A 57,671-nucleotide genomic window follows, 5' to 3' on the forward strand; every position below is an offset into this window, starting at 1 on the left:
GCATAAAGGCAAAAAAAAGGAAAATATTCAGAAAAATCAACAAATAAGCAAGCCAAAGCGTGAGGATTTAGGATTTGAACTCGCTCTTGCCAGCCAGTGAAGCCCCTCGGTGCCTCGCCACTGGGTGTCTAAATCAATTTTTTCACAAGCTCTCATGCGGTTGACTTTTTGAAATCGATTGATCTGGAAACCCGCAAGCAGTTGCGTGAGTATACAATTATTGTCAGCTGCATGCTGCCTTGGTTCACGCGAGATTTTCGCTGGGTGACTGGTCCATTCGTTGATTCCACCGACGATGTCAATGCCGATGTGTTAATGAAACAACTAGGAGGCTGGCGGACTTGATTTGTAACTTATTGATTCATAACGATATTCCGATTTTTTTGCAAAATGACAATATCGTTTAAAATCAGAAGGTTATGTGTTTACAGACATTCCGGACAAAAATTTTATTTGCTATGTAACCTTATGATTTATATGGAATTCGTCGATTATTGGACAATCGCTAATCGTTTTTGCACAAACCGAGAACATAACATGTTGTTTTATAAAGAAGTAATTTATAAGACTCCATTCTTTTGACTGAAATTTGTCCAAAATTTTCACCCGTTTTAGGGGTAAATCCGGGAGGTCTGTTTAAGTCCGACAGCCTCCTAGGGGAGAACTTCTATGACTTCCGATGATTCGCGTCAACATTTCGGTGTAACAGATGGGGTCGACTGTGCCGACTACTGGTTGCAGCTTGCTTTGAACGACCAAAGAGTTCGAGCTGCACTAGTATTTGCATACGAAAGGAAGCTGAATCTGGTGGCTTCTGTGAGATTGCTGCACAGCTTGCTTTCACATGGGCAACCGTTCAATTGGGGGATGTTGGGGCACCCATCGGCCGGTAAGGTGATAGAAATGGGGCGCGCGATGGCGTCTCTTGCAGATCGATTGGAGTCTGGCACCCCGGTCGAGATGGCCGAAAGCGCTTCGCAGGCTACAGCCTCCAACCTCTTGTCGGTAGCCCTGTTCTACGGAGCCTTTCCATATTCACTGGAAGATGGCATCCGACTTCTTGGCAAAGATGAGGTGGTTGCTCGTCTGCGTGTGTTCGCACAGTCAGCATATAACTCTTCCTTGGTCGGCTGAGTCCTGTCGGTTTAGAATCTAAACGATTTTGCCAAATTTAGAATTGCTGATTTGAACCATGCCAGAAATAGGATATAGTTCACGCAGGTTCCGTCAATAAAAAGGCGGGAACAGTAGAGATCATTTTTTTACAGGAGTAACTATGAATACGGAAGTGCAGAATGTGACATCTGAAAAGAGCGAAGAGGCCAGCAAGATTATCCGCAATTATGCTTTAGGTTCGATCGTTCCGAGTCTTATTCCAGTGCCGCTGGTAGACCTTGCGATTGTGACTGGTGTGCAACTGAAAATGTTGCATAGTCTGGCCAATCTGTACGGTGTCCCATTCAAGGAAGAACTGGGGCGTTCCGCGATTACCGCTTTGATTGGTGGTACAGCGGCGTTATCAATGTCCCGTGTCGTGTCGAGTGCGATCAAGACCGTTCCTGGAATCGGTTCTTTGGTTGGCGCTTTCAGTATGCCCGTAATCAACGGCGGTTCAACCTATGCCATCGGTAAGGTATTCATGATGCATTTCGAATCGGGCGGTACGATGTTGTCGTTCGAACCTGAGAAAGTTCGTGAGTATTTCAAGAAAGAGTTTGAAGCAGGTAAGGCCGTGGTTGCATCTGCGCAGGCTTCGGGTGAAGTCGGTAAGGACGGGACTGTCAAGTCAAAGTAGTTCACATGTCCGAGACGGCGTGACGCGATGTCAGGCCCGCCTCGGGTTCGCGCGGTTTTCTCTCATAATGATCTGAGGTTTGTTGTGCTGGTCGTTGGTATTGGCGGTTACTAACAGAAGCGACTGGTTCAGGTTGTGAAGGTGCGATCTGATTTTTCTGGCGTCGGTGTCATTTTTTTTCGGTATGACGTATTTGCTGCTGCTTGCTTCTCTGTTTGTTGCAGGTGGCAAGGTGATTGGGTTTTTATGAACAAAGCGTCGTTTCCGGCGAAACGCCTCCTTGAATTCATCAACGAGGAAGCAAGCTATCCCCGTGCACGTTTGATGGCGTTTGCAGTCCTTTCTGGAATTGCCAATGGTGTGTTGCTGGCTATCATCAACCACGGAGTAGGGCTGGTCGGTGAGTTTTCCGCCAGCGGTGATATACAGGTTTTCTACTTGTCGCTGTTTGTGGTGGGTTTGGGTCTGTTTGTTTACACCAAAAAGTACGCGCTCGATCATGCTGCTATGCTGGTCGAAGAAGTTTTGCGTAGGGTGCGTATGCGCATCGCGGACAAGATCCGTCATGCCGAGCTGACTTTCATCGAGAGTGCCGGTTATGCCGATATTTTCAACTGTCTATCGCAGGATACGATACAGATTTCGCAGAGTTCTTCGGTGATTTTTGCCGCCATCCAGTCAGGCATCATGGTTGTCTTTGCGATGATCTACATTGCTTGGCTCACGCCGCAAGGATTTGTTTTGACGGTTTGTGCATTATTACTGGGTGGATGGGTGTTTCTGTCGAAACGTGACGGCATCATCCGTGACCTCAATCTGGCAACCAAGCACGAACTTCTGTTTTTCAATTCGTTTAATCATACGCTTTCGGGGTTCAAGGAAGTAAAGATCAACCGTGCGCGTAGTCAGGCACTGTTTCGCCGGCAGGATGAAATTGCGGTCGAGGTGCAAATGCTGAAAAGCCGCGCCGGCATGAATGCGGTTTTTGTGATGATGTTTTCGGAGGTGTTTTTTTACATCCTGATTGCCGTTGTCCTTTTTGTCTGGCCCTATGTTGAGCCGACCGATGCCGCTGTCGTGGTCAAGTTGACGGCTTCAATCCTGTTTATCATTGGTCCGCTTAACCTGCTGTTCGGAAACTTGCCCTTGTTCATCAAGGCTGATGTGGCAGTGAGCAATCTGCGTGCACTGGAATCCAAGCTGGACACCGCAAGCCGCAGTCAGCAAGTGGGAGAGTCTCCGGTACGCGCAGGTTTGCAATTTGAGGTTTTACGCCTGCGCGATGTCTATTTCGAGCATATCGACCACGAAGGGGTGGCCCAATTTTCGGTGGGGCCAATCAGCTTGGAAATCCATCGAGGCGAGATTGTATTTATCGTTGGCGGCAATGGTAGCGGCAAATCGACTTTGCTCAAGTTGGTGAGCGGTCTGTACTATCCGCTGAAAGGTAGCATTGAGATCAATGGTGAAGATGTTGATTCAGATATGTATCCCGACTACCGTGAGCTGTATTCTATTATCTTTACCGATTTTCACCTGTTTGATCGTTTGTATGGCATTCCAGATGTTGATGAGTCTATGGTGCGTGCTTGGTTGAGAAAAATGGGAATGATTACCAAGACCAAGTTTCGTGATGGACGGTTCACCAATATCAACTTATCAACGGGCCAGCGCAAACGTCTGGCCTACATCAGCGCAATGCTGGATGATAAGCAGGTATATATCTTTGATGAACTTGCCGCCGATCAGGACCCAGAATTTCGCAAGCATTTTTATCAAGCTCTTCTACCCGAATTGCGGGACATGGGCAAAACCATCATTGCAGTTACGCATGATGACCGCTACTTCGGTTGCGCAGATCGCGTACTGAAGATGGACGAAGGCCGACTGGTTGTCGGGGGGATTGAGTGACAATGGCAACAGTATTGTCACTTAGATTTCAGGAATGGCGCGCGCGTGGCCACCATCACTGGTTTCTGTTCTTCCTCACGGTGGCAGCTGTATTGATTGGCATTGGTCTGGCGGTGGTGTATTTGGGCGATGAGCGTGCAAGAGGGCCTAGCACCAAGCTTGTGGTTACTGGGAAAGAACCCAAAGTTGAAGACAATCGTCCGAGTTTGCGGGCCACCTACCGCAATGGACCACCCGATATGGTGAAATACTCCGACGGCTATCATTCAGGGCCATTGCGTTACGTCACCGAAGAAGCGGCGCGGCGGATTGGCTACCGCATTGAATGGGAGGCGCGATCCTTTTCCGCCAGTGTACCTGGCTTACTTGACGGTACGGTCGACATTATTCCTTATGTTTTTTACAAAACACCGGAACGCGAAAAGGATTCGCGTTTCAGTGTCAGCCTGGGACTACGGCCGCGACCAATTTATTTTGCCATAAACCGACGATTTGGTGATCACGCGACGATCAAGACCATGAAAGACTTGACAGGGCGCCGGGTGGGTCATCGTAAGATGACATATTACTTTCATGAATTTCAAGTTTCAACGGATATCGTCAAGGTGCCTTTTGAAGACGATTACCCAATGTCACAGGCATTTGCGCAAGGTGAGGTTGAAGTGTTGGTGTTGAATAACAAGCAGGCCATGGAACGGGCAATTGCGTCGGTCGGTTTCCGTAACTATGAGTACGCGGATTTCGTCTTTGATATGAAATCCGACATGTACTATATGCTCCCAAAGTTTCCAAAAGATGCATCACGCGCTGATGTATATGCGAATTTCGATGTTGCCTTACAGGAAATGATGGCTGACGGCACGATTATCCGGATTTACAAAAGCTTTCAGGCGGAGCCACCCCTATGAATACGATAGTCGAACACGTGGCACCGGTGTCTGCGCATGAATTGAACTCGTTCAAGCGATTTCGCTTTTGGTTGAAGGATCGCGCACCATATATCGTGGTACTTTCCTTTATTCTGCTGTTTATCCTGGTATTTCTTTGGTCGCGCGTCTTCATTGTCATCCGGCCAGGTGAGGCCGGGGTTTTGTACCGCATGTTGTCAAGCGGTACTGTCACCGATCATGTCTATGCCGAAGGGTTGCACATCGTGCTGCCGCTCAATACCATGTACAAATACGAAACACGGGTACAGGTGGCATTTCACGACATCAGCGCATTAACTAGTAGTGGCTTACCGATCAAGCTTGCGTTGGCGGTCCGGTTTCAACCGATTTATGAACTGCTTGGCGTTTTGCACCAGGAAGTTGGTCCGGACTACCTCAACAAGATCATCCTGCCACAAATTGAATCCGTTCTTCGGCGTAATATTGGTCAGTACACACCTGAAGACATTTATACCAACCGCGAGGGGGTACTCAGTCGCGTCATCACCCTCGCACTGGAAGAAGTGGGTCGCAAGTACATTCAGGTTGATGACATCATTATTCGATCGGTGGATTTGCCCGATACGGTCAAGATTTCTATCGAAAATAAGTTGGTCAATGAGCAGCAATTTCTCGCCTACAACTTCCGGCTGAAGACCGAGGAGGAAGAAGCCAAACGCAAGAAGATTGAGGCGGAAGGGCAAGATACCTATCAACAGATTGTTGGGGCATCACTAACGGACAAACTGTTGCAATGGCATGGCATACAGGCGACGCAGGAACTGGCCAAATCGCCTAATGCCAAGGTTGTCGTGATTGGATCCGGTAAAAATGGGTTGCCACTGATTCTTAATGACGGTGGTGTGCAGAACACTACGCCGGCGATCAAATGATTTTTCGCGACGGACGCTTTTTGTCAAACTCGCAGTTATCATGGGGCGCGAGGGTTTGCCGCCCCTTGTTCCTGCTGGCAGTCTGTGTTGGATTATTCGCCTGCAACGACAGTGATCGGGGTTCACTCGCTGGAAATGAAATAACAGCCGAAGCCAGATTGGATCTGGCACGTCAGCGTTACAAAGCCAGGGCTCCTGTTGTTATGACTGCTGTTTGGAATCAGCAAGATGGCGAATTTCTGGCGGGAGCGCAGTTGGCTGCAGAAGAAATAAACGCTGAAGGCGGTATCAATGGCCGTGTGTTGCAACTTGAAACGCTTGAAGAGGAACAATTTGTATCGGGTACTGCCTATCAGTTTTACAAAAAGCAAGGTCGGTATCGTAATGAACCGCAATTTGTCGGCACTACAATGGCAAAAACCGTCTTGCGTAACCCGGACATCACAGCGGTTGTCGGACACTCATCCATTCCCGCTATTCTTCCTGCGATGGTTGCCTACAATAATGCTGGGGTATTGTTTTTTGGTGGTGGCAGCAGTGACTCGCGTATTCTGTGGTCCTCTACGCGTTTTTATTTTCAGTTTTTGCCCCATGATGTCGTGCTGGCCAAGACTATGACCCAACACATGAACCATTTGCAATGGGGCAAGGTTTATTTCATCTACGAGGCTGACCGCCACAGTGAGCAGTTGGTTGAATTGCTCAGGGCCGCTTGTGCCAGTGCCAACATCAGATTTGGGGGCGCGGTAGCGATTTTGTCGGATACGCGTTCTAATAACGCCAGCACTATGCGAATGCAGAAGTCAATTGCAGCTTTGCGTAAGGGGGATATTGATGGCCTAGTTGTGATTGCCAATTCGGGCCTTGCGGCCCACATCGTGCGTGAATCGCGGATGTTGGGTTTGTTGCAGCCATTTATGCTCACACCAGTGTCAAATCCGCGTTTGTTTACCGAGCGTGTCGGGTTGTTTGGTGAAAATGTGCGTCTTGTAACCTTGCGCCGTGACGCTTACCAGGTTGATGAGTTTCATAAACGCTTCATGGCGCGTTTCCCCGACAAAACAGCCGATATCGCTGCCAGTCAGGGGTACGATAGCGTGCAGTTGTATGCCGATGCAGTAGCTATCGCGGATAGTACCGATCCCACATTGGTTGCGAATGTACTGCATTACAGACTGACATCCTGGAGCGGACTGCTGGGCAATTACACCTTTGTTGACCGTGAGGTGCAGAATGTTAAATACTATGTCCGGCGATTGGTTCGTCAAAAGGATGGCGAGCTGACATTCGTTAAGGACGGTGCGGGAGAATGAAATCACCGATCCTTACATGACTTGACCATAACCCACTGAATCATAAGGCAGGAATACACCATGCTTGCAATTCTCACTTCGCACGTTACTCTGAGCCTGATTGTTGCCTATTTCGGCCGCAAGCGTCGCATCGGCTTTTGGGGGTTGCTCTTTGGCTCGATACTGCTCACGCCCTTGATTGGACTAATCATCTTGTTGGTGACGGACGATGTGGCAGCAATCAAGAGCTAATCGCGGATCATTGTCGTGGCTGTCATCGAAGTCTGGCGCGTCGATTTATCCAACGCTAGTCAGATTGATGCGCTCTGGCCTCTGCTTGACTCTGAGGAGCAGGCACGGGCTAAACGTTTCCATTTCGACCATGATCGGCGGCGTTTTGTTTTGGCTCATGGAGCATTGCGAACCATCCTTGGGTGGTTTTGTCAATGCCCTGCTGCGGATTTGCACTTCGTGTACTCAGCACACGGTAAACCGGCACTTACACCACACTATGCACTTACGTTCAACCTTTCGCACAGCGCCGATCTTGCCTTGTGTGCAATCACGACGGCAGGCGAAGTCGGGGTTGATGTGGAATGCCACCGTGCGGTGGATGCGACGGCGCTGGCGCAGCGATTCTTTTCCTCAAGTGAGGCCAACCGGTTGGCGCAACTTGGTGGTACCGCCCTCCAGGCGGCATTCTTTGCCTGTTGGACGCGCAAGGAGGCTTACATCAAGGCCAAGGGCTTGGGGCTGTCTTTGCCACTCGATCAATTCACAGTCAGTACCGACGACGCGCCACCTCGCATGGAATCCAGCAGCTTTGCCCCGGCGGATGTGGCTGCCTTCAGCCTTTGGTCCATACCCGTGCCCGCAGGTTATTCCGCAACTCTAGCCTATTGCGGCCCTTGCACTGGCCCACCTCACATTCGTGATTTTTTACCCGCTCCTACAACTGATGAATTTTAATTTCGCTACTCTCGCCGAATTGCTGCGTGACCGTGCAGCGGCATTGCCGGACCGACTCGCCTATACATTCTTGCGTGACGGGATCGAACCAAGCCAGGCCTTTAGTTTTGGCGATCTCGATCGCCGTGCGAGGTCGATTGCAGTGGCCTTGCAAGAGTCGGCTACGGCTATCCAGCCCGGTGACAGGGTGCTGTTGATCTACCCGGCAGGAGTTGAATTCGTTGCAGGCTTTTTCGGCTGTATCTATGCCGGTGCTGTGCCGATTCCCGCACCAGCGCCGGATACGGCCCGGTTTAAGCGCACCTTCCCACGCTTGCGCAGCATCATCGACGATGCTGCTGCCCGGTTGGTTCTGACCACCAAGTCCATTTACGAGCAATCCCAGGTACTGGAGGATGAGCCTGTTGCCTGGCTAGCCAGTGACTGTGTTGATGTTGCGCTGGCAGCACGCTGGACTGCGGTAGATGCAGGGCTCGACGACTTGGCTTATCTGCAATACACCTCGGGTTCAACCTCCAAGCCCAAGGGCGTTATGTTGTCACATCGCAATGTGCTCGAAAACCTGGCGTTCATCCGTAAGAGTTGGAAATATGACGAATCGTCGATTTCAGTAACCTGGATGCCGTATTTCCACGACTATGGATTGGTCGATGGTTTACTGCAACCTTTATACAACGGCAATCCCTGTTATGTGCTGTCACCATTAACCTTCATCAAACGGCCACAGCGCTGGCTGGAAGCCATCAGCCGTTATCGCGGTACCCACACGCAGGGGCCGAATTTTGCGTTTGAGTTGTGTGTTAACAAAATCACACCAGACCAGCGCGATGCCCTGGATTTGAGCTCCTTGCGTGTGGCCAGCAATGGTGCCGAACAGATTCGGCAACCGACTTTGCAGCGGTTTTGTGAATTTTTCGCTCCCTGTGGCTTTCGAGTCGAGGCATGCTTTCCATCCTACGGGCTGGCAGAAGCAACCTTGATGGTGACAACGCGCCGGTGGGATGGCTTACCGCGTGCGGTTCAGGCCGATGCCACCCAATTGGAACGCGAGCGTTGTTTCGTTGCGGCCAATAGTGCTGCTACGGCGCGTACTGTCGTGAGTTGTGGGGCCATCCAGAATGGCATGAACTTAGTGATTGCTGACCCGGATTCGAGCGAGCAACTGGCAGATGGTGCTATCGGAGAGATATGGGTGGAGCATCCGTCTGTCGCATTGGGATATTGGAACAAGCCGGTTGAGAGCGAAGCCATTTTTCGGGCGCGTTTGCGCAACGCGCCCAGTGTTGCTACATGGTTGCGCACCGGTGACCTGGGTTTCATTGATAGCGGCGACTTGTTTATCACTGGGCGGATCAAGGACTTGGTCATTATTGCCGGGGTCAATCACTACCCGCACGATATCGAATGGACTGTGCAGGAGAGCCATATTGTTATTCGTCCCGGCAACTGTGCGGCCTTTTCGATCGATATTGGTGGTGAGGAGCGGTTAGTTGTTGCGGCAGAGATTGTTCGCAACCTGGAAGAATGGGACGAACTTGTGACCACCGTGCGCCATGCGGTGTCAGTGGCCCATGAAATCGAACTATATGCTTTTGTCGGTCTCAAGAAGGGAGGAATGCTCAAGACCTCCAGCGGTAAATTACAACGCTCTGGTTGCCGAACCGCCTTTCTTGAAAATACTTTTGATGCCCGCTTTATCTGGCGCAAGCCGGTGGCGCCAGCACCTGATAAAGCCCCGGTACAGGCTGCGCCTGAGGTTCTGCAGCGCAGCGATAGTTACGGTCGTTGGCTGACCGCAGCGCTGGCTTCACGCTTGAACCTTCTGCCACAGACGATTGATCCGCATCAACCCTTTGCCAGCTACGGTTTGACTTCACGGCTGGGAGTTGAACTGGTTGGCGATCTTGAACAGTGGTTACAGCGAGATGATCTGTCGCCGACTTTGTTATGGCAATTTCCTACTGTTGCAACCCTCAGTCGCCATCTCACCGGATTGATGGAAGAACCCCGGTCAGTGCATCACGCCCTAACGATGGTAACGACTGGGCGTAGCAATGAAAGGCAACCGCTGGCTATTATCGGAATGGCGTGCCGATTTCCTGGCGCTGACGACCCGCAGACATTTTGGCAATTGTTGTACGACAAGGTTGACGCGGTCGGTGCGCTACCTCAAGGTCGTTGGACCGATGCCGGGATTGCTTTGCGTGAAGGCACGGGTCCTGGCCAATTGGCAACATTGCAAGGTGGTTTTTTGGGTGATGTAGCCCGCTTTGATGCAGATCTATTCGGTATCAGTGGCCGTGAAGCTGAAATTATGGATCCGCAGCAGAGAATGCTGCTGGAACTAACCTGGGAAGCCCTTGAGCGTGCCGGTCTCAATGCTGACGCGTTGGTAGGCAGCAATACGGGTGTTTTTATTGGCATCAGCACCGATGACTATGCCACTTGGCAACTGGCCGAGCCTACGCAGATGTCGGCCTACACGGGGCCTGCCAAGGCACTATCGATTGCCGCCAACCGAATTTCCTATCAGTTTGATTTTCATGGCCCGAGCATGGCGATCGATACGGCATGTTCGTCATCACTGGTGGCGATCCACCAGGCATCTAATGCGCTGCGTCGTGGAGAATGTGAAGTTGCAATTGCCGGTGGTGTCAATTTGTTGCTGGCGCCGCACATGAGCATTGCACTAACCCAAGCCGGGATGCTGTCGCCGGACGGCCGGTGCAAGACCTTTGATGCTGCTGCCAACGGGTATGTGCGTGGCGAAGGCGGCGGACTGGTTGTGCTCAAGCGGCTGGATGCGGCGCAGCGTGACGGCGATCAAGTGATCGCCGTGTTGCGAGGTTCAGCGGTCAATCAGGATGGCCGTAGCAATGGTTTGACCGCACCTAACGGACTGGCTCAGCAGCAGGTTCTCCGCGCCGCGCTCGAAGCCGCCGGTGTGGCGCCATCGAATATTGGATATGTCGAAACCCATGGAACCGGAACAGCGCTGGGGGATCCGATTGAGGTCAAGTCCTTGCAGGCGGTGCTGGCTGCGGGGCGAACGGACGGGCAGCGCTGTGCGCTTGGTGCCGTCAAATCCGCGATTGGACACCTTGAGGCTGCGGCTGGAGTTGCCGGGGTCATCAAGGCAGCCATGAGTGTGCAACGCGGCACATTGTTGCCTCACCCGACGTTGCGTACTGTCAACCCGCTGATCGAACTTGAGAAGAGCATCTTCTCGATTCCAACCAATCCTCAGCCCTGGTCTGACAGTCCTCGCCTGGCGGGTGTCAGTTCCTTCGGGTTCGGTGGCACCAATGCCCACCTGATTCTGGAGTCATTTCCAGAAACGGCACCACCGCCAGCGCCCGCACATGATCGACCGCTGCACTTGCTAAGCCTGAAGGCGCGGGATGGTGCTGCTCTGCGTGCGTTAGCCGCGCGTTGGCTGACGCTGCTGGAAAATACTGAATCTGGAACGGCGGCGGTTGCAGATCTGTGTCATGCAACCAATCGCACGCGTGCCGGGTTGCCGGAGCGGTTGGCATGTGTTGTGACTGATACCGCCGAACTGAAGCAGATGTTGGCTTCATGGCTGGAAGGTGACGCAGGCCAATGGATGGCTGGTCAGGCGCACCCACAGCGTGTGCCGCGCATCGGCTTCCTGTTCACGGGTCAGGGTTCACAGTTTGTCGGCATGGCCGCCGAGTTGTATCGGACCCAACCAGGCTTTCGTCGTGATCTTGACGCTTGCGACGCTGTGCTGCGCGAGCGCATGGGGCAAAGCATTGTTGAATTACTCTATGAGGCCGGGGCAGATAATGTCGCCGCCGAACAACGACTGGCTCGTACCGATATCACCCAACCCGTTTTGTTCGCTATCGAATACGCATTGGCGCGGCTATGGCAAAGCTGGGGTGTAGAGCCAGTTGCCATGCTTGGGCACAGCGTGGGTGAATACGTTGCTGCAGCGATCGCGGGCGTGTTTTCACTGGAAGATGGTCTGCGACTGATTGCTGCGCGTGCGCGACTGATGCAGCAGGCCCCGGGTGATGGGGCCATGGCAGCAGTGGTTGCGGATGAAGCGCAATGTCGTGCCGCTCTTGTCGGCTTTGAGGACAAGGTTGTCATCGGTGTAGTCAACGGTGTGCGCAATCACGTCTTGTCTGGTGAGCGTACTGCTCTTGCTACCGTGGTCGCCCGGCTCAGTGCACAGGGTTGCGAAACCCGCCCTGTCAATGTTTCGCACGCCTTCCATTCGCCGTTGATGGAGCCGGTGCTCACTGAATTCAGACAACTTGCTGCAACCATCGACTATCGTATACCAGCGATTCCACTGGTGTCGAACGTCACGGGCGAAATAGCCTCTGCGGCACAACCGTTCGATGCCGGATACTGGGTCAGGCACCTGCGCAGTCCGGTCCAGTTTGCTGCCGGTGTCAAAGCCATGCGTGCGGCAGGGGTTGATACCTTCATTGAAATCGGTCCGCGCCCGACCCTGATCGCACTGGCTCAACAGACCCTCGATGAACCCGATTTGCTCTGGTTGCCCAGCTTGCGTGCCCAGGTCAGCGATACGCGGCGAATGTTTGAAAGCCTGGCGCAGTTATACCTCGGAGGAACCCGGATTGATTGGCAGGGATTTGATGCTCCGTGGCCACGTCGGCGGGTTGCGATTCCGACGTATCCCTTTCAGGGCCGTCGCTACTGGTTGCCAGCAGTGGCACGACAACACAGCACGGATGTGCCCGATGGCCGTTTCCCGGGGCGGCGTATTTCCTCGCCGCTACTGAGTCAGATTGTTTTTGAAAATCGCTATGACACGGCTGTTTTACCCTGGCTGGGCGAGCATCGCGTGTTCGATCGTGTGGTTGTACCTGGTGCAGCCCATCTGTCATTGGTGCTTGAGGCTGCCAGTAGTTTTTACGGTCAGAGTGCTTGCGAACTTGCCGACGTCATATTTCCGCAGGCTCTGGTAGTACCGGAACCCGGTGCCCGCCGACTCCAACTGGTATTCGAGGCATCAGTGCCTGGCGAAGGAAGACGTTTCAAGCTGATTAGCTTGCCTGCCGAAAGCGACGATGGATGGGAAGAGCATGCAATGGGTCGTCTGCGCGAGTGCGAGGTGGTTGAAAATCCAAATGGCTTGGTGCGTGCCCAGGCATTGTGCCCGGATCCCGCAGGTGATTTTTATGCCGGTATCTGGCAATCGGCGATTGGCTTGGGGCCGCGTTTTCGCTGGATCGATGCAGTATGGCGGGGCGAGGGGCAAGTGCTGGCGCGCTTGCGTCAACCCACAACGGTTGGCGTGGAGCAGTATCGGCTACATCCGGGTTTGCTTGATTCGATGTTGCAGTCACTTGCCGCAGCGGTTTCTGTTCCACGAGGCGATGCGCTGGTTCCGTTTAGTTTTGAAAGTTTTCGCTGGCTGGCACAGCGGTCGCACTACGAACTCTGGAGTCATGTCGTGGTGCGTGCCAGCGAATCCACAACGGATGAAGTGGTCAGCGATGTCGTTCTGTACGCGGCTGATGGCACAACACTGGCACAGGCAACTGGATTTCGCACACGGCGTGTGGCCAGTCGGGACTTGTTGCGCGAAACGGCTGGCGGACTTGAACACGCGGTCTATGGTTTGCACTGGATTGAATCAACAAATCGCATTAGCGATTTGTCCTCACAGCGCGGAAACTGGGGCGTGGCCGGTCATGATCGGATTGTCATCGACTCTCTTTGCGAAGCATTGAGAGCTGCTGGTCAGTCCAATGTCCACGCATTGCCTTTGACAGCTCAGGGCATGGATCTAAGCCCGGCTTTCGATCACATTGTTTACCTAGCTGGTGAAAGGACTGTTGGGAATGATGTGGCTGGTGTAACCGCTCTGGCTTGCACCGAATTACTGCATCTGTTGCAAGCAATACTGGCCCGCGGTGCGCCATGGCCCGAACTGCTGGTTGTGACCCGGCAAGCGCATCTGATTGGCGTCGATGATGTGTTGCGCGTGGATCAGGCGGCGTTGTGGGGCATGCTGCGGGTGCTGCGGCTGGAACAGCCGGCGTTGCGGTGCCGCAGTATGGATCTTGATCGCGAAACCCGGTTGGCCGATTTGCCATTCTTGCTCAATCAAAATGGAGAGCCAGAGCTTGCGCTGCGTAGTGACCGGCTGCAGTTGCCCAGGTTGCGCTCGCACAAACCTGCCGCAGTACCGCCACCTACATTGAGATCCGATGCCTGTTATCTAATCAGCGGAGGTTTCGGTGCGCTGGGTCAGCAATTGGCCCAGTGGCTGGTAGCACATGGGGCACGGCATTTGTTGTTACTCGGCAGGCATGTGCCTGAAGCAGCGACAGCACAAATGAGAGCGCTCGAAGCCGGTGGGGTGCAAGTCGAGGTCATCGCTGTTGACGTAGCAGATTTGCCGCTTTTGCGTCAATGTTTGCAGGAGCGCACCGGTCCTGCGGTAGCGGGTGTTTTCCATCTGGCCGGCGTACTTGAGGATGCCTTGATTGACCAGCAAAACGGACAGCGGCTCGGATTGGCGTTACGGCCGAAGCTGGCCGGCGCACTCGCGCTGGAGCAGGCTTTGGAGCACTCCCCGGGCGCGGTACCGCTTGAACTTTTCGTCAGCTTCACATCGCTGGCTGCGCTCAGCGGTTCGATGGGACAGGTGGCGTATGCGGCAGCAAACGCGGCACTCGATGCTTACATGGCACAGAGGCGCTGCCGGGGTTTGGCAGGTTTAAGCCTCCAATGGGGGCCGTGGGCAGATGCGGGTATGGCGGCAGCACAGTCCGAACAGAATCGTCAGCGTTTTGCCAGTTACGGAATCGAGCCGATTGATGCCACCGCTGGGCTCGTCTTGCTTGGGCGATTGCTGACTAGCGATGCGGCCACCCGTGCGATCATGCCGGTCAATTGGGCGACTTATCTTGGGCAGTTGTTCGCTGGTCATCCGCCGCCACTTTATGCCGAAGTCCAGCAGACAGAGGTATCTGGGGAGTCAGCGCCAGCGCAGACTATGGGGTTGGCCGAGCGACTGTTGGTCGCAGCGCCAGCGCAGCGGCGCGCGCTACTCGACGAGCAGCTCAAAGTGTTGGTGACCACCATACTTGGACTGCCTGATAGGCGTTCACTTGGACCGCGCCAGCGCTTATTCGACCTGGGATTGGATTCGCTGGGTGCTGTCGAGTTGCGCAACCGCCTCGCTGCCATGTTGGGACGTACGCTGCGCGCGACGCTGTTGTTTGATTACCCTACACTGCAGGCACTGGGGGACCACATCGAGCGCGATGTACTGGGTCTGGCTGAGCAGTCGGCTGTTGCTGTGGAGTCTTCGCAAGCCGCACCTGTAGCTGATTTGAGCGCTCTTTCTGACGATGAACTGGCCAACATGCTGGCTGCCGAACTGGGTTCCTGAGGCACGGCGGAGCAATCACCATGACACAAAACACCTCGACGCCAGATTACCGCGCCTTGATGACCAAAGCCCTGCTTGAACTCAAGGAACTTAAGGCAAAAGTCAGGCGCTATGAAGATGAACGTGATGAGCCGATTGCGATTATCGGCATGGCTTGCCGTTTTCCCGGTGGAGCCAACAGCCCGGATCAATTTTGGGACTTGCTGCGCAACGGAGTTGACGCCATCAGTGAAATTCCTAATGCGCGTTGGGATGTTGAGCGTTTTTATGATCCCGACCGCAATGCACCGGGCAAAGCCTACACGCGATTTGGCGGGTTCATCGATGATATCGGTGGCTTTGATGCCGGTTTTTTCGGTATTTCGCCGCGAGAAGCCGACAGTCTCGATCCGCACCAGCGTATTCTCCTGGAGGTTTGTTGGGAAGCGTTGGAACAGGCCAACCTGGTGCCTGAGCGTCTATTTGGCAGTAATTCGGGCGTGTTCGTCGGCGTCAGCAGTCTCGACCAGATTATGAACAGGATTGGCGAAGTACCGCTCACCGAGATCGGACCTTACCACGGCACCGGGTGTGCGCTGGCACCGATTGCTGGTCGCGTTTCCTACATTTTCGGCTTCAACGGGCCGAGTTTTGTGGTCGATACGGCCTGTTCCTCGTCGTTACTGACCTTGCATCTGGCAGCTGAAAGCCTGCGACGACGGGAATGCAACCTGGCATTGGCTGGCGGCGTACATTTCTTGTTTCATCCGGGCTATTTCGTGGCTTTTAGCAAGGCCGGTATGCTGGCTCCGGACGGTCGCTGCAAAACTTTTGATGCTGCGGCCAATGGTTATGCCCGGGGCGAGGGATGCGGCATCATGGTGCTCAAAAGGCTTTCTGATGCCCAGCGTGATGGGGATGATGTGTTAGCGCTGCTGCGCGGCTCGGCTGTCAATCAGGATGGTGCCAGCGGTGGCTTGACGGTGCCCAGTGGCCCGTCGCAAGAACAGGTTGTGCGACAGGCACTGGCCCGTGCGGGTGTCACACCAGAGCGCGTCAGCTATATCGAGGCCCACGGCACCGGCACGCCGCTGGGGGATCCGATCGAAATAGGAGCTTTGGGTAATGTGTTTCGCCAGCCGTTAATCGTGGGATCAGTGAAAACCAATATCGGCCATCTTGAAGCGAGCGCTGGCATTGCCGGAGCAATGAAAGTCACTTTGGCACTGCGCCACCGGACGATACCGCCGCATTTGCATCTAAAAAACCCCAACCCGCTGATCCCGTGGTCGGATCTGTCGATCACGGTACCAACGTCTGCGATGCCGTGGACATCGACCGGAAATGGTGATCGGGTCGCTGGCATCAGCGCCTTCGCCTTTAGTGGCACCAACGTACACGTGGTGCTATCGGAAGCACCTGCTGCCACTCCTTCGGAGCAGCCTACTGCCACAACGGGCCCGTTTGTATTGCCATTGTCGGCGCGTAGCGATGAATCGGTGCTGAACCTCGTTCGGCGTTGGGCCGAGGGGCCACTCGCAGGAATACAGGAAGCCTCTGACTGGCGTGCATGGTGTGCCACTGTAGCAGCTTGCCGTAGCGAATTCAATTGTCGGCTGACCATCGTGGCAAACGATGTTTCGGGTGCTCGTACAGCTATCACCGACTTATTGGCTGGGCGCGACAATGCAGCCGTGGTTTGCGGAACTACCATGCCACAGCAGCCGCGAGTCGCTTTTCTGTTTACCGGGCAGGGCGCGCAGTATGTCGGTATGGGGCGTGGGCTGTACGCCACTGAACCGGTGTTTCGTTCCGCGCTTGACGAGTGTGACCATGCGTTGCGCGCAGAGTTGGGTTATTCGATCGTGGCACTGATGCATTCGGTGGACGAAATGCAAGAGCCGCAAAGTCTGGCACTGGACGCAACCGCGAATACCCAGCCAGCCTTGTTTGCCATTGAATATGCCCTGGCCCGTCTCTGGCAGTCCTGGGGTATCGAACCGGCGGCAGTCTGCGGCCACAGTGTCGGTGAATATGTCGCAGCCTGCATCGCCGGTGTGTTTTCACTGGCCGATGGCGTTCGTTTGATTGCCGCTCGCGGCCGACTGATGCAGGCGCTACCGGCAGGGGGCGCAATGGCGGCGTTGTTTGCACCGGCTGAAGAAGTGGATGCACTGGTCGCCCAGGCCGTGGTCAGCGGTGCGTTGTTGGCTGTTGCGGCCTACAACGGCCCACGCAATACCGTGGTCTCTGGCAGTCAGGCTGATTTGACAGCTCTGCTTGAACATGGTCGTTCGTTGGGTATGGAAAGTCGGCGTCTGGTCGTTTCGCATGCATTCCACTCGCCATTGATGGAGCCGATGCTGGCTGAATTTGCCACAATCGCTGCACAGATCAATTACCTGGAACCTAAAATCCCGCTGATTTCCAATGTCACCGGTTGCGTTGCCGGGAATGAGGTTACGCAAGCTGCGTATTGGGTTGGCCATGTGCGTGCTGCCGTGCGGTTTGCAGGCAGCGTTACCGAGTTGGTACGGCAAGGTTGCAGTGTACTGCTCGAAGTCGGGCCCCATGCCACGTTGACCGCGATGGCCGCCCAGAATATCGAAGACCCCAGTGTTTATTGTCTGGCTAGTCTCAGGCGTGGCAATGAGGATGCCCTGACGCTGCGCGCGGCGCTTGGCGCAATGTGGACGTACGGTGTTGCGGTCGATTGGTCGTTGATCAACGGTGCGCCGCGACGTGATTTGCGTTTGCCAACCTATGCGTTCAATCATCGGCAATACTGGCAAACGGCGCAGATCGACGCGATGCGGCACAGCTTGCATGGAGTGGAGACCTTGGGCTTGCCGTTGCTGACGAGTCGGCTACGCAGTCCGGTGTTGCGTGATGCGCTGTTCGAGACGGTTTTTTCCCGTGCAGCCATGCCATTCATCGAAGACCATCGGGTGTTTGGTCGTCTTGTTGTGGCGGGTGCCTCGCACCTGTCATTGGTGTTGTCAGCGGTGGGGCAGACTCTGAGCACGGGCAATGGTGCTTGTCGTGTTGCCGAGGTGATGTTTCCTGCTGCGCTGGTGGTACCGGAAGAGGGTGAGTGCGTTGTGCAGCTTGCGGTCAGTCAAACTGCGTCAGAGCTTGCAGAATTTCGCCTTGTCAGCTTGCGCGAGGATGGCACCGAGGCTGCCTTGCACGCGCGAGGCAAGGCCAGTGCGCGGCTAGAGGCCATGCCATCAAGCGATTTGCGCGCCATTTGGTTACGTTGCGCTGATGATGTTCCGGTCGATGCCGTTTACCGTCTACAACAGCAGCGGCATATCAGCGTTGGGCCAAGCTACCAATGGTTGCTGGCGCTACGCCGGGGCGATGGCGAGGTCATGGCCAAATTACGTATGCCAGCGCAGCTTGACGCCTCAATTGGCAATTATTCGCTACATCCTGGTCTGATCGATTCGTGTTTCGGCGCTATGGTGATGGCCCGCGAGTTACCCATCGACGAAACCTTCATTCCGTTCGCGTTGCAGAGCCTGACCTTGTACCCAGCAGCCCTGGGTTCAGCCATGCGTGGCGTTTTGTTGGCGCATGCGTACGTCAAGGCGCATGACGCGCAGAGAATGGTCGGCGACATTCACCTGTATACCGACGAAGGCGAGCCCATCGCGTGCTTTGTCGGTCTTGAAGGGCGGCGGGCCAGTCGCCACGCTTTACTGGCTGAGTCCAGTGCCGATGTGCCGGCCTGTTACGCACTGCAGTGGATAGATGCAAAGCTTCCTGCATTGAAGTCAAGTCCGCATGGACATTGGCTGGTATTTGCTATTACCGATGATGCTGCAAGCAGCCAGTTGCTGGTTGCCCTTGCGGCGCAGGGCATGTGGCTGACCGTGGTTCACCCCGACGCTACGGACCAGGGGCTTCAACGCATGGGCGACGGAGTGTATCGTTTGGCGCCAACGTTGGCCAGTGGTTTCGCCGACTTGCTGACCCGGTGCGGTGAACTGGATGGCATTGCCTACCTGTGGGGTTTGTCGTCACAATCAGGTAACGATCTGGATGCCCTGGCCGGAGCCCTGCACCTGCTTCAGGCCGTAGCGGTAGTAAAAACCGGCACCAAACCAATGACATTGCCGCTGATGCTGGCAACCAAAGATACAGGGGTGCAGCGTGGTTTATTGTGGGGTCTGGTTCAGACGGCACGGGCCGAAAATGATGCACTACGTCTTTGCACGGTCGAGCTGTCATCGCACCAGACGGCGGTTCAGGGCGCAAGCGCGCTGCAGGTCGCGATGGGCCACGCGGTACAGGGGCGCGATTTGGACTTGGCTTGGCGCGAAGAACAATGGCTGGCAGCTCGACTGCGGCGTATCGCTACACCTGCACAGCAAACGCTCGAGCATGGTGCATTGTTGCCCCCCGAACTGGTCTGTATCGTGACTGGTGCGAGTGGTGGTATCGGGCGGGCGCTGACATTGTGGCTGGCGCAGCAGGGTGTACGCCAGTTTGCTTTGCTCTCGCGCAGCGGGATCGAACCGGCGCAGATGGACGCATTGGCTGCGCTCGGAGCACAGGCGCGCAGTTATCACGTCGATGTTGCCGAGTGTGTTGCGCTGGCTGCAGTGCTGGACGAAATCGCCCGGGCGCAGGGGTCCCCAGGTGCGGTTTTTCACCTTGCCGGTCAGCTTGCCGACGGCTTGCTTGACAGCCAGTCGTGGCCCCGGGTACAGGCGGTAGTTACACCCAAATTCACTGCAGCATGGAATCTGCATCAATTGACGCAGGGGATGCCGCTGCGGCATTTTGTCCTGTTCTCATCGCTTGCCGGCGTGCTCGGTTCGGCTGGACAAGCGGGATATGCGGCGGCCAATGGCGGGCTTGACGCACTGGCACGGTTGCGCCGTACTGCCGGCCTGCCGGCCTTGGCAATCAATTGGGGGCCGTGGGCTGGCGATGGTATGGCAGCGCTTCTGGATAAAGCGCAGCGAGCCCGTCTCGATCAGCGTGGTGTGCATGAGCTGGCTGCTGAAGTGGCGCTGGCGCAGTTAGGCCGCCTTCTAGGCGCGGTAGAATCCCTGCCACCCAGTGTGGCTGTGCTGGCGATGGAGTGGGATCGCTTCGTTGGAGGACAGGTTCCGTCCCTGCTTGTTGAATTGGCAACTACTTCGGGTGAACAAGAGCACACACTACAGCGGCGACTGCTGGAAACCCCGGTGGCCGAACGTAAGGCACTGCTGCTGACAGCCCTGACCGATCTGGTGGCTGAGGTACTACGACTGCAACGCAGCGAAGTTGCTCCGCGTCAGCGCTTGTTCGATCTGGGTATTGATTCCCTGATTGCAGTGGAGCTCAAGAATCGCTTGCAAAGTCTGCTCGGAACGACGCTGAGTGCGACCTTGTTGTTTGATTATCCGACGCTTGATGCGTTGGCCGATCATCTGCTGGAACAGCTTGCGGCGAAGGCGGGGGCAGGATTGGCTACCACTGCGCCAAGTCCCACTCCGGCGGCGTTGCCAGACGACCTGGCTGCACTCTCTGAAGAAGAGGCAGAAGCGTTGCTACTGGCTCAATTGGAACAACTGGAAGGTCATTCGTCATGAGCAGCGTTGACAGCTCGGCAACCAAGCGCGCCCTGGCCGCGATCAAGAACCTGCAAGACAAACTCGATGCACTGGAAGGTGAGCGTCGAGAGCCGATTGCCGTTGTCGGGATGGCATGCCGCTTCCCCGGCGGGGCGAACACGCCCGAGGCGTTTTGGGAACTATTGTGCCGGGGCCATGATGCTACTTGCGAAGTGCCGCCGTCGCGCTGGGACATTGATCGCTACTTCGATGCCGACCCCGATACGCCGGGCAAGACCTACACCCGCCGTGGTGGTTTTCTGGAGTCTGTAGATGGTTTTGATCCACAGATGTTCGGCATTTCGCCGCGTGAAGCCGCGAGCATTGATCCCCAGCAACGGCTGGTTCTGGAATTGGCCTGGGAAGGACTTGAAAACGCCAACATCGCGGTGGATCGACTGTACAACAGTAACACCGGCGTGTATGTTGGCCTGTCGAATATGGAGTATGCCGCGCATTTGCTGTGGTCGGGCGATCCGACGCGGATCAATGCCTATTCCGGTACAGGGGGATCACTCGGCGTCGCGGCTGGCCGACTTTCGTATTTGCTTGGGCTGACTGGCCCCAGTTTGGTCGTTGACACGGCCTGTTCGTCATCGCTGGTCACGACGCATCTGGCATGCCAGGCTTTGCGCAATCGTGAATGCGACATGGCCTTGTCAGCAGGCGTCAATTTGATTTTTGGCCCGGAAACCTTCATCAATTTTTCCAAGGCGCGCATGTTGTCGCCCGATGGTCGTTGCAAGACGTTCGATGCCGCAGCCGACGGATATGCCCGTGGCGAGGGTGGTGGCCTTGTCGTGCTCAAGCGCTTGTCCGACGCACAACGCGATGGCAATACGATCTGGGCCGTGATACGTGGCTCGGCTGTCAACCAGGATGGCCCCAGCGGTGGGTTGACAGTTCCCAATGGCCCAGCACAGACCAAGGTGATCCGCCAGGCGCTGGCAGCCGCTGGTTTGCAGCCCACGGATGTTGGCTATGTGGAAGCGCACGGTACGGGTACGGCACTGGGTGATCCCATCGAAATGCGCGCGTTGTGCAGTGCCTATGGGCCTGGGCGCAAGCGTGCCACGCCGCTGCTGGTCGGATCGGTGAAAACAAATTTCGGTCACCTGGAGTCTGCCGCCGGAATTGCCGGACTGATCAAGACAGTGCTGGTGCTGCACAAAGGCCAAGTACCACCGCACCTGCATCTGCGCCAGCCAAGTCCGCATATTCCCTGGGACGAATTGCCGGTACAGGTGCCCACTGAAATGCGGTTGTGGCCGGATACCGTCCGCCATGCTGGTGTTAGCTCTTTCAGTTTCAGTGGCACGAATGCGCATGTGGTGCTGGGCAGCGTTGCAGCCAAGCCGACAGCACCTGAACCATTGGTGCGTCGTTGGCAATTGTTGATGCTTTCAGCACGTGATGAACATGCGCTCGACGATTTAGCCAAAGCCTGGGGTGCGTTGACGAACCAGAATGACGAGTGGGAGACGCTGGCACGCACGGCGGCCCTTGGCCGCGCCGAGTTGCCGTACCGGCTCGCAGTCGTGGCGGAGTCGCTTGCCTCAGCGCAGCGCCAATTGCTCCATGCGTCGCAGCACAAAACGCTCCCTAGCGCCAAGGCGGGTGCTGCCGGTGTCGGCAAAATTGCCTATTTATTTACCGGGCAAGGTTCGCAATACCGGTACATGGGGCAGGAACTCTACAATGAGTCGCCAGTGTTTCGCGCAGCGCTGGACGAATGTGATGTGCTGCTGCGCCCACGCCTTTCCAGGTCACTGATTGAGCTGATTTATGCCGAGGACGTGACCGAAAGCGATGCAAACTCGCTCGACATCACCTCCCACACACAGCCAGTGCTGTTCTCCATTCAATATGCCTTGTTCAAGCTTTGGCAATCGTGGGGCGTACGCCCCGATGCATTGCTTGGCCACAGTGTCGGTGAATATGCGGCGGCCTGCGCGGCCGGATTGTTTTCTTTGGAGAATGCCATTGGCTTGATTGCCGAGCGCGGGCGTTTGATGCAGGCCCTGTGCGCGCCTGGCTCCATGGTATCTGTGCCCCTGTCTGAAGCAGATGTGCAACGGGTGATTTCGCCGTGGCTGGGTGAACTGGCGGTGGCAACGGTGAATGGCCCCAGGAATGTTGTGGTATCAAGCAACCCATTGGCTGCCGCAGCATTGGCCGATGGGCTCATTGCGTCAGGCATTGATGCCCGCCAGTTGCGCGTGTCCCATGCCTTCCATTCGCCCATGATGGCACCGATGCTGGCGCCATTTGCTGCGGCCGCTCAAGCGATCAAATACCACCCACCAACGTTGGCGATGTATTCGACATTGCTCGGGCGCAAGGCCGCTGGTGAACTGGTTAATGCAGATTACTGGGTACGCCATGTGGAGTCTCCCGTGCGTTTTGCCGAAGCCATGCGTGCGATGCTCGATGACGGCTATCGCGTGTTTGTCGAAATCGGTCCCAAGCCTACCTTGTGCGCGCTTGGCGCCGAGATTGCTGCGGCCATGGAGGGTACCGTGGCTGCCGAGTGCATTTGGTTGCCGAGTTTGCGTGCCGGCAAACCCGCTTGGCAAACTGCGCTCGAAAGTCTCGGCCATCTCTGGGTGCGTGGTGCCCAATTGGACTGGAGTGCTTTGATGGGCCAGGGGTCGGCGCAGGCGCGTTTGCCCAACTATCCGTTTCAACGCCGTCCTTACACCATTGACCTGTCGCCAGTGCGAGGGACTGCGACAGGTGCAGCCGCAGCCAAGCCTTTGCATCCATTGGTGCAAGCGCGTCTTGATTCGCCCGGTTTTCCGGCAGATCAGCAGGTCTATGTGGCAAACCTTTCGTCGCAGACCAGTGAATTGTTATCCCACCACCGGATTTTTGGGGCTGTGGTTTTGCCGGCGGCGGCACACATGGAAATGGCACTGGCGGTAGCGACGGGCATTTCAAGTGCTGATGAAACCGTCTTGATCCGTGATGCTGTCATTGAGCAGGCTTTGGTATTGGCAGATGAAGGTGAGACTGCGGTGCAATTGATCCTGAAGGCAGTCGGCAATGCTCGCGATTTTGTCATTTACAGCCGTCGTCCTGGTGAAATGGCCTGGCAGCGCAACAGTAGCGGGCAACTAGAATTTGTACGCCGCCTGCCTGGGGTGGATGCTTCAAGTGATCACTGGGTTGATCTTGCTGCCTTGCGTCAGCAATGCACGCATGAGATCACAGTCGCTACTTACTACGAGCGCACCCACTCCGCAGGCATTGACCACGGTGAACATTTTCGTGCCTTGCAGGCACTCTGGCAGGGGGAGGATGGCGTGGTATTAGCCAAGCTGCACCTGCCGGCTGGCGCGCGTAGTGAAGCCCATCGGTTTTTGTTACACCCCGTGATGCTGGATGCAGCTTTCCAGATGGTGGGCGTGCCTCTGCTGGAACGTGAGGATCCGTATCTGCCAGTGGGCATCGAATACCTACAACGTTTTGCCGCAGTGGGTGAAGAGGCTTGGTGCGTGGTGCGTCCGCGTGACATGAGCAATCTCAGCGGTGCTTTGTTTACCGCTGATCTTGATATCGTCGATGTGCACGGGCGCTGTCTTGCCGCTGTCAGCGGCTTACGTTTTCAGCGCATCAATCGGCGCAGCCTGCAAGGTACTGCACGGCTGATGCATGCTGATTGGTTGTACCGGATTGAATGGGAACCGGCTGTGCTGGCAATTCCCCAGAACGACCAGCTACAGGGCGACTGGTTGATTATCACGCCGGAGCCAGATGAACCATTGACGGTAGCCCTGGTTGCCAGATTGGAGACCATCCATGCGCGGATACAAACGTTGACGAACACAGCAGCGCAAGATTCAGCGGGACTGCTTGCACGTTTGCAGCAACAATCTTACCTGAAGGGCGTCATCCTTTTGCCCCCGACCATGGATTGCGCGCCGGGTTTCATTGTCGAAGCCGCTGAGGCGCGCTGCCGCGTTTTGCTGGCGGTCAGTCAGGCATTGGTGGGCTTACCTGCCACTCGTTTGCTTGTTGTGACCCGTGGTGCTGTGGTCATTGGTGATGGCGATGCCTCGATAAATCTGGTCGATGCGCCGTGTTGGGCTATGGCGCGGGTGGTTGCTGCGGAAATGCCGACCATTGCATGTGTTCGCTTGGATCTGGATCCTGCCGCCAACCCGCAGAGCGCTGTGGCACAGATCTGGAATAGTCTGGGAACTGTGGCCAGTGGTGAAATTGCGGTGCGCACAGCGTCAGATGGCCGCATTGCCGGGTTTCAGCCCAGACTGGCGCGGGCCGAAATGACCAGCACCGTTGCGGTTCCCTTGGTATTGCGCCCACAAGCTGCGGTGATCATCACGGGAGGACTGGGTGGCATTGGTCTGTTGCTGGCACGCTGGTTGGTTGAAGAGCAGGGCGCGCGCCAACTGGTTTTAGCCGGGCGTCGTGCGCCGGATGGGAAGGCTCTCGCCCTGATCGAGCGTTTGCGCGAGGCGGGCGCCGACATTGAAGTGGTGCAAGTGGACGTGGCCGACGCGCAAGCGGTCAGGCAACTGGTTGATGCGATCACGCGGAAAGTGCCACTGGGTGGCATCATCCATGCCGCCGGAGTGCTGGCCAATGGGCCATTGGTCCAATCTGATTGGCCAACATTCGCATCGGTATTGGCTCCCAAGCTGCGCGGTGCCTGGAATTTGCACGAAGCCTGTGCCGGTCATGCCCTTGATTTCTTTGTGCTGTTTTCATCATTGACGGCACTGACGCCCGCCACTGAACAGGCCAATTATTCGGCGGCCAATGCTTTCCTGGATGCTTTGGCCAACCATCGCCGCAGCCATGGCTTGCCAGCACTGAGCATTAACTGGAGCCTCTGGTCCGATGTGGGGATGGTTGCGCGCGATGTTTATATCACTGAACTCAACCGGCGCGGTCTTGCTGCAATATCGCCCGGCGAGGGGTTTGCTGTACTGGGCCATGTCATGGCGCAGAGCCCGGTGCAGGCCATTGTGGCACCCATCGACTGGACAGTGTTCTTGCAGCACGTCTCGGACCCCTTGTTCGAGCGCTTTGCCCGCCGTGCAGCACTGAGCGTGTCGGCACCATCACCGTCTGTCGATACGGCCGGACTTGAAGCGCTGCGCGCACGTCTTGCTGGCTTGCCGACGCTGGAACAGCGTGCCGTGCTGTTGCAAATGGTCAAGGATGAAGTGGCTCGGATACTGGGACTGGATTCGGCGCACAGTGTCGAAGAAGATACGGGCTTTTTTGATATGGGCATGGATTCGCTGACGGCGGTAGAGTTGCGCAATGCACTGCAAACCGTACTCGGCACCCGCTTGCCGACAGCCTTGCTTTTCAAGTATTCAACGGTGCGCGCTCTTGGGGGCTATCTGGCGGATGAAGTGTTTGCTGATGTGGGCACAGCACCGCCGCTTGCTAGCGGTATGACACCTGCTAGCGCACCACGTCCGGCAGATCCATTACCGGCTGCCAACTTGTCAGAAGCGGTGGCGCAAGTGGCAGGTATGAGCGATGCGGAACTCTCCGCGATGATTGATGCCGAGTTGGGGGGGCTATGACGGTAGGTACAACGCCGCAAACGGCAGGCAGTGAACGTTTGGGAGAACTCAGTCCATTACAAAAAGCAGCGCTTGCGATCAAGGAATTGCGTGCGCGGCTTGATGCGGCTGAATCGGTGGCGCGTGAGCCCATCGCCATTATTGGCATGGCTTGTCGTTTCCCTGCCGCCGATGGGCTGGATGCCTATTGGCAGTTGCTGAGTGAAGGGAGGGATGGAATTCGTGAAGTGCCTGCCGAACGCTGGAGTCTTGAACAGCATTTTGATCCGAATCCCAATGCTCCCGGCAAGATCAATACCCGTTATGGTGGATTTATCGATCATGTGGATGGCTTTGATGCAGAATTTTTTGGTGTGTCACCTTCCGAAGCTGAACGCATGGATCCGCAGCAGCGCATGCTGCTCGAACTATGCTGGCATGCGTTGGAAGATGCCGGACTGGCACCGGGTAGTCTCAGAGGCAGTTTGACAGGCGTGTTCGTCGGCATGTCGCAGATTGATTACGCTGTGATGCAATTAAGTGGCCCGCTGGAGCATATTCAAGCCTATTCGGGAACGGGCAATGGCATGAGCTTTGGTGCGGGTCGCATCGCTTTTTCCATGGGCTTGAACGGACCTGCGTTCACCGTTGATACCGCCTGTTCTTCATCCATGGTCGCGTTGCATCAGGCGTGTTCTGCGTTGCGCAACCGCGAATGCGATTTGGCGCTGGTAGCAGGCACGCAACTGAACCTGACGCCTCCGATGCAAATTTTTCTTGCGAAAACGCAGTCTTTTGCCCCGGATGGACGTTGCCGCACCTTTGACGAATCGGCCAATGGCTTTGTGCTGAGCGAGGGCCTTGGTGTGATCGTTTTGCGTCGTGGCGCAGACGCGCTCCAACGCAATGAACCCGTGCATGCGCTGATTCGTGCTTCGGGGGTGAATCATGATGGTCCTTCCAGTGGGTTGACGGTACCCAGCGAGCAGGCTCAGGAGAGTCTTCTGCGCAGCGTCTATGCCCGTGTCAACCTGGGCGTTGATGACATCGACTACGTTGAAGCCCACGGAACGGCCACACCGCTGGGCGATCCGATCGAGGTGGGCGCATTGCGCAGCGTGTTCAAGGGTCGAAACCCAGATCGACCACTTTGGCTGGGTTCGGTCAAGACCAATTTCGGTCATCTCAATGCCGCTGCAGGCATTGCGGGTTTGATCAAGGTGGTACTGATGCTGAAACACCGGCAGATTGCGCCACACCTGCATTTCCGCACACCGAGTTCACGTATCCCGTGGGATGGTTTTGCCGTGCGCATACCTACAGAGCTTCAGTCTTGGCCATCCACGGGGCGCCCGGCACGGGCGGCGGTCAGCTCATTTGGACTGTCTGGCACCAATACCCATGTGGTGCTGGAAGCGGTCACCGAAAACACTGCACCGGCGGCCAACAATGACCTCGCCCCAGGCCACCAGCCCCGGCTGTTGTGCCTCTCGGCACGCACGCAAACTTCTTTGAGGGAGATGGCAAAGGCCTATGCCACCGCAAAAGATTTGGACACAGCTACCTTAGCTGACTTTTGCGTGGCTGCCAACGCAGGGCGAAGCCATTTTTCAGAACGTCTGACAGTCATTGCCAACACCAACGAGCAGTTACGCGACAAACTGAACGCCTTTGTCCAAGGGCAGACCGATGACGGCGTGGCTGCAGCAAGTGTCTCCAAAGGCGGTGTCGGCCGGTCAGGGTTGGTATTTGGGGCATCCATCGATGTTGCTGCGGTACGTGAACTGGCGCGGATCTATCCGCAACTGGCAACCCATTTGGATCAGTTAGGACAATCCTATGCAGCTTGTGCGCTGGGGTCGCAGGATCCATTTGCCAGCACAGCATCTGTCGGCACAGGCGTGCTGATGGCACAACTGGGTCTTGCCGCCCTATGGCGTGACTGGGGTTTGACTGTGTCGGCTGTCTGTGGTTTTGGCAACGGTGAGTTGGCAGCCTGGTGTGTTGCCGGCGCTATCGATGCTGGTGCAGCGTTCAGGGCGCTGGCGGGGCACAGTGTTGCGCGGGGCGTGCCTCAAATGCCGGTGTTTGATGTCAAAACCGGGCAGGCCATGCCTTTTGTTGCGCAGCAGCAATTTCGCATGCAAGCCTCCAACGGTGGTGATCTGCAAGCCGTTGTGCAGGGTTTACAGCAAGCCGGCTTCAGGGCGTTGCTGGGCCTTGGTGACGTGGGTGCTGCGGCTATGCCGGATGTGATTGAACTTGCCAGCCCCAGCGTGCACACAGTGCAGCAGGCTGTCGCTGCACTGTATCGTCGCGGCTGGTTGTTTAACTGGCTTAAACTGGATGGCCGCGCACAGCGCAAGCATGTATCCTTGCCGCTTTATCCGTTTGAGCACAAAAGTTTCTGGTTTGATCCACGCAAGGAAGCATTGAAAAACCAGGCGACAGCATCCATACCTCCCGCACCAACACCCAGACCAACGCCAGTACCTGCGCAGACGAAGCAAGTACCATCAGACACCAAGCTTGCCGGTTTGCTGGCGCGACAGCTTGAAGCTGCGGCGGATGCAGTCAACAGTGTGGTTGCCCAGCAGTTGGCATTCCTGCGCACACACCATGCGCGCATCACTGCCAATGCCCCCAAGCAGGATATACAAAGTACGGATGTACCGGTTGCTAAAGACAGGTTGGGCGACTATGCGTTGCTACGTTGTGCAGCAGCATCGGAGGACTTGCTACAAGAAGAATATGCTGCATTACCAACCGACAATGATGATGCGCTGACATCAGTGCATGGAGTAGGCCCTTGTCGCGCCATGCTGGTGCATCAGGGCAAGGAGGATGTGCGAACAGCGCTTGGCGCAGGCTGGGCGGCGCGTGATACCAAGCGAGTGATCAGTGCGCGCGCTGAACCCACCCGTTCGTTGGTATTCATGTTTCCTGGTGTGGGGGATCATTACCTGCGGATGGCGCAGGGTCTCTACGCTCACGTGCCGCTATTTCGTGACATTTTTGATGACTGCGCACGCTACCTGGAAGGTAAATTGGCGCTGGACCTGAGCAGCATCGTTTATCCACCGCAGGCAACAACCGGTGCTGATGCGCCAGCCGCTCCCACACCGGCCCCGAAGCTGGATTTGCGTGCCATGCTGGGACGTGGTGCCGAGATCGATCCGCTGACACAGAAACTGAACCAGACAGTGCATTGCCAACCGCTGGTGTTCATGGTCGAGTATGCCCTTGGACGACTGTGGCAATCACGCGGCTATACCCCTGTGGCAATGATTGGTTACAGCGTTGGTGAATATGCTGCAGCGTGTCTGGCAGAGGTAATGGATGTTCACGATGCACTTTATCTCATCGCACAGCGTGCACGTATGATTGAAACCGTGCCGTCTGGTGTGATGCTTGCAGTGCCGCTGGCTGAGGAAAAACTACGCCCCTGGCTGGGGGAAGGGTTGTCTCTTTGTATTGTCAGCACGCCGAATCAATGTGTGGTGGGGGGGCGCGAACCAGCCATCGCGGCGCTCGAAGAACGGTTGCGTGGCGAGGAAATTGTGTCGCGCCGTCTGCCCGGCACCCACGCCTTCCATTCGCAGCTTTTGGCACCCCTGCACGAACCGCTGCTGAAACTGGTCAGCGGCTTCAAGATGAAGCCGCCGAATATTCCTTACGTCTCCAACCTGACCGGGGACTGGATCACTGCGGCGCAGGCGACCGACCCCGCCTATTGGGCGCATCACACCTGGCAGACGGTGCGTTTTGCCGACGGGTTAGCAAAGCTCTTGCAACAGGAAGGCCGGGTCTTTCTGGAGGTGGGGCCAGGCCAGAGCCTGGGCAGCTTCGTGATGCAGCATCCGGCGGCGTTGAAGCTGAAGGATAAACTGGTATTGCCGTCGCTGCGCAACCGGTATGAGCGCCAATCCGACGAGGCTTTTTTCCTCGGCACACTGGGTAAACTCTGGCTTTCCGGACTGGATGGCTCAGCTTCATAGGGTAAATAAGGCTGTAGATCCCATGGATCAAGCGCAAGCAGCTATCATTTTTACATCATGGAAAATAATGGGAAGACAAGTTAAGGAACAATCATGTCAGAACTGAAAGGTGATCTCATCGGCGTCATTGGCGCTGGCGTCATGGGCGGTGGGGTGGCGCAGAATCTTGCGCAAAGCGGATTTCGCGTGGTGTTGATCGACATTGCCGAGCAGGCTCTTGAACGGGCGCGGTCCGATATCCGCAACAATGTGCGATTCCAGGCCTTTGGCAAAAAAGACAAAAGCCAGGCCGACGACCCGCAGGTGGTTCTGGAGCGTATCACGTTCACCACCGACTACGCGCCCTTGGCCGAGGCGGCCTATGTGATCGAGAATGTGGTCGAGAAGTGGGAAGCCAAGGCAACGGTCTATCCCCGGCTGGAGGCTGTGTGCCCGCCGCACACGGTGTATGCCGTGGATACCTCGTGCTATTCGATCACCCGCGTTGCGGCCCTGACGGCGCGGCCAGACAAGGTCATTGGCATCCATTTCATGAATCCGGTGCCGATGAAGCCCACCGTGGAAGTCATTCGCGGCTGGCACACCTCGACGGACACCATCGCGGTAACCAACACCCTGCTGGCGCGCATGGGCAAGAACAGTGTGCTGGTCAACGATTCACCCGGCTTTGTCTCCAACCGCATCTTGATGCTGACGGTCAACGAAGCAGCCTTTACGGTGCAAGACCAGGTAGCCAATGCCCAGGAGGTTGACGAAATTTTCAAGAAGTGTTTTGGCCACAAGATGGGGCCGCTGGAAACTGCCGATCTGATTGGTCTGGATACCATCCTGTATTCCATTGAAGTGCTGCACGAAAGTTTTGCCGACAGCAAATACCGGCCGTGCCCACTATTGAAAAAAATGGTGGATGCAGGATTGCTTGGGCGTAAGAGCGGCCAAGGCTTTTACAAATACAAATAAACACAAGTGATAAAAGGAATCGTCATGAATTTGGAAACTGTTGCTCACAAAACCCGTGAATTTGTCAGCCAATTTCTCAATACCGACACCGTCGATGCGGACGTTGACCTGTTTGCCACAGGCATGGTGAATTCGCTGTTCGCGATGCAACTTGTGCTGTTCGTTGAAAAAAACTTTGGCATGGCAGTCGCCAATGAAGACCTCGACTTTGAGAACTTCAAATCGATCAACGCCATCATTGCCTTTGTAGGGCGCAAGCTGAGCTTAAGCGCCTGAGGAATTACCATGCATATCGAGCTGAGCGACGCGCAACACCAGGCGCAACGCGGATTTCGTACCTTTGTGGATCAATACGTCGCCCCTTTTGCTGAGGAGCACGACCGTCAGCAGGCCATGCCGCAAGTGCTGATCCAGCAGGTTGTGGATGCGGGCTATCTGGCTGGCATCATTCCGGTTGAATACGGCGGCACCGGCATGGACACCGTGACTTGGGGCTTACTGTGCGAGGAAATTGGCCGTGGTAGTGCATCGTTGCTGTCCTTGTTCACGGTGCACGGCATGGTGGCGCAGGCTGTGCTGAAGTGGGGTACCGATAGCCAGCGGCAGAAATGGTTGCCGAAACTCGCCAGCGGCGAGTTGATCGGGGCCTTTGGTCTGACCGAACCCAACGTTGGCAGCGATGCCGGCAGCATCGAAACGACAGCGGTCGCGCAAGCCGACGGCAGCTGGCGTATCGACGGACAAAAACGCTGGATTTCATTTGGTCACAGCGCCAATTTATTCCTGATCCTGGCCAAGGCCGAAGGCAAGGCGGTGGCGTTCCTGGTAGAACGCGGCACAGAGGGTTTTTCGACCGAACCGATCACCGGTATGCTCGGTTTTCGTTCAGCCAATATCGCCGATGTGTATCTGCGTGGTTGCAGAGTGCCGAACGACCATTTGGTCGGACGCGTTGGTTTTGGTTTCTCGCATGTAGCCGGTACGGCGCTCGATCATGGTCGCTACTGCATTGCCTGGGGCTGTCTGGGCTTAAGTCAGGCAGCTCTGGAGGCATGTCTGGACTACACCAGCAAGCGCACGCAGTTCGGGGCTTTGCTCAAGACGCACCAACTGATTCAGGAAATGGTTGCCGACATGTTCACGCAAATTCGCGCGGGTCGTATGTTGTGCTACCGCGCGGCTTACCTGAAGGCGCAGGGCGATCCGAACCTGATCATGGAAACCTCGATGGCCAAGTATTTCACATCGCGCTTATCGGTCAAAGTGGCGCTGGACGCGGTGCAAATCCATGGGGCTAATGGGTGTTCCGATGCCTATCCGGTGCAGCGGTACCTGCGCGATGCCAAGGTCATGGAAATCATCGAAGGCAGCAATCAAATGCAGCAGATCATCATTTCGAAATATGGTTATCAGGATCATATGAGCCAGCGCCGTGCAGCGCGCGAAGCCGCAGCTGGTGGCGTGCAATGAGTTGGGTGGCAAGCGAACAAGCGGCCGTCGTGCAAGCAGAACGGGCCCAACGCAGCATCAAATGTGTTGTCTGGGATCTCGACAACACGCTGTGGCAGGGCACCTTGTTGGAAGGCGGTGTGGGTGCCGTGCAACCTGGCGTGGTAGATGTGGTGCGCGAACTTGACCGGCGTGGCATCCTTCAGTCGATTGCGTCCAAAAACGACCATGCAGCGGCTATGGCGCAGTTGCAGGCGTTTGGGCTGGATGCGCTCTTTCTTTATCCACAGATCCACTGGGGCGCCAAGTCTGGCTCGATCGAGCGCATCGCCAAAGACATCAACATTGGACTCGATGCCGTTGCCTTCATCGACGACCAACCGTTCGAATGCGAAGAGGTTGCATACACACTGCCCCTAGTGCTGTGTGTGGAGGCCACGGAGATCGGCGAAATTTTGGCGCGGCGCGAATTCACCCCGCGCTTTATCACCGACGATTCAGCCAGACGCCGCGCCATGTACCAGGCTGACATTGTGCGCAAGCAAGTCGAGGAACATTTCGAGGGGCCACAGGACGCTTTTCTGACCAGTTTGGGCATGCGTTTGTCCATTGCCCCGGCACGGGAAGAAGACCTGAAACGTGCCGAGGAATTGACGTTGCGCACCAATCAGCTCAATACCACGGGTTATACGTACTCCTATGACGAACTCGATTTTTTCCGCCAGTCGCCCGATCACTTGCTGCTGATTGCCGGCCTGGAAGACAAGTACGGCACCTATGGCAAGATTGGCCTCGTGTTGATTGAGCGGCGGCACTCCTGGATGGTCAAGCTTTTTTTGATGTCCTGTCGCGTGATGACGCGCGGCGTTGGCACGGTGTTGATTAATTACCTGCGCAACGAGGCGCGTCAAGCGGGGGTACGCCTGCTGGCCGAAATGCTGCCCAACGACCGAAACCGGATGATGTACATGACCTACAAGTTCAACCACTTCCGAGAGCTGGAAAAACAGGGTGATCTGGTCATTTTTGAAAACGACCTGGGGCCGGTTCATGCCTATCCGGCCTACATGGCGCTAGAAATTGCAGGCGCCGGATGAAATCCATCGAACTATTTGACCTGACGCGTGCGCATCCGGCAGCGCGTGGCTTTTCCGGAGCGGTGCTGATTGCAGGGTATATCTACTATGCACCGCTGAACAATGGCCAGTTCCATGGCCGGGTGCTGCGCTTCAACACCGCTTCCGCATTTGACGATCCTGCAGCCTGGGACAGCTTCGATTGTGCGTTGATTCATCCCGCAGCACGCGGTTTTGTCAATGCCCTGACCGACGGTCGGCACGTTTATCTCGTGCCCTATACCAATGGTAAGCACCATGGTCATGTTGTGCGCTACGACATACGCCGGTCGTTTACTGACCCGACCAGTTGGCAGGAGTTCGATGCCACCCAGTTGCATTCCGAATGCCGGGGTTACATCAGCGGCTGCCATGACGGGCGCTACATCTACCTGGCACCGTACCAGTTGGACTGGGGCAGCACCCACGGTCGTATCGTGCGCTTTGACACGACGCAGGATTTTGGGTCGGCGCTAGCGTGGGAAAGTCTTGATGCAACCCGGTTCCACCCGGCAGCGCGCGGGTTTCATTCGGCCTGTGCTGCGGGGGATCATGTGTACTTTATCCCGTATCTGCTGACTGGCAAGCAGTACAACGGCTGCTTGATGCGTTATGACCGCCGCCTGCCGTGGGATGATCCGCAAGCCTGGCAACATATTGATCTGGCCACACTTGATGCGGGCTGTCTGGGCTATGTCGGAGCCGTTACCTATGAAGGGCGGTTGTACCTGGCACCGTATCTCGACGGCGTGGATCGGCATGGGCGTGTGGTCTGCCTTGATCTAACGCGTGATTGGAGTGATCGACAGGCCTGGTCTGTCTTTGACTGTGCCCAGGTCGATGCGGGCAGCCGTGGTTTTTTTGGCGCAATTTGTGCCGCGCAGCAGCTTTACCTGATTCCGCATTGCCGTGGCATTGGCCAGTACCACGGACAGTTAACCCGTTGCGATCTGTCGCGTGGCTTTACCCATCTGGCCAGTTGGTCCACTTGTGATTTGGCCTTGGTACATCCCGACCTGCGCGGTTTTATGGGTGGCGTGATCGATGGCGGATGGCTCTATCTGCCACCGTTTGAAACCGACGCTGGTCAACACAGTGGGCTCGCTGTCCGTGTGCGCCTGGATTGCCCTGAAATCTGGCACCCTCACCAAGCCTAAGCAATTAACCGGAGCATTGCATCATGGATGTCCCCCCCCCACCAGCCGGTCGTGCCGATCGCTCTGCCGTTGACGCGGTTTTGCGCGGATTCATGGCCAAGGCCTTGCCTACCGCACCGACCGAGGCCGACATGCACATCCCGTTTCTCGAAATGGGTGCCAATTCATTGGTGCTCATGGAAGTACAGCGTGCGGTCGAAGCCAATTACGGGATCACGGTGTCGATTCCGCAGTTCTTTGAGGAACTGACGACCATGGACGCATTGGCGGCCTACATTGTCAAAAACCAGGTGGTACCCGCCAGCACCAACGCACCAGCGCCGAGCGTCCCATTGTCACCCGCTGCGGCAGCGCTGCCTCTGCCCGATGTCACCGCCTGGAACCAGGGCAGCACCGCTTTGGGCAGTGCTACCAGCGGTGAACTGGAATCGTTGCTGACCCAGCAAATCCAAACTGCCGCACGGGCCATTAACCAGGTGGTTGCCCAGCAATTGCAATTCTTGGGTGAAATGGGGCTGAGCCCCGCCAAACCTGCCAATGCAGCTACTACCATAGCAAACAAGCCGGCCACTGCGGTTGATCCCCCGGTCGAACCGGTCAAGGCGGCTTCCAAGCCTGCATCGGCGGTGGTGGCGCACCGCATGCTCTCGCCGCTCGAAATTCGCGCGCGTGGTTTGAGTGAACAGCAGAGCCGACATCTGGAAGAACTCATCTCGCTTTACACGTCCCGCACCCGACGATCCAAAGAATTGACAGCGCGCTTTCGCCCGGTTCTGGCCGACAGCCGTGCGGCGGTGGGATTTCGCTTCACCACCAAGGAGATGCTGTACCCGATCACCGGTGCCAAGGCGCGCGGAGCCCGCATTTGGGATGTGGATGGTAACGAATACATCGACATTACCATGGGGCAGGGGGTGACGCTGTTTGGCCACCATCCGGACTTTGTTGAAGCAGCACTGGCTGATCCGGATAACGATACTTTGCTGCTGGGCCCACGTCCGCCGCAGGCGGGTGAGGCAGCCGAGCTCATTTGTGAATTAACCGGCCTGGAGCGGGCCACGTTTACCAACAGCGGTACCGAAGCGGTGATGGCAGCCTTGCGGCTGGCACGTGCGACGACCAAACGCAACAAAATCGTGTTATTCGACAATGCCTACCACGGCCATTCGGACAATGTGATGGGGCGACCCGTCTGGCAGGATGGTGTCTTGTCCAGTGCACCCGTTGCACCTGGCATTACGCAGGGAGCGGTGGATGATCTGCTGTTGCTGGAATATGGCAGCGACGAGGCCCTGGCTTACATTCGCAAACACGGTGCCGAACTGGCTGCGGTGGTGGTGGAGCCGATACAAAGTCGTCGCCCCGACCTGCAACCCGTCGCGTTTCTCAAGACTTTGCGCCAGATTACTGAGGCGAGTGGCACGGCGCTGATTTTCGATGAAATGATTACGGGATTTCGTGTGCATCCGGGCGGGGCGCAGGCTCTGTTTGGTGTTCAGGCTGACATCGCCACCTATGGCAAGGTCATTGCCGGTGGTCTGCCGATCGGCGTTGTGGCTGGTAAGGCGCGCTTCATGGACGCCATCGATGGCGGTGCCTGGCAGTTTGGCGATGCCAGCTACCCGATAGCCGATCGCACCATCTTTGGCGGCACCTTTTGCCAACATCCCGCAGCCATGATTGCGACACTGGCTACCTTGCGCTACCTTAAAGCCCAGGGGCCGACGCTACAGCAAGCATTGAATCGCCGCACTGATCGCCTTGCCGCCGAGCTCAATGAATACTTCGATCGTGAGGAAGTGCCGATCCGCGTCGTGCATTTCGGTTCGCAGTTCCGTTTCGCGTTTTCGACGAATCTGGAACTGCTGTTCTACCACATGATGGTTCGGGGTATTTTTATTTGGGAATGGCGCAATTACTTTTTGTCAACGGCACATACCGACGCCGATGTCGACTGCATCATCGAGGCGGTGAAGGCATCGGTGAGTGCCATGCGTGCCGGAGGCTTTTTGTCTCCCCTCAGCCAACCAGCCACAGGCACCGCGCCGCTCGTTCCGCTTTCTACCGCGCAGCGGCAACTGGCCTTGCTGGCGCAATTGTCGCCCGAAGGTTCGATGGCCTACCATGTCAGTCCTATGTTGCGCCTGGACGGCCCGGTGCAACCGGCGGCGTTGACCACTGCGGTACGGGCCCTGATGCGTCGGCACGATGCGTTGCGCTGTGTCATTGCGGGTGACAGTCAGCGTGTTCTGTCACTGGAGGTGCTGGGAGATGTGGGCCTGCGTTACGTTGATCTGTCCACTGCGACCCACTCCGATCAGGCACTGGCTGACGCACTGTGTCAGCATGCCAGTACGCCGTTTGACTTGGCGCGTGGCCCCTTGTTCGAGGTGCATCTGTATGCTTTGGGTACTGATCACCATCGGTTGATGTTGAAAGCACACCACATCATCGCTGATGGATTGTCGATTAACCTGCTGGTGCAGGAACTGCTGGCACTTTATGCTGCGGCGCTCAAAGGGGTGGAGGCGAACCTGCTGTCGCCACGTCAGATTGGCGATTACATTGACTGGCTGCGCCAGGCCAATCTTGAGGCGCAAAAAGCCTATTGGTTGAAGCAGTTATCCGGGGAACTGCCGGTGCTGGAACTCCCCACCGACCGACCTGAACCTCCGGTGCGCAGCTTTGCCGGTGGGCGTTGCAGCTTGCCGGTGCCAGAGGCTTTGCTGGCCCAGCTCAAGGCCCTGAGCCGGGCGCAAAACTGCACGCATTTCATGACGCTGCTGTCGGCCTATGCCTTGTGGCTGCACCGCTTGTGCCAGCAAGAGGAGGTCATTGTCGGCATGCCTGTTGCCGGACGCAAAATGGACGGCGCTGATCGCTTGGTCGGGTATTGCACGCATCTGATTCCGATTCGCAGCAAACTGCAATGGCAGCAAAGCTTTACAAGTTATCTGAAAGGCATGCGCGACACCTTGCTCCAAGGCTACCAGCATGCCGATTACCCCTATGCTGAGTTGATTGAGCAAGCACCATTCAAACAGCGCCGGGGCAATCTGGTACAAGCCGTGTTTAACTTGGATCGACCGGGTGAGGCGCCACAGGCGCCTGGCATCAACGTAGCCTGGCTGACGCAGCCCATTGCCCACACCGTCTTTGCGTTGACCTTGAATCTGACCGAAATCGGCAACGCCATGATTGCTGAGTGCGACTTTAGTCGTGATCTTTTTGACGAGGACACGATTGCACACTATTTGCACCATTTCATGACCTTGCTGCAGGGCATTGTTGACACGCCCGAGCAGCGGGTGGATCGTCTGCCGCTACTGGATGCTGCCGCTTTGCACCAGCAGTTGGTTGTGTGGAATGACACCACCACAGATTACCCGCGTGAGGCTGCCGCGCACCAGTTGTTCGAAGCACAGGCTGCACGCCAACCCGAAGCGGTAGCTGTTCGCTGTGGTGATCAGGCACTGTGCTACGGTGATCTGAACGCCGCAGCCAACCGGTTGGCACACTGGCTGCGTACACAGGGTATCGGGCCAGACGTCGTGGTGGGTGTTTGCCTGGAACGCTCGCCGGAGCTGGTGATTGCGCTGTTGGGCATACTCAAGGCCGGGGGAGCCTATTTGCCACTGGATCCAGCCTATCCGCCACACCGCATCCATTTCATGCTGGCGGACGCTGGGGTTGCGTGGGTGCTGACACAAAACAGCTTGGTGACACGCCTGGCACTTCCCTCGGACGTACGGTCTATACTGACGGATGCGCCGCGCGAATTTTTAACATCCTTCCCGGTCAGCGACCCATCTCCGCTGGCGCAAGCTGCGAACCTAGCCTACCTGATTTATACCTCTGGATCTACCGGCAAGCCCAAGGGTACGCTGATTGAACACCGCAGTTTGGTCAATTACCTGAGTTGGGCGATGCGCCGATACGAGGCCAATCAGGGCGCGGGAGCGCCACTGCATTCATCGATCAGCTTTGATGCCACGATCACCAGCGTGTTTGTGCCACTGATCAGTGGTCGTGAACTGCTGATACTGCCTGAAGGCGGCACCGAAATCGATCACATTCGCGCAGCCTTGCAGTCGGGGCGGCAATGGAGTCTGGTGAAGTTGACACCAGCCCATCTGGAACTGCTCAACGCCATGATCCCGCACGAACAATTGGCTGGATTGACCCGTTTCGTTGTGCTGGGTGGCGAAGCCTTGTTGGAGCGCCATGTTGCGCCGTGGCTGCAGCATGCCCCCCACACCCAGATAATCAACGAATACGGTCCGACCGAAACCGTAGTGGGCTGCTGCGTCTTTCGCGCAGGGGATCCGGTGGACGCTGCTGATGCGACCACGTTACCGACCGTCCCCATTGGGTGCCCCATTGCCAACACGCAGTTGTATGTGCTCGATGGCAATTACCAGCCCGTGCCAGTGGGTGTCAAAGGTGAACTCTACATTGGTGGCGATGGCGTGGCGCGTGGCTACCACCAGCGAGCAGAATTGACGGCAGAGCGTTTTATCAACATTGCCGCCACTGGTTTGGCTGGCCATGCGTTGGCACGCGGCGCTGGCGCACGCCTGTACCGCACCGGCGATGTGGTGCGCTACCTGTCAGACGGCAATCTGGTGTATATTGGACGCACTGATAACCAAGTCAAAGTGCGGGGTTTCCGCATCGAACTGGGCGAGATCGAAAGCGTGCTTGCACATCGGGAGGGTGTACGCGAAGCAGTAGTCCTTGCCCAGCGCCGCTCGGATCAGGACATGCGACTGATCGCCTACGTTGCGCCCGTTGCAGGCGTGGTGCTAGACAGTCGTGATTTGCGCCAGGCGCTGGCCGAAGTGTTGCCGGCGCACATGGTGCCGGGAGCCATCGTTGTGCTGGAGGCGCTGCCACTCAACAACAATGGCAAAGTAGATCGCGCCGCGCTGCCATTGCCAGATAACTTGCGCAACGATGCCAGCGCTGGGTTTGTCGATGCGCGCAACGATGCCGAGCGCAAGATTGCAGCTATCTGGCGTGAACTGTTGGCCGTCGAGCGGGTGGGTGTTGATGATAATTTTTTTGAGCTGGGCGGCCATTCCCTGCTGGTTATTCCGCTGCGAGACCGTTTGCAACAACTGTTTGATCGCAACCTCTCGCCGGTGGAGATTTTCCGTCTGCCAACCGTGGCCACGCAGGCCCGGTTTCTGAGTGCACCCACCCTACCCAACGCCAGTGCTGAGCAAGTGAATGCGGCACGCCAAGCGGCACAACGCCAACGCGACGCGTTCCGGCAGATGAAGGAAAAGCGGCTGAACCGTGGGGGCTGAGGCTGATTGCCGGTCACAACCATATTCCGGCGTTGTAGGTGGCGTGAAGGACGATGCAGGGCACCAAGGTGCCGTATCGTTCACGGCAGTAACCGAAAACCAGGCTGGGAAAGAAGGTTAGCCAAGATAAAACGCCACCCTGTTTTAGCCCGTGCAGGGTGGCAAAAGCCATGGAAGTCAGTGCGTTAGCCCAAGTCAGTGGGGGGAATGGCTGCCGCCGCCCTTTGCGCAGACCTAATAGCCAACTCTGCAATGCCCCTCGGAAGACTATTTCTTCCAGCACAGGGGCCACAAATAGCAGGAGCCAAGCCGGTTGGGTTGTTTGCCAACCCAATCCGTGCCAGAGCATCCAGAACGGTAGCGCCAGAGCGCACAACCAAAAGAATTGCCCGTCGCACCACCACAATGGATATCGGGTGGGCCGGGCTAAACGTTCATTTCGCTGGCAGTGTGACAATGTCGCCTAACTTGACTTGGCTGCTGTCATCAGTTCGTTCAACCAGTGTGGCTGTTTGGTGGCGCACCTCGACGACGACCTTGCCCAGGGTTGCAAGGGCGTTGATTCGGTCAGCCTCGGCGTTGATCCAGTCGCGTTCGATTTCCAATTGCCGAAAAACAGCAGCGAACGTCTGGCTCTTGTCAGTCTGGGCGGCCTTGACCGATTCCTGGTAGGCCTTGGCCGACTGTGTGGCAGCCTGTACCGTGTTGAGTGTTCCGCTCACCTTGTCAGCCAGACCCTTGAGATCCACCTCAACCTTGCGGATGGTGCCATCCAGGGATATCTTGTTCTTCATTTTATTGAGTGTGGCCTGGGTGATGCGTCCCTTGGCGGCTGTCTTGTCCAGTATCCAGTTCATTTGCAAACCGATCGTGGTGCCCAAGTGGCCGCTAGGGCTATTGGCTGCACTCCAGATATTGGAGAGACTGCCATTGCTGCCATTGCCAAAGTTTGCCCGCTGTTGGTGCAGGGCAGCGATCACGTTCAACTCGGGCTTGGCGTAGTCGGTCATCCACATCAGAAATTCGTCAGCAGCCTTGTCTTCCAGTTTCAGGGCCTGAATGTCCAGGCGGGAACTCAATGCCCTGTCGTGCCAGGCCTTGGCATCCACCAGGCTGGTATTGATGCTGTTGGGATCGGGTGGCGCATCGGTGGCATCGCCCATGGATACAGCCTTGCTCAGAGGTACACCAATGGCATTCGCCAAATTGGCCCGGCTCTGATCCAGGTCTGTTTTGGCGTTGGTCAGATCCTTGCGTTTTTCTTTCATAAAACCGTCGATGCGGTTAAGGTCAGTGGCAAATTGGGTGCGTACACCGGCCGGGTTGGGCATGCCATTGATGACTTCGTCAACTTTTGCAACCCAACGCTCGACACGTTCTACCGATTCCTTGCGCAACTGGTATTTGCTGACGGCAGCCTGATTGTCCCAATAGGCATAGACGGCATTGGCCAGCGTGCTGGAGATGGCATGGTTCATATTGGCCATGGCAGCTTCATATCTGAGCTTTTTGGACTCGTAGTCACCTATGGCCTCGGCCAAGTCACCGCGGCCCCAGAGTGGCACACGAATGACGAACTTGAGTACGCCGGCGGTGACCGGGAAGTAATCATTGATGCTGGCACCCATGCCGCCATTATTGAGTGCTGCGACGGCAGCACTGGCGTTGAGCCGGTCTTTTTCGGCATCGCGCTGGCTAAAGCTGACCCCCAGTTCGGTGTAGATACCGTTGGTAAATATATTTTTCAGTGCCAGATTGAAGTCCTCGGTGCGAATGTTGTCGGGCAGAAAGGACGGACTGGGCACTGCTCCACCCGTCAGGCTGGCCAAGCTGAGGCTTTCAAGCTCCTTTGGATAGCCAAAACCGCCAGAGTTGGTGTTGGTATAGGAGGACTCGATCTTGGGGCCAAACAGTTTGTGGGCAATATCCACGTCTGCGCCCTTGAGCTTGACATCGATACCGGCAGTCATGATCTGCGGCGAGTTCTTAATGGTAAGGGCTGTGATCTCGTTAAGGCCAATGGCGAGGGCATTGCCAGCGAAGATGAGAGGGGCCGCCAAGGCCAGACTGATGGACAAGGTCTTGCGGTAAAACGGAATGGAGTGGTTGAGACTGGTTTTCATTGGGTCACCTATGTTCAATGGGGAAAGCCTCAGGAAGCGCGACGACGCTTGATTCCCAGCCAGGCTGCGGCCAGGAAAGCGAGGATGGGCAGGGTCGGATCCTTGCTATCACCGTTACCGATCGAGCAACCACTGCCTGTGCCAGCACCGTCGTACTTCTTCACATATTCCGCACCATAGGTTTTCTGAGCAGCCAGCACCAACGCATCTATTTCGGCTGACATGGCATCAGGTAGCACACCCGCAACAGGGCATTTGAAGGCAATTCCTTCCAAAGCACAGGGCGAGTCCTTGTATTTGGTGACCAAAGCGGCCTTATATTGGTTGGCAAAACTCAGCGGGTCGTTGATGTTGGCTTTTTTGGCCTGGTTGTAGAGCATCGTAAAGACTTTTTCTTGCGCCGAATTTTCAACCTGGGCCAGCAAACTGCCGCTCAATCCGACATTGGTAGCAGCCGTGCTGGCCTTGTTGCTGTCGCTCAACGTTGCGCCATCGAGCCAGTGCAGGGTGTTGAGCACGAATTGCTGGTTGGGGCCTGCCAAGACATTGCTAAAGCCCATTTGTGAGCGCATGTCGGCAGCAATTTGGGCCGTGAACATGCCGGCCTCGCCAAATAGCACGACCTTGCCGGTACCACGGGTAATGGCCGCGCCTTGCAAGTAGCCGTTGCAATCAGTCCGGGGGGCCGTGTTGGCAGTGGACAAGAAGCCTGCGGTGTATTTCGGCATCTTTTGGTTGGTCAGTGCTTCAGTAACCATGTTATTTTCCGAGTCACTGCTGTCAACACCAAAATAAGCATCTTGGGCCGGGGGCAGGAGGCTGTAAGTGCCTTCGCCAAGCTGCATGAGGGGTGCGCAGGTCTGGCCGGAAGTTTCAGCGTACTTGAAGCTTTGGCCCGTAAAACTGGTGGCGTAGGGAATGGACTCAGCAGGGAAACCAGCGCGCCCCCGGGTGATGGGGTGATCGGCTAGCCAGCCGTCACCATAGGCATAACCTTTGCTGATGGTGTTGGGCCGATTACCAGACCAAAAGAGCAGCGAGTTGACCTCGGCACCCAAGGCAACCATGACCTGGCGCACGACATCAACCAGGTCATCCTTTACTGTGCGTGGCGATACCGCACCGGTCTTGGCGTTGGTAACGGTACCACCAGCCGGCGAAGGATCAGTGCTCTTAACCACCTGGCGCATGATACGCTGGGCCAACTCGTTGTTAAAGAGCTTGGACAAGAAAACATCGTTATAGTTTGGATCGAAGTTGTAGCCGTTGTCCTGGGTAAAGCCAAACGCCGCACCCAGATCGGCTACAGAGCCAGGAAAGGGATAGTGGTCGGCAATCAGCATGAGTGAACCTCCGGAGCTGACCCAATTTTTGATGGCTGCGATTTCGTCTGGGGTGTACGCGCTATAAATGGGGTCAACCCAGTTGGTTTCAGGAGTGTCACTCAGGTGCAAGGGGTTGGCAATGACCAGAACCTTCTTGCCACACAGTGTGCCACCATCGCACACGCCGTCGTTGTTGGCATCAACCCAGGTAAAGGTGGTTCTGAGGGCATCGACAGCGTAGCCGTCATTCTCCAGTAACTTGGCAAAGGCAATGTAGCGCTTTGCATCCCCATCCTTGGATGATGTGGGATTTTTATCATCTATCCGATGGAAGTTGTAATGACCCTGGTCAATCCAGACCGTGACACCTTTCGATGGCGCGGTGGCGTTACCATTGAAAAATTTCGAGGCGCCATAGTACATCCAGCAGGCATCATTTTGTTGGCCGGATTTGCCGGATTTGGTGGTGTAGTTGGTCAGGCATTGGTCGTAATTGGTGGTTCCTGCCATCCAGGATTCGTAAAAATCGCCGTAAAGGATGTCCGCATGGCCCAGGATCGGCACACTAAGCGCCAGCGTAGAGGCAACGGCCAAGTGTTTAAAACGAAATTTCTTCTCTGTTTTCATCAAGGCTTCCTTATCGGGATAAAAAATGATTCAAAATCGAAACGCTCATCTCGGGTATCTTCCAGGCCCGTTTATACATGAAATTAAAATTGTTGGATAAACCTGCCAATAACAAATGTATCTTTCCATCACACTTACGCTATAGACCATTGACCATTTCTGTCTTGCGACAGAATCGATTTCCAATCATGACCCCACCCGAACATATTGCCTCACTGACCCGTTTGCTCGGTTTGGTGCGATATCTGCCTTCACCCGAAAACTCACAACCCTGGGAGATTGTGGTGCGTGGCCTCACCCTGGAAGTATTCCACCACGGCGAACGCGATCGTATCGGCGAATTTCCGGATGATCTGGCGGTGGTGGGAATTGGCATGATGGCCGAAGCCATTGACTTGGCAGCCAGTACCGAGGGTTACGCCAGCCATGCGGAATATTTTCTTGTAAATCGTAACGATAGCCAGCCCTGGTTACGGGCGACGCTACAGTACGATGGACGCGCTGCCGCGCCCCTGTCCGCAGGCCTGGGTTTGCGCCATAGCGATCGCCGTCGCTTTGCTGGTGGCAATCTGGCTGATCCGGTGTTCCAGGAAGTACGCGAGGATGCGGCTGGCATCAGCTGTGCATCGCTTTATCTGAGCAATCAGTATTCTTGGGAATTCTTGCAACAAAGCCGCTGGGGCGACGAATGGTTGTTCCAGATCCCCGAGGTACGCCAAGATTTCATGCGCTGGGTGCGTTTCACGGACAAGGCGATGCAAAACAGCCGGGATGGCCTGCCATGGCGTTCATTTTTGCGTTATCCCCAGCGCCGTTATCATTGGCTGCAATCGCGGCTATGGTGGCTAGGCATTGCCCTGGACTGGTTTCCTGCCTGGATGATGCGGCTGGAAGAATTTCTTTTTGACGATTCGGGCAACCCCAGCCCGAAACATTATGACGATGGTGCCTGCGTCGGCTGCGTTACGGTTGCGTCCGGACAAGCACAAGACTTGGCTGCCGCTGGTCGTCTGGCCTTACGGGCTTGGCTGTTGCTTAATCTTCGAGGCTACGGCTTTCAGATCATGACCAATTTGACTTCGATCGTCTATACCCTGCATCAGGGGCATTTACGTTATGCAGCCGTCATTCCTGAACTGGCCCGTGGCTATGCGGTATTGCAACGGATGTTCGGTTTTACCAGTGCGGAATTGCCCATCATCTGCTTTCGTGCCGGCTTGCCGATTGCTCCCTATCCGGACAATGCCCGCAGTCTGCGGCGCGAGCATCTCGTGCGTTTTGACAATACCACCACCGGAGCAAAGGTATGAGCGCAAAGGCAGGCAGCGCGTATGGTGGTTGGCGCATCACCCGGCTGGCGGCAGCCGACGCCAGCCCGGTATTTCTCGCTGACAAGGAGCATGATGTCACGCACGAGCACCCGGCTTTGCGCCTGATGGCTTCGAGCCCGACCTTGTGCGAAGGTTATTGGCCATTTCGCCCCACTTTCGAGCCTAAAGTCATTCTGGGTGGCACTTGCCTGTACACCGCTGCCTGGTGCGTGCATTTTGCTGCCGCGCCGGGACAAGCCGAGCCCCGACCCTTGTCGCTGGCCTTGCCCGGTGACCTTAACCGTATCAAGACGATGGTTCAGCAGCGGCGCCGCCCAATCACTGCGATCCAGATTCCCACCCAGCCGGGACGCTACCACCGTCTGCTCATCGCCTGGCAATCGCAACTGCTGGCCCGTTTCCCCAGCGTGGAAACGGTGCATTACACCCTGCCCGTAAATGATTATCACGGCTACATCATGCACTTTGAAACCCTGTTGGGGCAGGAACTTCCCGGGCTGCATGCTGCCCTGGATCAGTACGTCGCCGGCCTGCAAGCCTTCATGCAGCAGACCTGGAGCGCCGAACAGATGGCCAAGGTTCGGTTCGATATGCCTGGTGTGCCGGAGCTGAAAAAGGCGGATACCAAATCCCGCGAAAACGATTTGAAACTTTATTTTTCCGTCCTTAACCAGCCAGGGGTGATGGGCATGGAAGACCTGGCGGAGGTGGCACTTGCCCATGAAGTAGCAAAACGAAGTGGGGTCTTGATTCCATGCGCCGTGTGCGTCACGTCCTTGCCTGACCCTTACCATTTGCGCGATGACGATACCTGCGCCAGCCATTTTTCCACCCTATCGGAGCTGGGTTCAGCGGCCATGATAGCCTGAGTCGCCGAATTATTTGTAACTTATCAACCAAGGCCAAGAAATGCACCAGGATGAACATTTGCAGTCAAACACCCAGCCATCCACGCCAGTGGACCGACGGATCTGGGAAAACCAGGTCAGGTTGTGGCCTTGTGTATCGGACTATGGCATTTTTGACGAAATTTCCTACCAGATAATGACCGACGACGACTTTCGCAAGGAGCAATACCTGCGGGCGATACATCGCTTCGTGAAAGACAAGGTAGCCGTGGATATTGGCACCGGTCCAGACCTGGTGTTGGCACGCATGTGTATTGAAGCCGGTGCCAAGCGCGTCCATGCCATTGAAGTCGGCGTGGATGCTTACCAAAAGGCAAAAAATCGCGTGGATGCCTTGGGATTGGCAGACCGGATCATGCTCCACTTAGGGGATGCCCGGCAGATACAATTGCCGGAACAGGTGGATGTGAGTGTGTCGGAGGTGATTGGAATGATAGGCAGTTCCGAAGGCGTGGTGACCATCCTGAATGGTGGTCGGCGCTTTTTGAAGCCGGATGGGGTTGTAATTCCGTACCGCTGCGTGACCAAAGTGGCCGCTGCCGCCCTGCCTGCCCCATTTGCGGATCACCCCCACTTTTGTGCACAAGCCCAGGCCGATGCAGCAGACATTTTCCGCCAGGTCGGCCATCCGGTAGATCTGCGGGTGTGGATCGAACATTTTCCAGTCAGCCACCTGCTGTCAGACGCAGGCATCTTCGAAGACCTGAACTTCCAAGATTATCTGCCGGAAGAATGGCGGCAGGAGGTGGTTTTGGAAGTGACCCAGTCCGGCAGAATGGACGGTCTTTTATTGTGGATCGAGCTAAACCCGGGCAAGGGGCTGGTAATCAACAGTCTGACGGATGTCAGCAGTTGGTGGCCGCTTTTCTTACCCGTGTTGGACCAGCCAACCATGCTGAATCCGGGCGATCGCATTGCCTTTGTCAACCATACACACTTGAGCGAAGACAACTTCCGTCCCGAGTACCTGATTGATGGGAAGATCATTAAAGGCAACGGGGAGGTGATTGCGTTTGCGTACGAGTCAACTCTCTACAAGCGTCGCTTTCGGCAAAACCGCTTCTATCAGCAACTATTCGACGCCAAATCATGGTCGGTACCACCAGACCAACTGCTTCCCTGACTACTGCAGGGTGTCTTCGTTTTCCTGTGAAGATAACGGTGCATGGGTTGGTTTGTGTCCTCGCAGCAGCGGCAAGGTGGCGACGGTGACTCCCGCTGCCGCGCTTGCCATATAAAGTGCCAAAACGTAGGGCATACCCAGTCCAAATAGCAGAACCCCACCCATGCTGGCGAAACTGGGGATGGCAACGGCAGCCGTGGTGATTTTGTGCTGACGGTTGTATTGTTCGGCCAGTTCGATGACATCCAGCAGTTGCAGCAGATTGCCTCCCATCAGCACAATCTGCGCGCTGTCGCGGGCAATGTCAGAACCATCCTGAATTGATACGGACACTGCAGCACGCTTTAGAGCGATGGAGTCGTTGATACCGTCGCCCACGAAACAGACGCGCCGCCCTTCTGCGTGCAGGCGTTCGATGACCGCAGCCTTTTCCTCCGGCAGAGTCTGGGCATAAAACTCATCCACGCCGAGATCGGCGGCAAGTTTGCGCACTGGTTCGACATGATCGCCTGAAAGAATGAGAACACGCAAACCACGTTTCTGCAGACGATGGATGACCGTAACCGTTTCGGGGCGGAGGGTTGGGGCCAATTCCAGCACTCCGGCAAGGCGGTCGTCCACTGCCACACAAAGCAGTGAGTGTCCAGCCTGGTGCGCAGAGTTTTCCATCGGGGTAAACCAGTCATCCAGGAGCACTCCCTCATGCACCATGAAGCGACGGCTGCCAACTTTGATGTGACGACCGGCAACCTTGACCGACAGGCCCAGGCCGATATGGTATTCGGCTTCGTCCACCGAGTGCAGGTCAATGCCACGATCCCGTGCTACGGCTTGGACCGCGCGGGCAATAGGATGGCTTTGGCGAAATTCAGCGGTGGCGGCAAAGTGGATGATTTCGTCTTCGGAATAACCATCGCAGGGAAAAACCCGCATTACATGCGGCTCACCACTGGTAAGTGTGCCGGTCTTGTCGAACACCACAGTGTCTATGGTTTGCAATTGTTCAAGCGATCGTCCGTCCTTTACCAACACGCCACCACTGGAGGCTAGATGCAGGAAATTGAGCATGGTCATTGGCTGCATGACGCGCATGACTTCGGAGAAGTTGGAGCTTAACGCCAATCCGCAGGCATAAGAACCACGTGCCACCAGGGCAATGCCGCTGAGTGCGACAGTCGGAGTAATGCTGTTGTTGGCGACAACTTCCCCGTGGGTCTGGATGTCGCTGATGTAGGATTCCGTCCGATCAAGCGCGAGGGCAATGTTGGCAGCAATGGTGTCCGCGCCGGCTTGTTCAATTTTCACGGTAACCCGTCCCGCTACCACCAAGGTCGTTGCCATAACTCGATCGCCAACGGCTTTTTCCTCTGGCTGCGATTCACCAGTTAGCATGTGCTGGTCGATGGTTACCAGACCGTGAACGATGACACCATCGACCGGGACAATTTCGCCGGTATTGACGACGATCAGGTCTCCGATCTGGAGTGTGTCGAGCTTGACGCAGATTTCTGCACCATCCTTCAACAGCCAGACATCCTGCTGTTTCGAGGTAAACAGATTGGCAAAGCGCTTATGGGTTCTATCGCGGGTCTGGAGCAGCATCTTCTGCGAGCCGATGTAAAAGCACTGCGTCAGGGCGCTCAGGGCATAGAAGCCGGTGCCGATGCCCATAAGGATACCGATGGTGTCCAGGTAGACGATGTTCTTTTCGCGGTTCTTGATTCGCCGAACAAGTTCCTGAAACATGGACTCGCTCGCCAGCGCCAACGGAATCACGCTGACCAGTCCCAGTGGTGGATATAAGAACAATCCGGCAGCAGAAAGCGCAAAGGCCGTTCCACCATAGGCCAGGTAACGATCCATTGCTGCTTCTTCCTCCTTGTTCTGGGCCTCCCGTGCCTTCGCCTCCTCTTCTTCTGCACTAATGGTTGCCAGTGCGGTCGATTGCGGTGGATGGTTGGACTCGGTTTGCTTCTTCCTGGCGATAGATTTCTTGTAAGCAGCAACACCGCTGACGGTTGCGGCGTACAGTGCCAGACCAATCAGATGAATCATGCCTAGATCTCCCCTTCTTCCCGGTCTTCGCTTGTTGCCAAAGTATCCCGTTGCGCGCGCGTTGCTTCAATGAGAGTTGCCGTATCAGCAATCGTCGGTCGCTCAAAAAGTGATGTCAAGGAAAGCTCCAGGCGGAATGTCTTGCGCAACTGCGCCAGCAATTGGGTGAGTAACAGCGAATTGCCACCGAGTTCAAAAAAACTGTCGTGAATGCTGATGCCATCAATACCCAGCAGGCGCTGCCACAGACGGGCCACTTCTTCCTCAGTGGCATTGTCGGGTGCGACATACGCGCCCAAGGTTGCCGGGCGGGCATGCCGGGTAGAGGCAGCAATCGGTGTATCGACTGCAGGTGTCAGATCAATCCATTGATGAATGCGTTGCGTTAGATTGCCAGTGGAGACGACGATGCGGTCGCAATCCACTGTAGCGAGTATGCGCAAAAAGGCGTCGCAACCCTCATCCGCTGTCAGGCCCAGTTCGGCAACACCGGCACCAGCCCCTGTGATGTTTTCTGTTTCGAAGCGCCATCCCTCCCAATTGACGCTGAGCCAGCGCGTTGGATGGCGCCGGTTGTGATCGAGCGCAATAGCATCAAGGTAGGCATTCGCTGCTGCATAGCCAGTAAAGCCCAAACCACCCAGGATCGACGAGAGCGAGGAACACAGCAAGCAAAAGTCCAGCGGACGCTCGCCCAACGCCTTTTCCAGCACCCGTGCACCCTGGAGTTTGGGGGCTAGCTGGGCCGTGCAGAAGCTGCGTGTGCTTTCGCCAACCGTTGCAAATGAAGCAGCACCAATCAATCCGGCGGCATGAATAACACCATGTAAACCACCATAGTCACGTTCAATTTCGCCAATCAGTCCGGTCATGGCGTTCGCATCGGCTACATCCACGCGGACAACGCGCACCGTGGCACCCAACGCACGCAGTGCCCGCACTTGGCGTACACGCTCACCAGTCCCATCGTCGAACCAAGGTTGGCGCGTGGTCAACACCAATCTTGCGTTGGGCGCATGGCTGGCGATCAGGTGCGCCAAGGCCAAGCCGATATTTCCCAGGCCACCCGTAATCAGATAGACACCAACAGCGCGCAATGTTGGTTGGGGTCCGGCGGCCAATTCAGGAAGCACAAAAGGCTCAAAGCGTTCAACATAGCGTTTACCCGGGCGCAAGACTACGGCGCGATCATCGGCATGCCATTCCGCCATCAAGGCATCAAGCAAACGCTCGCGTTGCCACTTAAGCGGTGGGGGGATACCAATATCCAGCGCTCGGCAGCGTAGGTTCGGATACTCCTGGGGTATTACACGCAGCGGTCCGAGCACAGCCGCCTTGGCCGGTGCAATGGGGGACTCACCCACGGGGAATAAGGCGCTGGCCACGACCGTAATCGCCATTGATTCGGAAAACATGCGCCGCCCCAGAGCCTGGCCTAGCGCGGTGATGGCGTAAAAACCACACTCCAGCAAAAGTTCGTCATCACCAGTTTCGTTCGTCAGAAGTCCCAGATAGACGATATGCTGCGGGGATTTTCCCTGGTCGGCCAGTGTATTGAGCACGGAGTCCCATCCGGCGGCGTTGGAGGTGGCGCAATTCACTGCGATATCAACGCTCGCTCCGGCAGCTTGCAAACGCGTGGCCAAGAGGGATGCAAACGGGATTGCGGCATCGCCGCCACCTGCCAACAACCAGTGCCCCGTCAGTTTGTCGATTTTGCGGGATGGTGCTGGCAAGGGGGCTTCTTGCCAACTTGGCCAGTAAAACCACTGCGCCGGATCGACCAGCTTACCAACTTGTGGGCTGGCCGCTGGCGAGGCGACCGATGCGCGGGTTTCCCGTTTTGTCGCATCAGCCCAGTAGCGTTGATGGTCAAAGGCGTAGGTTGGCAAGGGAATCCGGCGGCGCTTTTCATCCAGGTACATTTGGGCCCAATCGATGTCCACGCCCAGGGTCCACAGGCGTGCGACGGCCTGGGTAAGATAGCCTTGTTCGTCAATTCCACCGGGTTTGGTCGTAAAGCCCGGCGTTAATGCGACGGTAAAGCGTGGATCGCGCATGCAGGCCACCGAATCCAGATTGGCAGGTCGTCCGCTTTGCATCAGTGAAAATGTGGTCATGATACGCCCTGGACTGACTTCAAGCAAAACGGCATCCTTGATGCCGAAAATGCCTTCAAATCCCCGCACCAGATTCAATGTTTGCCCAGCCAGCCGGATGTAATGATCGGGGTCAATGGCTTCTTCCGCACGTATCCAATCGCCCGTAACACAGGACATATATGCAATTGTGGGCGGTTTAAATCGTACCTTTTGCAGTTCAATCCGATACGGTGCAATAAACGGCTCCATGAATTCCGTGTGAAACGGATAGCCGAGCGGGACATCGATATAACTGGCACCTTGTTCTTCCAGGCGTTGCTTGAAAATGCGCATGGATGCATCATCGCGGGCACCAACAACGCATTGGCGTGGCGCGGTGACTATGGCTAATCCAACGCCCGGCGTTAACAAAGAACGTACTGTGTGTTCGGGTAGCGAAACGGCTACCACTGGCCCTGGTGTCAGTACCGACAACAAGCGCGAACCGACCACTGCCAGCATCATCGCGTCTTCGAGTTCGATCACGTCAGCCAAACAGGCACAGACATATTCACCCAGGCTGTAACCCAACATCGCCTGCGGCTTGACACCGAGCGCCAACCAGAAGCGCGCTAGCGAATATTCGACGACAAAAAGCAACAAGGCCTCGGGGGTGGTATCGAAACCCGTGTTTTTGCTCCCCTGTAAGCTCGCAACGATATCGACGCCATGCTTGGTACGGGCTATTGCAGCGCAGCGGTCCACTTCGCGTCGGAACAAGGGTTCATCGCGATACAGTTCGCGCGCCATACCATCGTAGTAGGCATCCTGACCGGGAAACAGGAACACCACGGTCGGTGGGCGTTCCGGTGCATGGGCACGTGGGCGTTGTTCGGCTTGGGACTTCTGATGGGTGTCGCTTAAGAGTGAAAGAGCCTCGGTCGCATCTCGCGCTACCAGTGCCTGTCGTTGGCGGAAGGCGCGGCGACCGCATTGCAGCGTATAGACGACATCGGCGAAAGTGCTCAATGGCGTATCGCGCAAATAATCGGCAAGTCGCTGGGCATTGGCATTCAGGGCAGTGTCGCTACGTGCTGCCAGCGGCAGTATGCTCCACGGCCGCTGGGTGCCGCCGTCCGGCAACGGTGGCGCAGCTTCTTCAAGCACCACGTGCGCATTGGTGCCGCCAATGCCAAAAGAACTGACTCCAGCACGACGCGGTGTTCCGTGCTGGTCGGGCCAATGCCGCAACATGGCATTGACATAAAACGGGCTGGTTTCAAGCCCCAAACGAGGTGATGGTTGCTTGAAATGTAACGAAGGTGGAATCTGCGCGTGTGACAGACTCAAAGCCGTCTTGATCAGGCTGGCAGCGCCGGCAGCGGTGTCAAGGTGGCCAATATTGGTTTTGACCGACCCCAGTGCGCAATAGTTGTTGCGCTGACTGCTGGCGCGAAATGCTTCGGTGAGCGCCGTGATTTCGACCATATCACCAAGATCAGTACCGGTACCGTGGGTTTCTACATAGCCGATGCTGTCGGCAGCGATATCGGCCATTTGCAACGCTTCGCGAATCACTGCAGACTGGCCTTCTACGCTGGGAGCGGTATAGCCGACCTTGAGAGCGCCATCGTTGTTCACCGCAAAACCGCGAATCACCGCATGAATGGTGTCGCCATCAGCCACCGCATCTTCCAGGCGCTTGAGCACCACCATCGCCACGCCATTGCCATCCAGCGTGCCTTGCGCGGCGGCATCGAAGGCACGGCAATGACCGTCGGGCGACAGGGTTCCGCCAGGATGAAACCAATAACCCTGGTCTTGCGGCAGATGGATCGAACAGCCGCCAGCGACCACCATGTCGCATTGGTAGGACAAGAGACTTTGGCAAGCCATGACCGTGGACACTAGTGAGGTCGAGCAGGCGGTGCTGATGTTGATGGCCGGACCACGCAGATCAAGCTTGTAGGCCACCCGTGTAGCCGCAAAATCCTTGTCGTTGCCCAAGGTGAGATGCCAGCCGCCCATGGTTTCGATCAAGTCGTCGCGTGTTGCAAGGTTGTGTAACAAGTAGCCATTGAGGCCAACGCCACCGAACAGGCCGATGCGCAGCGTTGATGCGGCTTTCGTTCCAGGTGCGTAACCCGCATGTTCCAGAGCTTCCCAGGCACACTCCATCATTTGCCGATGTTGCGGGTCGAGTACTTCGGCTTCGCGTGGCGGCATGTCGAAGAAGCCCGCATCGAACAAATCCGCGCCTTCCAGTACACCGCAAGCTTTGACATAGTTGGGATCGCGAAAACTTGCATCAGGCACACCTGCTGCACGCAACTGCTCATCGCTGAAAAAGGTTGTTGATTCAACGCCCTGAAGCAGATTTTGCCAAAATTGCCGTAAATTGCTGGCTCCCGGCACGCGCAGGGCCATGCCAATGATGGCTACACCGTCCTGGATGTATGGATTGTCATTGCCTGGTGTTTCGGTCATTGCAATCACTACTTGGTACCCAGAATTACCACAAATTGCCCTTCTGTCACCGTGACTTGTTTGACTTCGAGTTTGAGAATTTCCCCCTCGTTCTGGGTAGGTGGCAGGATATACACCGGGTTGGCTGCTGCGTATTCCTTCATTGCAAATGTCAACACGCTGCGCGACAGGTTAGTGAGTGCTGCGGGGATGCCAGGGATACGCACATCGCCAACCACCGGATCGATCAGATAGACACCGCGATTTTTTCCATCATAGTGCAGGCCAGTTTCCACTTTGAATTCCCCTGACACCGGCTTTGCCACGCCTGGCAGGGTGAGGCTGGCACTGGCGTTGGCGTGAACCCGGCTGCCATTGTCCGGAACCGCGACAGTGACTTTTTTCAGAGTGACCTCTGCTGTGTCTTGGTATTTTTTAGACAGTGGCAGTACAGGATCAAGGCGTTTTTGCGCTTCTGCCGGGGTGAATCTCACCTCAAAACCCTTGTCTGGAATGTATTTAAAAGCGTGAGCCCCGGAAGACAACAGCAACAGTGCGCTGATGCACAAATACTTTTTCATCGTAATACTCCTTGGATGATTGAATCGGTTGAACTGTTTGGCTTCCCACTTAAAGTGGGACAGCACCGCATTGTGACAAGCTCCGGGATACTCCCAGTCAAAGCCAAAACGCTCCTGATACAATAGCTGTTCCCGCTTATGCCATAAGGCCTATAGCCCGATTTGCCATGCAAAAACACCCGGCAACGGCCCGTTTTGATACCTCGTGGTGGTTTCTGGCATCGCCTTGCCCCGCTTTGAAGGGCAAAATTCAAGGTAAATCTGGCTGTACGCCTTATGTACCAAGCGGGAGTAGCTATGTTTTTTGCAAAGACAGCGCTACAGACGTGGGAGTGGCGGGAGCCACGATATTCACGCCTTGCGGCGCTCCAAGAGGAATCACATCCAGCCTGCACGGAAATGACGATGCCTTGCCTGTCCCGCCTTAAGTGGGAAGCCAACTGTTTGATCAAACGCACTTCAGATCACCTGCCAGCGTTGGCAGAAAATCAGACGCTGTGCGGGCAAAAAAATGGCCCCCGTCAAAACTGCGGAGGGCAAAACCGTTTTGGGCAAAACGCCGCCAGCCGCCAACGGCAACGGAGTCGGCCGCGTGATCCTGTTTGCCTGCATACGCCAAAATCGGGCAGGTCAGCGCTTGATTTGGCACGGCATGTTCAACCAGGCCAATATCGGCGCGCAGTATCGGCACCAACATTCGCATCAGTTCGGGATCTCCCAGTACGATGTCAGGCAAGCCGCCATAACGCTGCACGTACTCAAAGAACTCGGCATCCGGCAAACGGTACGCGCCAGGTAGACCAGGTGGCACGTCAGGCGCGCCATGGGCCAACGCCAAAAACAGGTCGGGCGCTGGCGCGCCGAGCGCTGCCAAGCGGTGGCACATGGCAAAACCGACCTTGGCCCCCAGGCTATAGCCTAGCAGGTAATACGGACGGTCAAGTTGTGGCAAGATGGCCTGTACCAGTTCTTCGACCAATTGCGCCAGGTCGGTACGGCAAGCCTCGGCCATGCGTGTTTCGCGGCCCGGATATTGCACCGGCACCACGGCCAGATTCGCAAGTGCCTTGCGCCAGGGCAGGAAGAAAGAGGCTCCACCGCCCGCGAACGGTAAGCAAAACAGGCGGTGACTGGCCAGCACACTGCCGAAGCCGAACGGGAACCAGGATTTGTGGTTGGTGGTGTGATTCATGGAAAATGCCCCAATCAGGAGGCTGGAGCTGTAGGGGCTAATGTGTGCGCGAAGTTCTTTCCTTCGTCATACGATTGACGAAAATGCTTGCGCAACACCGTTTTGTCACTGCTCAAAAACGTGCCGCCCGACTCGTAGTGTCGCTGAAAAATCTTGCCCACGGCAAAAACGGCTGCACCGTTGGTTGTGGACAGGAACGCGATGTACGTCGCATGGCCAACAATAGGTAATGTTTTTACTGCCGCATGCAGTTTGGCCGCAACAAAGAACGGTGCCACCGAGCCAATCAGGGAAATCAGTACCTTGTAGGCAACCAGCTTGCTTGGTACCGGAAAGCGATAGATCTCGGCAAGATCTCTGATCATCTTGACTTCGATGCCCGTCACACCGACCGCTTCCAGCAGAAACGAGGGCACAAGACCAACCCCCATCGCGGCAATGACATGGTTTCGGATACAGTCATTGGCCTGGGTCCGGACCATGGGATCAATATCGTCGTTGGGCACTGCGGTGTCGGTTGGCATGGGTGTGGCTCGCTCAAGTCGGGTGCATTCTACCTGCCAGCAAAAAGTCCGTGATTGCTGCTGCCACTGCAGTTGTGGCTGGGGTATGCAACATGGTTAGATGGTCACCAGGTACCACGACAGAACGAACCGGTTCTGGCAGGTAAGGATTCCAGCCAAAGTCGTCACTGGCGCGCACGGGCTGCGCTGTTGCTGCAACCAGGTGCTCCGGTTGTTCATTGGCCGAACGCAGCAACAGCGTGCGCGGGAAATCAGGTATGGGATTTGTTACAGATACTTCGTAGCGTGCGCGCAAATTGGCCTTGTAGACATCGACGAAGCCGCGGAAAAACTCCAGTGGTGTTCCTTCGGGCAACACGCCGGTGGCGATCAGGCGTGCATGCACGCAGGCAAACTGTTGCGCAACAGGCAGCGTGGACAGTTCTTCTACATGGAAACCAGTCTCGACACCATACATATGGCTGGCAATCTGCGATACCTGCGCCAGCCACTGTGCATCGCTCCAGTCACGCCCGGTTGGTTCAAAATATTGTGGTGCCGGCGTGTCCAGCAGGATGAGCGCTTCAACCGGTTCGTCGGCAGCGATCAGTTGTCGAGCCATTTCGAAGGCAACCAGTCCGCCAAACGAATGTCCGGCCAAGCGTCTTGGAGCCTCACCTTGTTCGTTGACAATCGTCTTTATGTAATGCGCAGCCAGTTCCTCGACTGACTCCAGAATCGGCGTATGCCCGTCCAGTCCTGGCGGTTGCAACGCGAAAAAGGCACCATGCGGCGCCCATGCAGCCGCCAATTCGTTGAGATACACAACGTTGCCACCGGCACCAGCGACGCAGTATAAAGACTGCTCCATCGGCCCTTGCCGTACCGTCACCAAGGACGATCCGGTGTAGGGCGCGTTGGGGTCGCGCAGCAGTCGCGCCATGGCAGCAACACTGGCGGCCTGGAACAGGCTTGCCAGAGGCAGCGTTCGGCCAAATTGTTGTGCCACCCGTGCCATCAACCGGACGGCCACCAGCGAG

The 57,671-nt window shown here is 56.2% G+C and carries 31 protein-coding genes (1 of these 31 running past the window's edge); 22 read left to right on the top strand and 9 right to left on the bottom strand.

All coding sequences use genetic code 11. The annotated features are described in order from the left end of the window. The first annotated feature begins 168 nt into the window (after positions 1–168). From ACOYNV_RS05175 to ACOYNV_RS05265, 19 genes are all read left to right on the top strand, one after another. Complete coding sequence (locus ACOYNV_RS05175; protein WP_422898684.1) at positions 169–345, top strand: hypothetical protein; 177 nt, start codon at positions 169–171, stop codon at positions 343–345. A gap of 324 nt (positions 346–669) precedes the next feature. Then, a complete protein-coding gene (locus ACOYNV_RS05180; protein ID WP_422898685.1) occupies positions 670–1,134 on the top strand; it encodes a hypothetical protein in 465 nt (154 codons plus the stop codon). A 142-nt stretch (positions 1,135–1,276) separates the two neighbouring features. Continuing rightward, the gene (locus ACOYNV_RS05185) at positions 1,277–1,795 is read left to right on the top strand and encodes a YcjF family protein (RefSeq protein WP_422898686.1); all 519 of its coding nucleotides are present in this window, start codon (positions 1,277–1,279) and stop codon (positions 1,793–1,795) included. Between the two features lie 246 nt (positions 1,796–2,041). Then, positions 2,042–3,706 carry a cyclic peptide export ABC transporter gene (locus tag ACOYNV_RS05190; protein WP_422898687.1) on the top strand — a complete coding sequence of 555 codons (1,665 nt, stop codon included), beginning with the start codon at positions 2,042–2,044 and terminating at the stop codon, positions 3,704–3,706. Positions 3,707–3,708: 2 nt separating this feature from the next. Further along, complete coding sequence (locus tag ACOYNV_RS05195) at positions 3,709–4,614, top strand: substrate-binding periplasmic protein (RefSeq protein ID WP_422898688.1); 906 nt, start codon at positions 3,709–3,711, stop codon at positions 4,612–4,614. After that, positions 4,611–5,528, top strand: coding sequence for a prohibitin family protein (locus ACOYNV_RS05200; protein ID WP_422898689.1), 918 nt, complete (start codon positions 4,611–4,613; stop codon positions 5,526–5,528). The genes ACOYNV_RS05195 and ACOYNV_RS05200 overlap by 4 nt, the downstream gene beginning before the upstream one ends. Beyond that, positions 5,525–6,841, top strand: a complete 1,317-nt coding sequence (locus ACOYNV_RS05205; RefSeq protein WP_422898690.1) for an ABC transporter substrate-binding protein — start codon at positions 5,525–5,527, stop codon at positions 6,839–6,841. The genes ACOYNV_RS05200 and ACOYNV_RS05205 overlap by 4 nt, the downstream gene beginning before the upstream one ends. A gap of 60 nt (positions 6,842–6,901) precedes the next feature. Next, complete coding sequence (locus tag ACOYNV_RS05210; protein WP_422898691.1) at positions 6,902–7,072, top strand: hypothetical protein; 171 nt, start codon at positions 6,902–6,904, stop codon at positions 7,070–7,072. Positions 7,073–7,087: 15 nt separating this feature from the next. Continuing rightward, entirely contained in the window at positions 7,088–7,789 is a 702-nt protein-coding gene (locus ACOYNV_RS05215; RefSeq protein ID WP_422898692.1) for a 4'-phosphopantetheinyl transferase family protein, read from the top strand. Beyond that, positions 7,779–15,194: a type I polyketide synthase gene (locus tag ACOYNV_RS05220; protein WP_422898693.1), complete on the top strand. Its 7,416-nt coding sequence runs from the start codon at positions 7,779–7,781 to the stop codon at positions 15,192–15,194. The genes ACOYNV_RS05215 and ACOYNV_RS05220 overlap by 11 nt, the downstream gene beginning before the upstream one ends. A 20-nt stretch (positions 15,195–15,214) precedes the next feature. Further along, positions 15,215–20,761, top strand: coding sequence for an SDR family NAD(P)-dependent oxidoreductase (locus ACOYNV_RS05225; RefSeq protein ID WP_422898694.1), 5,547 nt, complete (start codon positions 15,215–15,217; stop codon positions 20,759–20,761). Next, positions 20,758–26,346: a type I polyketide synthase gene (locus tag ACOYNV_RS05230; RefSeq protein WP_422898695.1), complete on the top strand. Its 5,589-nt coding sequence runs from the start codon at positions 20,758–20,760 to the stop codon at positions 26,344–26,346. Before ACOYNV_RS05225 ends, ACOYNV_RS05230 begins: the two co-directional genes overlap by 4 nt. Further along, entirely contained in the window at positions 26,343–30,323 is a 3,981-nt protein-coding gene (locus ACOYNV_RS05235; RefSeq protein WP_422898696.1) for a type I polyketide synthase, read from the top strand. Before ACOYNV_RS05230 ends, ACOYNV_RS05235 begins: the two co-directional genes overlap by 4 nt. A gap of 93 nt (positions 30,324–30,416) precedes the next feature. Beyond that, positions 30,417–31,283, top strand: coding sequence for a 3-hydroxyacyl-CoA dehydrogenase family protein (locus ACOYNV_RS05240; RefSeq protein WP_422898697.1), 867 nt, complete (start codon positions 30,417–30,419; stop codon positions 31,281–31,283). Positions 31,284–31,307: 24 nt separating this feature from the next. Next, positions 31,308–31,559 carry an acyl carrier protein gene (locus ACOYNV_RS05245; protein WP_422898698.1) on the top strand — a complete coding sequence of 84 codons (252 nt, stop codon included), beginning with the start codon at positions 31,308–31,310 and terminating at the stop codon, positions 31,557–31,559. A 9-nt stretch (positions 31,560–31,568) separates the two neighbouring features. Next, positions 31,569–32,753, top strand: a complete 1,185-nt coding sequence (locus ACOYNV_RS05250) for an acyl-CoA dehydrogenase family protein (RefSeq protein ID WP_422898699.1) — start codon at positions 31,569–31,571, stop codon at positions 32,751–32,753. After that, positions 32,750–33,829: an HAD-IIIC family phosphatase gene (locus ACOYNV_RS05255; RefSeq protein WP_422898700.1), complete on the top strand. Its 1,080-nt coding sequence runs from the start codon at positions 32,750–32,752 to the stop codon at positions 33,827–33,829. Before ACOYNV_RS05250 ends, ACOYNV_RS05255 begins: the two co-directional genes overlap by 4 nt. Beyond that, positions 33,826–35,004: a hypothetical protein gene (locus ACOYNV_RS05260; RefSeq protein WP_422898701.1), complete on the top strand. Its 1,179-nt coding sequence runs from the start codon at positions 33,826–33,828 to the stop codon at positions 35,002–35,004. Before ACOYNV_RS05255 ends, ACOYNV_RS05260 begins: the two co-directional genes overlap by 4 nt. Positions 35,005–35,027: 23 nt before the next feature. Beyond that, positions 35,028–40,316 carry an amino acid adenylation domain-containing protein gene (locus ACOYNV_RS05265; protein WP_422898702.1) on the top strand — a complete coding sequence of 1,763 codons (5,289 nt, stop codon included), beginning with the start codon at positions 35,028–35,030 and terminating at the stop codon, positions 40,314–40,316. Between the two features lie 13 nt (positions 40,317–40,329). On the opposite strand, the gene mrtJ is transcribed toward ACOYNV_RS05265, so the two are convergent. The 3 genes from mrtJ to ACOYNV_RS05280 all read right to left on the bottom strand — a co-directional run bounded on the left by mrtJ (position 40,330) and on the right by ACOYNV_RS05280 (position 44,391). Beyond that, the gene (gene mrtJ, locus ACOYNV_RS05270) at positions 40,330–40,665 is read right to left on the bottom strand and encodes a JDVT-CTERM system glutamic-type intramembrane protease MrtJ (RefSeq protein WP_422898703.1); all 336 of its coding nucleotides are present in this window, start codon (positions 40,663–40,665) and stop codon (positions 40,330–40,332) included. 85 nt (positions 40,666–40,750) lie between these two features. Then, positions 40,751–42,439: a TolC family protein gene (locus tag ACOYNV_RS05275; RefSeq protein WP_422898704.1), complete on the bottom strand. Its 1,689-nt coding sequence runs from the start codon at positions 42,437–42,439 to the stop codon at positions 40,751–40,753. A gap of 29 nt (positions 42,440–42,468) precedes the next feature. Next, the gene (locus tag ACOYNV_RS05280) at positions 42,469–44,391 is read right to left on the bottom strand and encodes a JDVT-CTERM domain-containing protein (protein ID WP_422898705.1); all 1,923 of its coding nucleotides are present in this window, start codon (positions 44,389–44,391) and stop codon (positions 42,469–42,471) included. Between the two features lie 77 nt (positions 44,392–44,468). Between ACOYNV_RS05280 and ACOYNV_RS05285 the strand changes: the two genes are divergently transcribed. The 3 genes from ACOYNV_RS05285 to ACOYNV_RS05295 are packed head-to-tail and all read left to right on the top strand — an operon-like array spanning position 44,469 to position 47,753. Further along, a complete protein-coding gene (locus ACOYNV_RS05285; RefSeq protein WP_422898706.1) occupies positions 44,469–45,701 on the top strand; it encodes a hypothetical protein in 1,233 nt (410 codons plus the stop codon). After that, the gene (locus ACOYNV_RS05290; RefSeq protein WP_422898707.1) at positions 45,698–46,591 is read left to right on the top strand and encodes a hypothetical protein; all 894 of its coding nucleotides are present in this window, start codon (positions 45,698–45,700) and stop codon (positions 46,589–46,591) included. The genes ACOYNV_RS05285 and ACOYNV_RS05290 overlap by 4 nt, the downstream gene beginning before the upstream one ends. Positions 46,592–46,631: 40 nt before the next feature. Beyond that, positions 46,632–47,753 (top strand): SAM-dependent methyltransferase, encoded by a 1,122-nt coding sequence (locus ACOYNV_RS05295; RefSeq protein ID WP_422898708.1) that lies wholly within the window; start codon positions 46,632–46,634, stop codon positions 47,751–47,753. Here ACOYNV_RS05295 and ACOYNV_RS05300 read toward each other — a convergent pair whose 3' ends face one another. The 6 genes from ACOYNV_RS05300 to ACOYNV_RS05325 all read right to left on the bottom strand — a co-directional run. Then, positions 47,754–49,808 (bottom strand): heavy metal translocating P-type ATPase, encoded by a 2,055-nt coding sequence (locus tag ACOYNV_RS05300; RefSeq protein WP_422898709.1) that lies wholly within the window; start codon positions 49,806–49,808, stop codon positions 47,754–47,756. Positions 49,809–49,810: 2 nt separating this feature from the next. Next, on the bottom strand, positions 49,811–54,376 hold the full coding sequence (locus tag ACOYNV_RS05305; protein ID WP_422898710.1) for a beta-ketoacyl synthase N-terminal-like domain-containing protein: 4,566 nt from the start codon (positions 54,374–54,376) through the stop codon (positions 49,811–49,813). An 8-nt stretch (positions 54,377–54,384) separates the two neighbouring features. Further along, the gene (locus ACOYNV_RS05310; protein ID WP_422898711.1) at positions 54,385–55,059 is read right to left on the bottom strand and encodes a DUF1439 domain-containing protein; all 675 of its coding nucleotides are present in this window, start codon (positions 55,057–55,059) and stop codon (positions 54,385–54,387) included. A 325-nt stretch (positions 55,060–55,384) separates the two neighbouring features. Next, the gene (locus ACOYNV_RS05315; protein ID WP_422898712.1) at positions 55,385–56,128 is read right to left on the bottom strand and encodes a thioesterase II family protein; all 744 of its coding nucleotides are present in this window, start codon (positions 56,126–56,128) and stop codon (positions 55,385–55,387) included. A 14-nt stretch (positions 56,129–56,142) separates the two neighbouring features. Further along, the gene (locus ACOYNV_RS05320; protein WP_422898713.1) at positions 56,143–56,652 is read right to left on the bottom strand and encodes a YcjF family protein; all 510 of its coding nucleotides are present in this window, start codon (positions 56,650–56,652) and stop codon (positions 56,143–56,145) included. Positions 56,653–56,665: 13 nt separating this feature from the next. Then, positions 56,666–57,671, bottom strand: partial view of an amino acid adenylation domain-containing protein gene (locus ACOYNV_RS05325; RefSeq protein ID WP_422898714.1) — the final stretch only. Its footprint extends 7,493 nt past the window's final position; the window shows 1,006 of its 8,499 coding nt (coding positions 7,494–8,499); the start codon falls outside the window, past its right edge; it ends in the stop codon at positions 56,666–56,668.

The sequence above is a fragment of the Propionivibrio sp. genome, assembly GCF_049316945.1.
GTDB lineage: Bacteria > Pseudomonadota > Gammaproteobacteria > Burkholderiales > Rhodocyclaceae > Propionivibrio.

What these genes read in the sequence shown, in the direction of transcription:
- ACOYNV_RS05180 (WP_422898685.1), top strand. Translation starts at nt 670, where the DNA reads ATGACTTCCGATGATTCGCGTCAACATTTCGGTGTAACAGATGGGGTC.
- ACOYNV_RS05185 (WP_422898686.1), top strand. Translation starts at nt 1,277, where the DNA reads ATGAATACGGAAGTGCAGAATGTGACATCTGAAAAGAGCGAAGAGGCC.
- ACOYNV_RS05190 (WP_422898687.1), top strand. Translation starts at nt 2,042, where the DNA reads ATGAACAAAGCGTCGTTTCCGGCGAAACGCCTCCTTGAATTCATCAAC.
- ACOYNV_RS05195 (WP_422898688.1), top strand. Translation starts at nt 3,709, where the DNA reads ATGGCAACAGTATTGTCACTTAGATTTCAGGAATGGCGCGCGCGTGGC.
- ACOYNV_RS05200 (WP_422898689.1), top strand. Translation starts at nt 4,611, where the DNA reads ATGAATACGATAGTCGAACACGTGGCACCGGTGTCTGCGCATGAATTG.
- ACOYNV_RS05205 (WP_422898690.1), top strand. Translation starts at nt 5,525, where the DNA reads ATGATTTTTCGCGACGGACGCTTTTTGTCAAACTCGCAGTTATCATGG.
- ACOYNV_RS05210 (WP_422898691.1), top strand. Translation starts at nt 6,902, where the DNA reads ATGCTTGCAATTCTCACTTCGCACGTTACTCTGAGCCTGATTGTTGCC.
- ACOYNV_RS05220 (WP_422898693.1), top strand. Translation starts at nt 7,779, where the DNA reads ATGAATTTTAATTTCGCTACTCTCGCCGAATTGCTGCGTGACCGTGCA.
- ACOYNV_RS05225 (WP_422898694.1), top strand. Translation starts at nt 15,215, where the DNA reads ATGACACAAAACACCTCGACGCCAGATTACCGCGCCTTGATGACCAAA.
- ACOYNV_RS05230 (WP_422898695.1), top strand. Translation starts at nt 20,758, where the DNA reads ATGAGCAGCGTTGACAGCTCGGCAACCAAGCGCGCCCTGGCCGCGATC.
- ACOYNV_RS05235 (WP_422898696.1), top strand. Translation starts at nt 26,343, where the DNA reads ATGACGGTAGGTACAACGCCGCAAACGGCAGGCAGTGAACGTTTGGGA.
- ACOYNV_RS05240 (WP_422898697.1), top strand. Translation starts at nt 30,417, where the DNA reads ATGTCAGAACTGAAAGGTGATCTCATCGGCGTCATTGGCGCTGGCGTC.
- ACOYNV_RS05245 (WP_422898698.1), top strand. Translation starts at nt 31,308, where the DNA reads ATGAATTTGGAAACTGTTGCTCACAAAACCCGTGAATTTGTCAGCCAA.
- ACOYNV_RS05250 (WP_422898699.1), top strand. Translation starts at nt 31,569, where the DNA reads ATGCATATCGAGCTGAGCGACGCGCAACACCAGGCGCAACGCGGATTT.
- ACOYNV_RS05255 (WP_422898700.1), top strand. Translation starts at nt 32,750, where the DNA reads ATGAGTTGGGTGGCAAGCGAACAAGCGGCCGTCGTGCAAGCAGAACGG.
- ACOYNV_RS05260 (WP_422898701.1), top strand. Translation starts at nt 33,826, where the DNA reads ATGAAATCCATCGAACTATTTGACCTGACGCGTGCGCATCCGGCAGCG.
- ACOYNV_RS05265 (WP_422898702.1), top strand. Translation starts at nt 35,028, where the DNA reads ATGGATGTCCCCCCCCCACCAGCCGGTCGTGCCGATCGCTCTGCCGTT.
- mrtJ (WP_422898703.1), bottom strand. Translation starts at nt 40,665, where the DNA reads ATGCTCTGGCACGGATTGGGTTGGCAAACAACCCAACCGGCTTGGCTC.
- ACOYNV_RS05275 (WP_422898704.1), bottom strand. Translation starts at nt 42,439, where the DNA reads ATGAAAACCAGTCTCAACCACTCCATTCCGTTTTACCGCAAGACCTTG.
- ACOYNV_RS05280 (WP_422898705.1), bottom strand. Translation starts at nt 44,391, where the DNA reads ATGAAAACAGAGAAGAAATTTCGTTTTAAACACTTGGCCGTTGCCTCT.
- ACOYNV_RS05285 (WP_422898706.1), top strand. Translation starts at nt 44,469, where the DNA reads ATGAAATTAAAATTGTTGGATAAACCTGCCAATAACAAATGTATCTTT.
- ACOYNV_RS05290 (WP_422898707.1), top strand. Translation starts at nt 45,698, where the DNA reads ATGAGCGCAAAGGCAGGCAGCGCGTATGGTGGTTGGCGCATCACCCGG.
- ACOYNV_RS05295 (WP_422898708.1), top strand. Translation starts at nt 46,632, where the DNA reads ATGCACCAGGATGAACATTTGCAGTCAAACACCCAGCCATCCACGCCA.
- ACOYNV_RS05300 (WP_422898709.1), bottom strand. Translation starts at nt 49,808, where the DNA reads ATGATTCATCTGATTGGTCTGGCACTGTACGCCGCAACCGTCAGCGGT.
- ACOYNV_RS05305 (WP_422898710.1), bottom strand. Translation starts at nt 54,376, where the DNA reads ATGACCGAAACACCAGGCAATGACAATCCATACATCCAGGACGGTGTA.
- ACOYNV_RS05315 (WP_422898712.1), bottom strand. Translation starts at nt 56,128, where the DNA reads ATGAATCACACCACCAACCACAAATCCTGGTTCCCGTTCGGCTTCGGC.
- ACOYNV_RS05320 (WP_422898713.1), bottom strand. Translation starts at nt 56,652, where the DNA reads ATGCCAACCGACACCGCAGTGCCCAACGACGATATTGATCCCATGGTC.